This window comes from Desulfosporosinus metallidurans, assembly GCF_001936615.1.
GTDB lineage: Bacteria > Bacillota > Desulfitobacteriia > Desulfitobacteriales > Desulfitobacteriaceae > Desulfosporosinus > Desulfosporosinus metallidurans.
In genome coordinates this window covers 1-43920 of the sequence record NZ_MLBF01000039.1, presented here as the reverse complement: position 1 = coordinate 43920, position 43920 = coordinate 1, and the positions used below count along the sequence as shown (strand labels likewise).

Below are 43920 nucleotides of genomic sequence, written 5' to 3'. Positions count from 1 at the left end.
GGAACCTTGTGCACTGCCCCGTGTCTGGGGTCGGTCGCTTTAACGGAAGTTTGCTAAACTGCTTACGTAAATACGTCGCGCTCGTGTCACACTGCGTCCTAGGACTTGGAACGAGAGAAATACACGATGCATTAACTTCGAACCATGATATAGACTAATCGTTAGTACGATATTCGAACTACGATATGAATAGGAAGGTTGAGATACGAAATGGATGCAAATCAAGTAGAAGTCTTAGATTTATCAGCAATCCGTTGGGATGCTCAAGGGCTTGTTCCCGCGATTGTCCAGGATGTGGAGACCAAAGACGTCCTAATGCTTGCCTATATGAATGAAGAGTCTTTGCGCCGGACCTTGCGCGACCGCAAGGCTTGTTATTACAGCCGAAGTCGGCAATCTCTGTGGCTGAAAGGGGAAACCTCCGGGCATTTCCAGGAGATCGTCGACATCAAGTTTGACTGTGATCAGGACGCCCTACTGTTAACCGTGAAACAAACTGGGATGGCTTGCCATGAAAACTTCTTCTCATGCTTTCATTATGACCTGACGAGCGAAGGGTTCAAGGCTATCGGAGAACCGGAAGTGAGACCTGAGCCATCACTTGGGAGAACCTTAGAGCTGTTGACTGAGGTGATTCACTCCCGAAATTTGGAGCGGCCAGAAGAGGCTTATACCACCTATCTGTTCGAAAAGGGGATTGATAAGATCCTCAAAAAAGTTGGCGAAGAAAGCGCTGAAGTGATAATTGCAGCCAAGAACGCCGATCCTGTGGAAATCAAATGTGAAGTGTCGGATTTGTTCTATCATGTCTTGGTAATGTTAGAAGAGCGGGGGGTTGGAGTAGAAGAAGTTGGTAGGGAACTGCTTAAGAGACGGAAGTAGGGGTAGTTGCGATGAGACTATAAGTAGAGAAACAAGGTTGGAAGCTATGCTTCCAACCTTGTTTCTCTGTAAAATGAAATTTCCTCTATGGAAAGGGAGGAATGTATTGGATTATGGCGAATTGCGAGGATACAGGGACAAGGAAGAAGAAAGGACTTTCGAGGTCTGCGGCAAGACGATATGCGAGAGATCTAAGATATCTGTCAGATGGAAAGGGTGTAATATGGAGAAGCTTATATTCAAGAAGCGCCTAAAACAGGTGATGTTTTTCTCAGTTATTGCATTGATTCTTTTTAGTGCCACTGTTTTGCTTGTCAATAAGAACGTTGAGTCAGTTGGAACGAAATACATAGTTAGTCCAAATGACGTTCCTAACGCGGATGCCATTCTCGTTTTAGGTGCTTATGTTTCCCCAAACGGAATTGTGTCATCCATGCTTAATGATCGTTTAACTGTAGGATACGAACTCTACGAGCAAGGGAAGGCGCCTAAACTTTTAGTAAGTGGAGATCACGGACGCAAGGATTACGATGAAGTTAATTCCATGAAGAATTTTTTAAAAAATAAAGGCGTACCGAGTCAGGATGTTTTTATGGATCATGCTGGTTTTAGCACGTATGAGAGTGTGTATAGAGCTAGGGATATTTTTGAAGTTCATAAGGTTATCATAGTTACACAGGAATATCATCTCATGCGAGCGGTTTACGTAGCTAGAGAGTTGGGGCTGGAAGCCTATGGAGTTGCTTCTGACAGACATGATTATGGGCGGGCCATGACTATGTATAAACTTAGAGAGATCGCTGCTAGGAACAAAGATTTTTTGTGGTCAGCAATACTTAAACCTAAACCAACGTTTTTGGGGGACGCAATACCTGTTTTCGGTGACGGTAAAGTGACGGATGATAAATAGGAGTATGTTGGAAGAAGTTAAATGAAAAAGATAGAGAAGTGGGGTTGGGTTGGTGACAAAGAATGCATACAATGTGTTGTGAGAAGGAATATGAGAGGATAAGTGTATAGTATGGACAAACTGATAATAGAAAGTTTAAAAGAAAAGTTGCCAGTTGTTCCTGGCATTAATGGCAAAGAAGAATATTTTAATTCTGCAGTATTAGTGCTGCTTATGCTGATCAACGAAGAATATCATTTTGTCTTTCAAAAGAGAGCTGCCATGATAAGACAGGCGGGAGAGATTTGCTTTCCCGGTGGTAAATTTGACCCTGATCAAGACGCTAGTTTTCGAGAGACCGCCATCAGAGAAACGACAGAAGAGTTAGGGGTTCCTTCAGAGAAGATAAGAATGATTGGTACCCTTGATACTGTATTCTCGAACATGGGGGCTACTGTAGATGCATTCTTAGCAATCCTAGAAGTTGATAGCTTAGATGATTTGCGGATAAGTCCGGATGAAGTTGAAAGGATTTTTACAATTCCAGTTTCATATTTTGAGAACACTGAACCAGAGACTTATAGGGTGAATATTGTTGTACAGCCTTCATATATCAATGAAGACGGAGAAGAAGTTGTGATTTTTCCAGTGGAAGAATTAGGATTACCGGAGCGATATACTAGGCCATGGGGAAATGTTATGAGTAAAATTTATGTATATAGGGTTGTAGAAGTTACGATATGGGGAATAACAGCGAGGCTAATTAGGGATGTCATTGCAAAAATAAAGAGCTTATAAATGAAAGACTGTCAGCAAACATGAATATGGAATATAATACCATGAACCCGTTGGAGGGAGGGTAAATGGTATGGAAGAAATCAAAAGAGTTGAAGAAATGAACTATTTTGAACTGCTGGCTTGGCTGGGCATAGGCAGTTCTCATCCGGGGGGGTTCACAGCTACCAAACAGAATTTGGATGTCATACGAGTAAAACCCGAAGAGTATGTTCTTGACGCTGGGTGTGGTAGCGGTCTTACCGCATGTCATTTGGCCAAAACGGTTGGCTGCAAAATCATGGGAATCGATATTAATCCTCAAATGGTAGAAAAAGCAGCCTTAAGGGCAGAGAAAGAGGGAGTCTCTCATCTAGTGGAGTTTAGGGTAGCCGATGTGCATGCTCTTCCCTTTACCAAAAACTGCTTTGATTTAGTAATCGCTGAATCTGTGACGGTGTTTTTAGATAAAGTTAAAGTATACCGAGAGTTCTATCGTGTGCTAAAGCCCGAGGGCAGAGTTGCAGACCTAGAAATGGCTCTGCTCAGAGATTTGCCCACTAATCTTAGAAGACAGTTGGAGGAATGTTTCGGTTCAGGCACAAATCCATTGCCTTTTGAAGAATGGCTAGATGCCCTAACTCAAGCGGGATTTCAGGATGTTGATATCAAAAATGCCCAACCATTAAGAAATAGAGGAAATATTATCATAAACGAACTCAAAAAGGATTGGCTTCTGATCAAAGATCTCACGGAAAAAGTCTCTAGACAGCCCGGATTATTGCCTCGACTCCAAAAAAATGCCGCTTTTATGAAGAGATACCAGGGTTACTTTGGATTTGGTCTTGTCTATGGGAGAAAACCAACTCCCCAAAGAATGGGTTTCAAAGATTGGATGCGCCTGTTGATGTTTTGGAAGAAAAATTGACACCCTTGGCCCACAGAAACGTTAGTAACGTGAATAACTTCGTATTTTTGTCGAGGAGGGGTGATTGAATTGCCTTGGTGTCCGAATAGCAAATCTGAAACTATTGGAAAATGGGTATTTCTAATCGGGTGTACGGATGATCAAGAAGCAAGTATGATTGAGTCCTTTCTAACCAGTGAAAACATTTTAGTGCTAAGAAAATATGGCGGTGCTAGTGAGTATCTAAAAATTACCTGTGGTATGACAAAGCTTGGTGTCGATTTATATGTAAAGGAAAATGAGCTTGAGATAGCAAAAGAGATCCTAGGCGAAGTGGGGGCTAGGAATATAGCAGATAGTAACAGGGACGAAAATTCAATCAAAAGTTCCCAGGGAACAGCCTGGAATAAAGGCAAGAAAAGGCTGTTTCTTATTTCAATTATCTCATTAATTTTTATCTTAGGTTCCGTAATAGTATCAATATTTTCAACAATAACGGATATCGTTTCATAAATTGTCTTTTATGAAAAATCCTTCCGGACTATCCGATGATTACATCGAGTGTTTCAGCCGTTATACTATTATGCCTAAGAGATTTCTTGATTAGAGGAATCCTCTTGGGCTGTTTTTGTTTCCATTCTTACGAAATCAAACCACCGCCGACTCTTATCGGTACGCCTGGGTTTTGGCGAGACAGAAAATCAGCTCGTTCTAGGATTCGCTCCCGCGACGGCGGGACTAGGTCCTGCAAGGGATAATCCATTCCGAGATTTCGGTAGGTTTCCATACCAAGGCGATGGTAGGCCAACAGCTCTATCCCTTTTATTATTTTCAAGGACTTGCAGAATTCAGCAGTAGCGGACAGGTTGGAATTAGAATCGTTGACACCTGGAATCAAAGGGATACGCACGATTATCTCCAAAGGGTAGTTGGCTTGATCGATTCTTCGGATGTTAGCGAGGATTAGTGAGTTATCAGGGCCAACCCACTGTTTATGAAACTCCTGATCCATCTGTTTGAGATCAACATAGAGCACATTGAGCCATGGTAGAATAGTTTCAATGTTTTCGTAGGGGGCGTGTAAGCTGGTCTCAATCGCTGTGTGAATTCCAAGCTCTCTGCACTCTTTCAGGACTTCCGAGACAAAATCGGGCTGGTTTAAGGGTTCGCCTCCACTGATAGTCACGCCACCGCCCGAGTGAAAAAAGAAAATCTCGTCCTTGCTGATTTCCCGAATCGCTTCTCGCACGGACATGATACTTCCGTATTTCTTAAATGCGTTCTGCGGACATTTTGCTACGCAGACAAAGCAATTTTTGCATTTGGCTGCGTTGATGAGTATTTTCAAGCCATCTTCTGACATCGCAAGGGCCCCTTCAAGACATGAGCGCACACATATTCCGCACTTTACGCAGCGGTCGAGAACATATCCTTTTTCGGGATCGGTTCGCTGTGACTCCGGAGTCGAACACCAGCGACATTTAAGCGGACACCCCTTAAGGAAAAGTACGGTTCGGAGTCCTTGCCCGTCGTGGATGGATGTTCTCTCGATTCTCAGCACGGAACCCATCAATTTACTGTGATTCATTACGTTCACCCCACAGAAATGCCGTGTTGTACAGTGCGTCCGATGATCTCGTCCTGTACGTCTTTCCCAAGTTCCACAAAGTAAGCGGTATAACCTGCCACTCGAACTAAAAGCCCTTTGTACTCCTCAGGATTCTTTTGCGCACGGATCAATTTATCCTGATCGATGACGTTGAATTGCACATGATAGACCCCAAGGCTGCACATGCTCTTCAGCAGAGCCATCATCTGGGTTATGCCATTTTCAGTGGACAGCATCTCCGGTTCCACTTTCATATTCAATAGAGTTCCCTGAACGAACCTAGCGTGAGGAATATTCGCCACGGACTTCAGTACCGAACTGGGACCATGGAAGTCTGTACCTCCACTTGGACTGACGCCATCTGCCAGCGGCCTCCAAGCATGGCGGCCGGACGGGAGGGCGCCTACCTCAAGCCCAAAGGGTGTATTACCGGACACAGGGAGAATCCCAGGGGTCATGCGCCCGAATTTACTGCTGTATTTTTCGATCTCGTCGGCGATAAAGGTAAACATATCTCCCGCAACATCATCCACTATCGGGTCGTCATTGCCGTACTTAGGTGCCTCAAGGCAAAGCTTACGAATCTCATCGTACCCCTGAAAATCGTGTTCTAGGGCGTCCAAAAGCTCAGCCATGCTCGCCTGTTTCGTCTCGTAGACAATATGTTGCACCGCAGTAATGCTGTTGATCAAATCCGCAACCCCGATCAGAATAATCCCGTTCCCAACGTTATATTTTGCTCCACCCCAGGCGTAGTCCGTTCCCTTCTCTATACATTCCTTGAAGGTGAACGAAAGTGCAGGAGACGGGCGATTCATGCAGATTTCGTCGATCACATGGCTTCCTTTCACAACGGCGCGAGTCGCATATTCAATTTGCTTCTTTACAGCCGAAAGAAACTCTTCGAAGGTTTTAAATTCGATTGGGTTTCCCGTTCGTGTGGATATATAGTGACCGCTTTTCCTATTTTTTCCGTCCAATAGTGCAAACTCAATGATGCTTCCGAGATTGATGTCTGCAAGCGCCGTGTATTGACGCAGTCTACCCTCCAGGTTGGTCTCTACGCAGCCGCACGGATTCCAATTAAAAGCCTCTTTCAGCGGAATTCCCTTGTTCATGAGCATCTTGATTCCGACGTCGTCGTTGTGGAAAGCGGGAAATCCAGTTCCGAGACGGATTAGCTCTACTACTTTTCTCAGAAAAGAGTTGGGATTTTTGGCCAGGCTATAACGAGCCGACAGAGAGGGTTGATAGAGCTGTACATCCATAGTTGCCTTAAGGATCATATAGGAAAGATCATTGACGGCATTCCTTCCAGTATCATCGACCCCTCCGACGCAAACGTTTTGAAACATCGGATAACCTGCGGCGAACTCTGCGGTGACAGCATCCTGAAATAGGCACGGTTCACTGAACTTGACCCAAAGACAGTCGAGAAGCTCCTGCGCCTCGTCAGGTGTAATGCGCCCCGCTTCAAGGTCAGCCTTGTAATAAGGCCAGAGGTACTGATCCATGCGACCGGGGTTATAGCTTGCAGCGTTTTGTTCCATAAAGATTGAGATCTGATAGAAATAAAACGACTGCAATGCTTCTCGAAACGTCCGCGCAGGATGAGCGGGAACATGATGACAAATTTCGGCGATCTCCAGAAGTTCCTTTTTCCTCTGTGCTTCATTCTCCCGGGCTGCTAAGTGCTCCGCTTGAAGGGCATAGCGCTCTCCTAACGAAATCATCCCTTCCCCAACAATCATAAGGGATTTCAGATAGTAATCTTTTTCGTAATCGCCTGGTATAGTGATATCGAGTTCGGATTTCCTTTTTTCCACTACGTTTAGGATTCCCGAAACCCCTTCGCGAATCAGCCACTCGTATCCAGCTGTCGTCTCTCCCCAGCCGCGAACGGCTTTACGATCTATGTATATTACTCCGTTATCTCGCAGTTCACGTGTGTCATCGGGAATCTGGACCAGCCACTCCTCATAGGTGGATTTCCCTTTCCAGAAGGGTCGAATTTCATCTTCGAAGATTTTCCGGTCCTCAGGCTTCAGATAGAACGGATCGTAGTGGCGTTCGTTGATAGTCTCTAGTTCGTTGTTGAGCACAGACCAGCAGGTATCTGCGCACAAAATACCAGCTCGCATCTTGCTCCCAGGATTACCCACGATGAGCTCGTCGTCCCAGATTGTGACGGTTTTCTCCTGACACTGCCGGCGAAAAGCCTTGGCTTTGCGAACGACCAGCGGCTCGCCTTCGGCTTCCCGAAAACCCTCAGTTAGAATCCTAGCATTCTCAAGATCCATCTCCGGCTGGGTTCCAAGTACCCGACTCTTCAGACGATTCACGCGCTCCATGTATTTCGGTTGTTGTGCAGTTTGGGACATATCCATACCTCCATCCGAGCATTTAAAATTCTGGTGCGCCTCCTGAAATCCTTATAACACTCCAGTATATATTTGTCAATTGGGCTCTTCCAGACTTGGTTTATCTGTGTAAACTTAATTTTCGTCTGAAAGAAAGAGGAATGTATTGGATTATGACGAATTAATATAGTTAAGAAATGATAAGGAAAATAGGAGATAAAGCATGCAACGGTTAATTGATACTAAGATGAAGGATTTCAAATTAAGAGTTGCAGATTTAAAAGACGTTCCACTTATTTTGGAATTTATAAAGGAATTGGCTGAGTATGAAAAAATGTCACAGGACGTTGTGGCAACGGAAGAAGCTTTAAGAGAATCTTTGTTCGAAAGAAAAATGGCGGAGGTCATAATTGGGGAATATAAAGATAAACCGGTAAGTTTTGCCTTATTCTTTCATAACTATTCTACTTTTTTAGGGCGACCAGGTCTCTATTTAGAGGATTTATATGTGAAACCTGAAATGAGAGGAAAAGGGATTGGCAAGATTATGCTTTCGTTTCTCGCAAAATTAGCAATTGAAAGGAAGTGTGGGAGATTAGAATGGTGGTGTTTAGACTGGAACGAACCCTCGGTGAAGTTTTATAAACAGTTGGGAGCGGCCCCTATGGATGACTGGACTGTGTATAGGGTATCTGACGAAACATTAGATACATTGGCAAGAAACTTCGGTGAGTAGCATCTTAGGTGTCACTATCCGATGATTATATCGGGTGTTTCAGCCATTTAAATATTATGCCCAAGAGATTTCTTGATAAGAGAAATCTTCTTGGGCTGTTTTTTCCATTATTATGAATATCTATTTCTATTAAACCTTCTTTGGATCGACCAAGAATCCTTCTTGGGTAAGAGCATCACAAACTTCGTTTAATATTTCTTCACTTGCGGCCTCTATGGTATGAAGATGGAGTCCGCCAGTTAAAGAGGACAGTAAATGAGCGTCATTCTCCGCCATTTGAGCTATGAACTTTTTGACATCAAGACGGCTTTTGAGTTTAAGAGGGCGAAAGATTTTGCCATAAACCGAATGTTCAACCCCAACGTCGAGCACACTAACTCCATGATCTACCAAGATATTTAATTCCTTTTCCGTGTCTAGCGGAGCATGGTGACTATAGATGATTCTCTGCATACCTTTTGCGCGAATATCTGTGAAATAGAGATATCCTTGCGGGGTGGCGATTACCGGTTCCTCTGTTGCTCTGAGAAGGGCCATATCTTGAACAATAACCTGACGACTCACTCCCGTGAGTTTTGCTAAGGAGGCGGCTTTGATGGGTTCTTTGCGGTTCTTTAATAGGTTTAACAAGTATTCCCGGCGTTCCCGACCGGATTGACCTTCTTTTTGTGTCATTGACGATCACCTACTTTGAGTTAATTTTAATACGAACTTTAAGAAATTGTCAAATTAGTGTCTTGACACATGTATAGTCACCGTGATAAAACAAGATAAAGATAAACAAGGACTTGGATTAAAGAATCCCGCAATGATATTGAGAAAGAGAAAGAAAAGAGAAAAAGGAGTAAGTTATGAAGATTAGTGAACGATTGGAGCAAATGCCCGTCTCAAGATTTCATTACGTTCTACTTATCACGGCTGGTTTAGGTTGGATGTTTGATTCCATGGATACGGGTATTGTGTCTTTCATTCTGCCAGTGTTGATGAAAGAGTGGCATCTGAGCCCGGAACAAGTGGGGAACATTGGGAGCATAGGTCTACTCGGAATGGCGATTGGAGCAATTATTGCCGGAATGATTGCGGACAGAATTGGTCGTAAAAAGGTTTTTGCCTTTACTCTATTGACTTACAGTATAGCAACGGGATTATGCGGACTTTCTTGGAATCTTACGTCTCTGATGGTTTTCCGCTTTATAGTAGGGTTTGGCCTAGGTGGACAACTTCCTGTTGCAGTCACCCTAGTCAGTGAATTTTCGCCCGTAAAACATCGGGGAAAGTTTCTGGTATTGCTTGAGAGTTTCTGGGCCTTCGGTTGGTTGCTCGCAGCAATTATTTCCTACATTATTATTCCAAGGTTCGGTTGGCCGCTCGCGTTCTTTATCGGATTTCTGCCAGCTCTTTATATTTTGTTTTTGTGGAGAACGATCCCGGAGTCCCCGCGTTATCTTGAAAATAAAGGACGCAAAGCGGAAGCGGAAGCCATCGTTGTTAAAATTGAAAGGGAAAGTGGAATTGTAGTAAATGAGGGTGTAAATCAGAAGATGCATGAAAATCACGAGACGTCGGTTGCCAAGGCGGATAAGGCTAAGTTTAGGGAACTATTTTCCCGTCCCCTTTTACGTCGGACCGTTTTCCTCTGGCTTTTATGGTTTGGGATCGTCTTTTCTTATTATGGGATTTTCACCTGGCTTCCTTCACTTTTAGCTCTTAAAGGTTTCTCCTTGACTAAGAGTTTTAGCTATGTCATCATCATGACGCTCGCCCAGATTCCCGGTTACTTTAGTGCAGCTTATTTTGTCGATCGAATAGGACGAAAACCAACCCTTGCACTTTATGTCTTAGGAACGGCGGTAACCGCTTACTTCTTTGGCCAGGGAAGTACGGCGGCGGTCATTCTTACCATGGGATCGCTGATGTCATTCTTTAACTTAGGGGCCTGGGGGATCATTTACACCTATACACCTGAACTTTATCCGACCCGTACACGGGCAACGGGTTCAGGTTGGGCAGCTGGTTTCGGGCGTATCGGGGGTATTTTAGCACCCATCGTTGTTGGGAAAATGATTGGAAAATATCATCTAGGAACCCGAACAGTTTTTATCCTCTTTGCGCTCGTTTTAGTGGCTGTCGTGTTGAATGTTCTTATTTTAGGAGAAGAGACAAAAGGACAGTCTCTAGAGGATCTTGCTGCTAAGGTTTAACCCCGTTTTTAGGTTTAATGGAACACTTTCAAATTCCTTTCGGCAAAACCGCTGGACCTAAATGGTTCAGCGGTTTTGCTTATACCAAACAGAAAGTATAACTTTTGGGTGGGTCCCTTCTCGCCATCCATGGAAAGCGCATCAGTGCAACTAGGTAACCGCCTTCGCTAAAAATACATAGTCTGGCCTTATTGAAATTTTCTCCTTTTAACTATAGTATGAGGGTATAATTAACCTAAGGGCTATATAAATTATTCCATGTCTTACAAGGAGGTATCTAAAACGCAATGTTTATAATTGACCCAAAAGCATTACAATACATTAAAACCAAATCCGGATCTGTGGTCATTGAAATGGAGTCACAACCATCCCTAGGGGGCTGAGCTTGTTCCCTCGAAAGCGTAACAGGTCGTTACGTTCCGAAGATCTATATTGGAGAGCCACCCACAAATAAAATGTTCGAATTCAAGACTATTGAAATAGATACAATAAAAATATATTATTCCCCAAGAATCAAAATTGATGATGGGCCTGCAGGAATTTCAATAAAACTTAGAAGACTGTTCATCTTCAAATGGTTAGAGTTAGAAGGGGCCAAACTGTGAGTAAAAGGTAGCCTATTCGAGTTTATGACTTAAAAATCCCTGGAAGGCCAATGTGGCTGGCTTCCAGGGATTTTTCTTCATTGCTATCAGGGTTTATACAAAATAGAGGAATATCATAAGTTTTGGCGAAATTGAAAAACATTAATGAATAAAGATTCATATTATTGGAAAGGAGTTGACTGGCATTCCGAACTAAGTTCATCCTGAAAAATTTAGGTCTGATATAAGAAATAAGATGTATTGGGAAAGGCGGCGGGTTTATGAATTGGAAAACAGTTAAACTTGAGATCATGGAGACTGGAGTGGCGGTGCTTACGCTTAATCGACCCGAGACAATGAATTCTGTCAATGATCAGGTTTGTCTTGATGTTCAGGCTGCTTGCAAGGAGGCATCTGGAAATGATGCTGTTAAAGTTATGGTCATTACTGGAGCAGGTAAGGGGTGGTCAAGTGGGGGAGATATTTCTATGTTAGCTTCAATAAAAGACCCTATCAGCGCCAAGGAGACTTATGATGCGTCAGGTGAACTTGTAACGGCGATCTATGAAATGAAAAAACCGGTTATTGCAGCACTTAATGGAGTGGTAGCTGGTGCTTCTGTTGCAGCATGTATGGCTTGCGACCTGATTATTGCCTCTGAAAAAGCTCGTATGGGATTTACCTTTATGCAATTGGCTTTTTGCCCGGATAGTGGGGCATCGCATTTTCTTATTCAAAAAGTGGGCTATCATAAGGCTCTGGAATTACTGTGGTTTGGAAGAATCATTGATGCTGATGAAGCAGAGAAACTGGGATTGTTAAATAAAGTAGTGCCACATGAGGAGTGCCTTCCTGAGGCAATAAGATGGGCAGAAAAATTGGCTTTGCAGCCATTAATGGCTGTAGGTCTTGATAAGAGACTATTACGTGAAGCATGGAAAAACGATTATTATCAGCAGACTGAGTTGGAGGCAATGTATCAGGTCCTAACTTGGTCCTCAGATGATTTCAAAGAAGGCTGTAAGGCGTTCGCAGAGAAGCGTAAACCGGTTTTTAAGAATAGATAAGACTATTTGCACTGAGCATTAGGATCAGGATAATCAGATCGTCAGCAAAGCCGCTGGACCTATGCGGTACAGCGGCTTTGCTATTTTCATGTTGAGGTTACGGAGCACTCGCTGTCACAGAGTAGTAATGTTTTTGCAGCCGAAATTTGGGTACTACAAAGTAACGCCACGCTCCGTCGATTCCCCAGAAATGCGGTTCAATCTCGACGATGAAGTGGATTCATGGGTCAGTACCATGGTCGTTTTATTTCAAATCACAAGAGGAATAAAGGATATTATGGAGAATTGTGATAAGGTTGCTATTTAATCGTTCTGACCCATAAGTCATGGAATCCTCGATAAATTAGATCAAAAAGATCTTTTAGTTCCTGTTCCTCAACACACGAGTAGGCAACGCGCACGTCGCTTTCCCCAAGTGAAATAACGCCCACACCATATTGTTCAAGCAGGTGAAGGCGTAAAGCTTCTGACTTCACTCCTTTGAGTTTAAGACACATGAAGTACCCTGAATTAAACGGATAGTAGTCCCAAGCATCGCCATAGGCTCCTTGATCGAGTATCTGTTTGACTCTACAAGCGCGGTTTTTTAATAGTTCAAATTTCTTTTGTTTCTGGGTTTGGAAATCGTTAGATCGAAGGGCATTTAAGACAAAAGTTTGTGCTGGGTGAGAAGAACTGGAAATTGTTCCTCGGATAATACCTAAAGTCTTTTTTTCCAAGGCATCTAATATCGCTGGATGCTCACACGCGTAGGTAATAAATCCTACACGAAAGCCCCACACAAAGTCCTCCTTCGTAGCGCCATCCACTTTGATGGCTAATATTCTAGGATGAATATTGGCGATCCTGGCAAACAGTGATTCTTTGATGGAGTTCTCATAAAATAATCCAAAATAGGCATCATCGGTAACGACGGCCAAGTTCATTCCTTGTTGGGCGACCTCTCTCAGTGCCTCAACAATCTCTGTTGCTTCTTGTTCATTCGGTGTATACCCTGTGGGATTATTTGGAAAGTTAAATAAAAGGACTGCTTTTCCATGGTCTTTCTTGGAAAGTAAGGCTTCTTTCATGCCCGTCGTATTAAAGGCTCCTCCTTCAGTATAGAAAGGAAATGTGACGTTTTTCGCCCCTCTACGAACTCCGAAAATAAGGTTATAATTACCCCATAACTTGTCAGGTAAAACTAAAGGGTCGTTTTCGTCAATAAATAGATCAGCAACAATACTTAAGCCATGGGTTAAAGCATTGGTAACGATGGGATTACTAAAGGATTTATCCTTTAAAGAAGGGCTTTCCTTTAACATCTTTTCTCGCCAAAGCTGTCTCAGCTCAGGTTTTCCTGCAGGGGGAGCATAGGGATAAAGGTCCTTAGGATCGTAATTGGCTAACGTTTCCTGGATTAACGGTAAGAACATCGGATGATTTTGTTCAGTCGCAATTCCTATAGTCGCATTAAAACGATAAGCCTTCAGCTTAGCCTCCGCACTTTGAGTTAAGATCCCCTTGGGATAGTACAAGTTCTTTCCAAGTTCTGATAATAAGTCATAAACATGGGGATTTTCTTGTTGTATCTGGCGATTTAAGTCTTGTGCAATCTCATTCATGTTTCTTTCTCCCTTGCTCTAGTAACATTACGTTTTTAGTTTTAATAGCTAAGCAACTAGATTCTACACTAAAGTGGTTTTTCCTCCACTTTAATCCTAAGTTGGTGTAAATCTCTGTTCTCAGAATTATTGTCTAAATTAATATGGAATAGGACTGACTTTATATATGACAACTATTATTTATTCAGAGAATAACTGACAGAGAAGGAAATCAAATAACAAGAGAGATATTAAAAATTACGGGTCGAGAGGTTTCTTATGACAGAGGTAGAGATTGCTGGATAATTTAGAACTATATACATGTTCCCCCCCATTCCTTTAGCATTTTTATTAACAACAAAGATGGTTGAAAGTATAAGGGAATTACCGAAATTTTTATCGAGCTATGAAATTACAAGTACCGGTGGTATGAACTTTGCAAGAGCACCCTGGAATAATCCAGCCTTAAACGCTTTAATTGATATGTGTAAAGCAATGAGAAAAGGAGTTAAGAACTATGGATTAGTTCATGGTAATGGTGGAATAGGAGAGATACAAGGAGTAGCTATTTTAGAAAGGATGTACAATAAGTGATTACTGAAGTTTATCCGAATATTTTTAAGAACGAAATACCTCTGCCTAAAAATCCCTTAAGAGCGATCAATAGTTACATCATACTATCTGAGAATAGAAACTTGATCATCGATACAGGATTTAACACTGTAGAATGCCAGACTGAGTTAATGAAGGGTCTGGAGGAATTAAATGTTGATCTAAATAAAACTGATCTTTTTATTACTCATATGCATACGGATCACTCAGGTCTTGCTCCGGCTCTCAAAAAACGCGGAGTACAAACAATTTATTTCAGTCAAATTGATGGAGATTTGTTAAATCAAACTTCCAAAAGGGACATCTTTTTTAAAGCACTCAACCAAATATTAGGCTTTAAAGGCGACAATTCTTCAAGCTTTGGTAAAGAGTTTGGGACTAGGCAGACCGAGCCACTCGAATTCACCCCGCTGTCTGAAGGAAACCAGCTAGTGCTAGGGGATTATTGCGTTGAAGTTGTCGATATTCCCGGTCATACTCCAGGGCATATCGGATTGTATGAGAGAAACCACAGGTTGTTTTTTTGTGGGGACCACATATTAGACGAAATAACTCCGAATATAACTTTCTGGGGATTTGAAGAGGACATTCTAGCGACCTATTTTAAGAGCCTAAACAAGGTGTACCAGTATGAAATTGATTACTTGTTTACAGCTCACAGGAAAATCGTCAGGGATCACCAGAAGAGGATTACTGAGCTTCTGAATCATCATGATGTACGCTTAAAGGAAATTCTGGATATTCTACGAGATGGCAGAAAGACACCTGGCGAAATGGCTGCTTCTATGCACTGGGATTTGAGTCATAAAAGTTGGGACGATTTTCCGCATTCTCAAAAGTGGTTTGCCTCTGGGGAAGCACTATCTCATTTAGAGCATCTGGCACATATTGGACTCGTTGACCGGATAGAAGAGAGTGGGATGTTCTTTTACAGGCTTAAATAAAAATCCTTCGTAAAATGTCAATCTTATTACAGAAATTGACAGCTAACGAAGTTATTATCTTTCAAAGCATCAAGAAACTTTAAGAGGGCCAGGCATAGATTAAAGAGCGATAAGTAGAGAGGAAAGGCTGGAAACGCAAAAACGTCCAGTCTTTTTCAGTGATTAATATTTCGTTTATGTTGGGAGGAATATATTGTATTTTGCCGAATTGTGAGGATATAGAATGTTAACTTAATTCTGTGAAAGGAGCCAATCCATGCCACCCTCACACAAGTCTCTCTCGCTGGGGAAAATAAGCTTGCTTTATGTTCTTTTGAGCGGATTATGGGTTCAATTTTCAGAGCAGGTACTCTATTATTTCATAAGAGATCATGAAATGTTTCTACGATTCTCTGTTTTAAAAGGCTGGTTCTGGGTTTTGGCTACAACCCTGTTTTTTTACCTTCTCATGCGCCGGAGTGGGCAAGCAATCCTAGCAGGAGAACAACTGCACCAGCAATTTGATGCTATAAAACGGCAAGAAGAATTTTACCAACGCATTTATGACAGTGTTGCAGAAGGCGTGATTCTGCAACATATCTCGGGCATGTTTCTCAATTCCAATTCTGCGGCCTGCGCACTGCTCGGCACATCTTGGTCCGACATGCAGAAAAATGAATTTTTAACTCAAGTCACCCCATGGATGGATGATCAGGGAGCACCCTTTAGCTGGAAAACTCATGCCTACAACGTGCTGATCAAGGCTCAAGATAGCGAGGAAATAAGATACACATTGAAACGTTTTGACCCTGAACAGCGTTGGCTATACCTCAACAGCGTTCTCCTACGCAATGCTCAAGGTGAACCGAGCTGGGTGGTCACTACGTTGAGTGACATCAGTATGCAAAAATACAGTGAATTGCAAGAAACCGTTCTCTACGGTATCACGCAGCGTATCCTCGCGGAACACCCGTTGAACGTTATCTTCCAATATCTCTGTGATGAATTAGTTCACTCCGTCGGTTATCCTGTTGCTGCAGTTGTGTTGAAAAAGTCGGAAGGTTCCGTCGCCATTGTAGCTCAAGCCGGTGTGAGAGAAGAGTATGTAAGAACTCTCAAGATACGTTGGGATGACAGCCCTGAGGGACAGGGCGCAGTGGGTGAAGCTATTCGCAGTGGAAAGCCGCAAGTGCAGAACCTGATCAACAACTCGCAGTTTAAACCTTGGTGGGCCATTTATGAAGCACTAAATCTGCAGTCGATAGCCACTTTTCCTCTATGGGCGCATGGACAATGCTTGGGCGCAATCGCCTTGTATACTCATCTTCCAGATTATTTCAACTCAGTGCGCATTGAACGCCTGCAATCTTTGGCGGAACAGATTACCATGGCCTTTCTATCCCATGAAGACCGAAGTCAACTTCAAATTCAACGTACGGCCCTTTCGGCCGCCGCTGATGCTATCGTTCTCGCGGATCGAACGGGTAACCTACTCTGGACTAATCCTGCCTTCGCCCGGCTGACGGGTTATGCATTTGAAGAGGTTGAAGGTCAAAATATAAGGTTTCTTCAATCTGGCTACCAGGATAGCTCCTTTTATAAAATCATGTGGGATACGGTTCTCGCAGGGGAAACATGGCGAGGTGAACTAATCAACCGCCACGCAAAAGGCACCCTTTACAGGGAAGAAATGACGCTTACCCCAGTGCAGGCGGATGGCGCAGAGATCACCCATTTTATTGCCATTAAACAGGATGTGAGCGAACGCTTCGCGACTCAGAAAGCGTTACGGGACAGCGAAGAACGCTATGAGGAAATGTTCGAAAACATGAGTAATGCGGTCGCTGTTTTTCAGTTCTCGGAAGACGAAAAGATCTTTCACTGTAAGGCCTTCAATCGGGCTGCCGAACAGATGGAAAATCTACCCCGTAGTCAAGTGTTAGGCCAACCTCTCGATCGATTCTTTTCAAACCATGAATCGTTAGGGATTCTAAAGATTTTCTTTCACGTTTTCCGGACAGGAGAAGCTTCTCATTTCCCAGCTACTTACTACCATAATGCGTACGTCAGTGGTTGGCGGGAAGGCTTTATCTACAAGCTATCCACTCGTGAAGTGGTTGCGATCTATGAAGATGTGACGAGACGAAAACAAGACGAAGAAACCCTTTGGTTGGAAAAAGAGCGTGCTCAGATCACACTGGCTTCCATCGGAGATGGCGTGATCACGACCGATGTACAAGCAAAGATCACTTATCTCAATCCCGTTGCCGAAAGGCTGACTGGATGGACGAACAGGCAAGCTGAGGGTCTTCCACTTTTAAGTGTCTTTAATATTCGAAATGAAAATACGGGCCAGGCCGTCATTAATCCAGTCACTCAATGCCTTCGAGAAAAGAGTATTGTAACGCTTGCTAATCACACAGCTCTTACCCATCGGGATGGGCATACTATTTCCATTGAGGATTCGGCGGCACCAATCTGTGACCGGGCTGGAGATCTGATCGGAGCGGTGCTCGTTTTTCACGATGTCAGCGACAAGCGCGCTCTCGTGCTCCAGCTTTCCCACCAAGCCCATCATGATGCGCTGACAGGCTTGCCAAATCGTATATTGTATAAAGATCGTGCTCACCAAGCCATTGTTCAAGCACACCGTCATCAGACATACGTCGCTGTGCTTTTTCTCGATCTTGATCGGTTTAAACTCGTTAATGATACGCTTGGGCATACTATGGGGGATCAGCTATTGCGGGCTACCGGGGAACGCATAGTTGCCTGCTTGCGGGAAGGAGATACCGTGTCTCGGCAGGGAGGAGATGAATTTCTTGTTCTGCTGCCCGAAATGCGATCAGAAGCCCAAGCGGCACAGGTTGCCCAAAAAATCATGGACGTCTTTAAGGCACCCTTTCACCTACATGAACAGGAGATCTATATCACGGTGAGTCTGGGAATAGCGATTTTTCCTACCGACGGGGAGGATATTGAAACCTTGATCAAATATGCTGATACCGCCATGTACCATGCCAAAGACGAAGGACGAAACCACTATCAGTTTTACTCCCTTGCTTTCAATCAAGCCCTTTCCGTGCGTCTAGGTTTACAAAATGAAATGCGTCGAGCTTTGGCTTATGAGGAATTCGTCCTCTATTACCAACCACAGTATCGAATCAGTGACGGTCAGATGTGTGGTATGGAAGCCTTAGTGCGCTGGCAACATCCGGAGAGGGGTTTTCTTCTCCCGGGAGAATTCATTTCAATTGCTGAAGAAAACGGGCTTATTTTGCCGCTCGGGGAGTGGGTCTTGCGCAGCGCTTGTCTGCAGAACAAACGCTGGCAGGAGATGGGCTATCCTCCCGTACGTGTCGCTGTCAACTTATCCGCTCGTCAGTTTCGACAAGCAAATTTGGTCAGCCAGATTGCCCAGATTCTCACAGAAACTGGGCTAGATCCGCAGTGGCTCGAGCTGGAAATCACAGAGAGTATCAGTATGGAAAATTCGTCCTTCACGCTGGCCATTCTTCAGGAACTTAAAGGGATGGGAATCCGTCTCTCACTGGACGATTTTGGCACAGGCTTTTCTTCACTGAGCTATTTGAGCCGATTTTCCTTAGATACCTTGAAAATCGATCGCTCGTTCGTGAGTGCGCTTACCACTCGGTCGGACGAGAGAAAACATGGGAACGAGATCGTGACGACCATAATTAAACTCGCTCATAATTTAGGCCTTCGAGTCATCGCTGAAGGGGTAGAAACCGAAGCCCAGTTAGATTTTCTGCGCTCTCAAGGGTGCGCTGAAGTGCAAGGATACTTATTAGCCAGACCGGTTTCGGCTGAAGATCTGGTTTTCTATTTAATAGAGATTAGCCTAAACTTAAAGAAGAAACTTCGTTTTTCTGGTTAGGCTAAGTGATCTATATTGGTGTTAGGTAGATCATTACGTGCTCTTATATAAATTAAAGATTGGTAGAAGATTAAAAAATGAGGCAGCCTGTAGTGTGCAAGGTTGCCTCGTTTAGATTTTTGGAGCAATGTGTCACATACTATTGAATGCTTTGAATCAAATAGATGATCAGGAAGATTCCGACGACAAGGACAGATATGCTGAGTACTATGTTAAGAATCGACGAGGGTTGATAGGTATCGGCGTCAATTTGTGATTCAACCTTCTTATATCTAATAAACGCCAACAGGCTCATTATCGTGCCGAGCCCTACAAGGAAGATTCCAGCGATTGCCGAATATCCATGAGAGGGAGGCAATGCAATATCAATATTTGATTTTCCCAGAACATAGGACATTTGTTTGATGAACAATGCGAATCGTTCAACAACAAAGCCGAAAGCCATGATTGCAATGCTTGTTCTTATCCAGGCCAGAAATGTTCTTTCATTGGCCATATGAACACGGCGGTTGCGAATTTTTACAGGCTGATCATGCTTACTTAAGTCCGGCATAAAGTTCCCCTCCATCGTAAGGTTATAGAATCAATAAAGCACCTAACAATTAGGCCATGGCTATTTCCTCAGTGGCTTTGACCATATAGCCGGAAAGTTAGATTATGCTTATTATGAATCACTTCGGCTTTCAGCGCAACTCTATGTACACGATACTATTTAACAGAAAGCAAAAACATCCTTGATTTGAAGGATATTTGGAATGGACGGCGAAATATTTAGGATCATAACAGTTTAATTATGAATCTTGTTGAATGAACGGACCACTAGAGGAGGCAACGAGTTTGAGACCTGAGATCATTCAAAAACTAACTTGCAGCCTGTGCTGATCCCTTGGGGTCTGGGCTGGTGACCAATCTCGAAAAACCAGGCGGCAATGTCACAGGCACCTCTAATGCGGTATCAGCTGAAAAAATCATGGAGTTGGCGCAGCGGGATACTCCAAATTTCAAACGAATTGGCGCTTTGTACAATTCCAGTGAAACCAATTCAATCTCCGTGAAGGACTATATAGCTAAAGAAATAAGTAAAAACAAGTCTGTAGGCATCATGCTTATAGACTTGTTTTTACTTATTTAACGGAAAAGAAGTCTCAATGTACTAGCACTGGAATAGCTTTAAAGTAGTGATAGTTATTTTGCTTAGCACAGGAATTCGGATTCAAGTACAAGAGGGGATGTGCTTAACTTTGGCGTCTAACCCAAGACTGAAGGACAATTTATTCAGTTTAGATAATGGGTATTACATTTCGAAGAATGACCCCTTATTCTGGAAGAAACTATTAAATAGACGGACAGAAAATCAGGAGGCAATGTATCATGTAGGATTAGGGTTGGAAAACGACGCGAAATATTACTTAGATAAGTATTATGCTACGAAGCTCGATAAGTATTTAAGTTTGTATCGTAGATTCATTAAAAAAGCCTCTGATTTAATGAATGGTTCCTTCAATAAAGGATTTCTTCCTGCCAGACTAGACGTTCTTAGAATGGAACGAGAGATGAAACTGACAGAAAGGAATATCTCTGAAATTACAAATAAATCTATTTCTAGTATCAACGGTAAAATCCTATTATTGGTCGCAACTATCGTGTTAAGTCTCTTCTTGGCAATCTTCTTCATTCCTAATAGAGTATTAAATACGACTCATTATTTTACCAATAATTATTCCTATATGTTGCCTTATGAAGTGATAGAGAAAAAACCACCAACACGGACGTTCATCCATGGAACAAGTAATCAACCCAAAATCATTCAAGTCAAAAGAGGGGCGAGTAAAGAAGAGTTAGTTAATGCACTCGTAGGTAGACTCAAAACTGACTATGAAATGGATCCTATAACAGCCAAGCGAATCTTAGCTGTCGATGAAGACAATAGGGAAATGGGAATGGCTTTCTGGGCAGGTAGGGATAATAATATTCAAGTCTATATTTACCCATCAGACAGTTCGGCATTTATGGACAACCAAGAACGTTTATTGTGGGAGACTGCGACGGTCGTTAGAAGTGCTTCATACCAATTTGTTAAGAAAAATGGTTATCTGCCAAAAGATCTGGGTGATCTCAATCAACCGTTTCCAAATAATTATTTAACGGAATTACCAAAAGATCCATATAAGTTAAAGAATACTGTAACCCTCGCTCCTTCTGGAGATGGAGGGTGGCTATTTTCGCTTAAAGAAATTCCCCTTAACGGGGAGTTAGTTTCTGTTGTCAAGGATGCGATAAAGCCGAATATCACATATACTCGAGATATTCCATTTTCTCCGTTGTATATTTCGATTGATAAGGAGAATCATACACTATCTATTATTTCGGGAGATAAAATTATTCGCAGGTATTCTGTTGCCTTGGGTAAAGACGGTACGACCCCAGAAGGAGATTTCTACATATCTAAAAAAATTATGAATCCGGATAAAATCGTACCCGAATCGGATAATGTGTATGGGACAAGAGCTATGGAATTGTCAAATGTTGATTTGGCTATACATGGAACAAACACACCTGCTAGCATCGGTAAAGATGTTTCGCACGGTTGTATTCGATTAAATAAGTTAGATATGGAAGATCTGTATGCGGTTACGCCGCTTAATACCCCCGTAAAGATAGCAAAGAATGATACCACTCCAAAGGATTTCTATAAGCCTGACACACCCGAAATGGGTCTTTATAGTCATTCTGCCAACTCTAAAGAGGAAGATAATTTCCACATGTATCATTGGGCCAACTAAGGGGATCACGCGAAAGTGACTGGAATTGATAGAGAGCCCGGTGCGTAGGCACTGGGCTCTGAGTGTGTGGATTCTGGCAGATAAAATTTCGTTTTGAATTTTATTTAAGAAAACCATTGAGGATGGTATCCTCGGCCTCTGATTCCGAGAATCCGAGGGACATCAATTTGATTAACTGCTCGGATTCGATTCTGCCAATGGCAGCCTCATGCACGAGCTGTGCTTCGCTATGATAAGCGGAAATCTTGGGGGTGGATAGAACTTGTGCATTATGCATGATAATGGCATCACATTGGATATGTCCCCGACCTTTATTGCGTCCCACTAGGTCAAAATAGAATTCTTGTTTAGAATTGTCCTGAGCAACGGAGCGAGAAATAATCTGGGCGGAAGAATTTGCCCCCAATAGTTCAACAGTTATATTCGACTCCGCGTCTTGATCTTTGTACGTGAGGAGTCGTTCCGTGACCACAAGCTTGGCATTATCCCTGAGACGGATTTCCGTGTCTCTCTTTGTATGGTCAATTCCTTTGATTTGAATAAGTTCGAGCTCAACAACGCCGCCTTCTTCAACATCAATAATGGTCTTAGGATTTAAAACCCGCTCTCCCGTTCCTTCCCCTTGTCCATAGTGCTTTTCGACGTATTTGAGTTTGGCGCCTTTGCGAACGAAGAAGTTGTGTATTCCGTCGTGTTGGGATTTATGGTCTCCTGAATTATGTATTCCACATCCAGCAACCACTAGAACGTCTGAGTATTCTCCAATTTCAAATGTATTATAGACGACATCATTAATGTTTTCTTCAGTCACGATAACGGGAATATGAACACTTTCCCCTTTGGTATAAGGCTTTACGATCACATCAATCCCCGATTTATCCGTCTTGGTGATGATATCAATATTAGCGGTCGTATTTCGCTGTACCCCTGCTCCGTTTTTCCGGATATTGAAAGCACCTTGTGGTATTTCATGAAGGTCGGCCACTTTCTCCAGCATAAGTTTATCCAACGCACTCAGCATTTTGACCAACCCCTTTCGCGCATTTGGTACTACACATGCAAGCATCATTATTTAAAATTCCGGCGAGAATAGTATCTCTTTCGGATTGGGCACTGATCGTACCATTGGACATTAAAATTATTTCATCCGCCAGCTCCATAATACGTTCCTGGTGGGAAATGATGACGATCGTAGTGTCATATTTTGTATGAATATTTTTAAAAGTTTCCGCAAGCTTTTGAAAGCTCCATAAATCAATCCCAGCCTCTGGTTCGTCAAAAACTGCAATCTTAAGATTACGTGCCAGCACGGTAGCAATTTCGATCCGTTTCATTTCTCCCCCTGAGAGACTTGCATCCACATCCCTGTTGAGATAATCCTGAGCACATAAGCCAACATCATAGAGTAGATCGCAGATATTTACGTTATCAGGATTATGTGAGGCGGCCATTTTTAGCAGTTCCTTGACCTTTATGCCCTTAAAGCGAGGTGGACTTTGAAAAGCATACCCTATACCCCTGCGAGCTCTTTCTGTAATGTTCAATTCTGTGATTTCTTGCCCATCGAGCAGGATTTTACCTGAGGTAGGATTATAAACACCCATAATGATTTTGGCTAGAGAAGATTTACCCCCGCCATTCGGGCCTGTGACAACATATATTTTCTTTTCATGGAATTTTAAATTAATATCTTTTAGGATCTCAACCCCGCTTTTTCCATCGATCTCTAAAGATACTTGCTGTAGTTCGAGCATTAATCTTCCCCCTTTGTGTTTAGATATAGTCCAGAATATCATAATCCGACATTTTATTGTAGTGATTTCGGTTTTTTAAAAACAGAATTCCTTTCATCAGGAAGGAATATATTGGGTTATAGAGAATTGGAATGGATAGGGGGGAATCATATGCTTCACAAGAACTTTACGTTTAAATCGGATGAGGGAACAGAGATATATGTTTATGTATGGATGCCGGATAAAAAAGTTGATTTAAAGGGCATTTTTCAAATAGCCCATGGTATGGCTGAAACAGGAGCTCGTTATGAGCGATTTGCTAAGAAACTAACGGATAATGGTTATATAGTCTATATTAATGATCATAGAGGGCATGGAAAAACGGCGAAGACGGTTGAAAATGTTGGCTATTTGGGTGAAGCAGAAGGGTTTAAGTGGCTAGTTGAAGATCTTCATAAGTTAAGTGAGATTATCCATAAAAAAATGGGCATAAAGATGTGAGTTACAAACTCTATAAAGACGGAAGACACGAGATGCTTAATGAAACGAATAGAGAAGAAGTCATGAAGGATGTCATTGATTGGTTAGATCATCATTTCGTTTAGCACAGGAATTATGGGTGACTACACAAAAAGAAAGGCTAATGCCATAATGGCATAGGCTGACAAAAGTTGTGCGCCTTCTAGCCAGTTGGAACGGCCATCCATGCTGATTATTGCAGTAATCACGGTAGCCATGATGATGACTATGAGTTCATAACTGGTAAAGAGGAAGTCGAGAGGTCGGCCCATAAAATAGCCCAGAAATACTAGCAGAGGGGCGACAAAGAGCGCAATTTGAGTACTCGAACCAATAGCAATTTCTAGACTGATTTCCATTTTGTTTTTAAGAGCCATTATCACACTAGTGGAATGCTCAGCTGCATTGCCAATGATGGGAATCACGATGACCCCGATGAAAAGTTCGCTGATACCTAAAGTTTTAACCACAGGCTCGATTCCACCGACAAGAAATTCGCTTTCTAGGACTACGAAAACAGTAGCGATTAGTAAGGTCAACAAGGCTCTGAGCTTTGACCAGTTGGGAGTTTCTGAATGTTCTTGGCTGGGACGAAAAACATCCTTATGTGTGTGAAGAGAAAAAATCAAACTAAGTAAATAAACCAGCATCAATACAGCAGCAACTCCCAGACTTAAAGGCTCTGCAGCAGGGTTAGTGTGTGTGTTTAGAAAAACTGCTGGAATGATCAATCCAGTTACAGCCATAAGCAGCATCGAGGTATGCATTCCAGCGGCAGCCCTGTTGAATTTTTGCGTCTTATATTTAAAACCTCCAAGGAGCATACTTAGTCCTAGCACTAGAAGAAGATTGCCGATGATGGACCCTGTGATGGAGGCTTTTACCACTTCTACAAGGCCTGCCTTTAGAGCAAAAACAGTGATAATGAGTTCTGCTGCATTACCAAAAGTAGCATTAAGCAAGCCTCCAATTCTTGGACCAACATAGATTGCAATTTCTTCAGTGGCTTTGCCCATATAGCCAGCAAGCGGAATTATACTTAAACCTGCAGCAACAAAAAGTAAGACAGGCGAGTAATTCAACAGTTTCAGGGCAAGACTGATGGGTATCGCCAAAAGCAATAGATTAAGAAACTTCATAATTCAACCTCCAACATATCCATTAAATACTATTTAAATCTATTTGAGTAGTTGTGTCAAATGCCAAATTATAAAAAAGGCTCCTTGGGCCGCTTATGAAAGGGTACGAACGAGCGGATCCGAGAAGGTAATAATGATGGCCTTCTTCCACTTTCCTCTAATTCAGTAGAGTAAATGCCGTCAACTTCATTAATATCTTCAATTAATAGTTCCATATTAATTTCCCGGAAGGGAGTTCTCAAATTGTATTCAATAGTCGTTTTGTTATCTTCTTCTTTTAACAGTTTCATTGAAATATTTTGAGGAATTATGCTATGGGCTACTATAATCCGATTGATTTCTTTAACCTTGCACGTTCCATTGACGGTAACTACTTTCAACACCTGACAATTTCGGAAGAAATAGGTTTCAACAGTACGCTCTAATGTTAAGAAAACTAATAGGGTTGCAAGAAACGATGAAAAGTAAAACCCTGCTCCAGCAGCCAATCCAATTGCGGAAACAACCCAAAGGGAAGCAGCTGTTGTTAAACCTCGAATTGATGTTTTATCTCTTAAAATGGTTCCAGCCCCTAAAAAGCCGATTCCTGAGACAACTTGAGCAGCTAATCGAGCTGGGTCTTTACTGACAGAAACAAAATTGTTAAATCCGTACATGGATAAAACCATAATTAATGCGGCCCCTAAGCACACCAAAATATGGGTTCTAAATCCCGCTGGACTGTCATTTCGTTCTCTTTCATACCCTACTATTCCTCCGAAAATGCAAGCTAATAATAATCTCAAAGCAATTTCATAATCAGTGATATACATTTGTTTCACATCTTTCAATAAACTTATAATCATAAGAAATTCTATGGTCAGTAAATAGTATTTCATTAGGCTCTGTGTAGTGCTATTCTATTCTTCGATAAATCAAATAATAATTCCTTCTACTCCGAGAAATATACTATAGCCATTGTTCGCCATGGGTCCATGCATATAAAAAAAATTTGAGATTCTATGTATCTAATATACCGTTATATGGCATATTACGCAAAAGATCCTAATCGTGAGGACCTAGAAAAATCGAGGGAGGTAGTAAAAAATGGCTTGGAGAGAATCTAAACTCATGCAAGTGGTTTGGACCATACTTAGAGTCTATGTTGGATGGCAATGGTTAAGTTCAGGTCTTGGAAAGACGTTTGGACCTGGATCGGCAGTTTGGGTTGGTCCCAAGGCGGGAACAGCGATTACTGGTTTTCTTAAAGGAGCATTGGCTAAAACTACTGGGGCCCATCCAGATGTCCAGTGGTGGTATGGCGGGTTTCTCAGCAATATCGCCTTGCCAAATGCAACGTTATTTAGTTACATTGTATCTTGGGGAGAAGTTCTTGTTGGAGTTGGCTTAATTGCCGGCTTTCTAACAACGATTGCCTTATTTGGTGGAATCCTAATGAACTTTAATTACCTTTTTGCAGGTACGGTCAGTATTAATGCATTTTTGTTATTGTTAGAGGCATTGCTCCTATGGGCCGGAGCAGCAGCTTATTATTGGGGCGTTGATCGTGCGTTCTTACCGCGTTGGAAAAAATGGCGACTTGCCAAAGGATAATTTCGGGGCACGAGTTTAAACTCGTGCCCCTTCGGGTTTCGAAATATAGAAAGATTTATAGGGTGGATAACTTTTGCCAGCAAGGTGCTTTAAGGCCGCAGGTTCGAGATTAGCGTTAAAGCCCCTATTTCCACCACATTTAAGTCTTTGAGGTCGCTGGATAGGTCAACCAACTGTCAATTTCCTCATGGATTTTCACCAGTGTAATGGATCGCATCTTACCGTGAGCTCTTCTTGCTATCTCGGTGAGAGAACAGAAAGATAGATAGAAAGATAGATTGGACGAATGGCCTCATATAAGAGGGATACTGATTTTTATCAGGATCCCTTCTTCATAAGAAATTCACAACTTTTTCATGAGATTAACGTATCCGATAGTTACACTAAGGTCATGGAAGAACAGTAAATCAAACGAAGCATAGCTGTAGTATGAAAATCTAAGGAGAGAATAATATAATGAGGGGGGATCTATGATGATGTTTGGTTTAATTCTATTGGTCATCGTTGCTTTTTATATGTTTAGTTCAGGCAATGCTAGAGGTTCATGCTGCACGAACCATCAATCTCAGGCGCATACTTTGCTGAATATCTTGAATGATCGATATGCACGTGGTGAGATTAATCGAGAAGAATACCTAGAGCGGAAACAAGAACTTTCGGCACAAAGATAGCCGATATCAATTAACAAGGGATAACCTATTGGTTAGCAGGGTGTGAAAAACAAGATTTAAGCTTACAATTCTTTGAATTTTATCCATAAAGTCGATTGAAGGAGGAATTCACATGATGGGTGGCTGGGGTAATATGATGGGTGGTTGGGGAAATGGTGGGTATGGATACGGTGGTTATGGAGCTGTTGGATATGGTTGGATGGGAATAATCATGCCGCTGATCTTCGGAATTGGCATCATTCTACTGGGTCTCTATGTATTTCGTCGCAACTCCTCGCAAGTGCATACAAACGGACTTGGTAAGCACAGTGGTGGATTAGACATCCTGCGTGAACGCTATGCTCGTGGCGAGATTGATTCCGCGGAATATCAAAGCCGCAAACAAGATCTAAAGGGTAAATGAGTAGAACGATGCTCATAAAATAAGGGCAGTTGCTCCACAGGGAGAAACTGCTCTTTATTAATAATTATTGCTTCTGTTTGAGACACTAAGAAGGTATGCAAGGTCATAGGAGGGATCTGGTACAGACGTGGCTAAAGAAACAGGCGACATCATTCTCCTCAAGGAGGATATCCGTGATGTGGTCGGAGCCATTGAAATAGGGCGGGCGACCATGCGAAAGATTAAGCAGAATCTGGGCTGGGCGTTTGTTTACAACATTACAGGAATTCCTCTAGCCGCTGGAATTCTCTATCCTTTCACTGGGTTTCTGGTGAGTCCGGAACTAGCCTCCTTCTTCATGGCTCTGAGTTCTATTTCCGTGACAATGAACACACTCCTATTGAAGCGAAGTACAAAAGGAACATTCTTAGAGATTGTTCTAAAATTGAAGAAACTTTCCGTTCATAAGAAATTCACAACTTCTTCATTAGATAATCTTATCGATATCGTAAGATATAGCCATATCGAGTTAAAAACTTTTTTCTGAGGAGGGAACCTAGAATTTGCTGCAAATTTTATTCAGCATCGGGGGATTTTCTTTAAGATCCTACGGCGTAGTGGTTGCCCTGGCGATCATCATCGGTTTAGGGGTCGCTTATCACTTAGCTTCTTCGGAAAAGGAATATCGCCAGCATCTCTTGGATTTGGTGGTCTACGCGGTGATTGGGGCTATTATTGGAGCACGTCTTTGGCAAGTCTTTTTCTACGAGTGGGGTTATTATTCCCTCCATCCTGCGGAAATCCTGATGATTTGGCATGGAGGTATGGCAATTCAAGGAGCTTTGGTGGGGGCTTTCATTGTAGGATGGATCTACACTCGTAAGCATCGACTCGATTTTTGGAAAATGGCGGATATTGCCGCCCCTGGGATTATCTTAGGACAGGGGATTGGTCGTATCGCTTGTTTTCTTAATGGGGATGCCTTTGGTAGTCCGACGAAGCTAGGTTTTGGTTTGGTTTATCCCGCGGGAACTCCGGCATATGCCACCTATGGCAGTCAACCTTTGTGGCCTGCGGAGGTGTGGGAAGGGCAGTGGGATATGGTGGTTTTTGCTCTGATCATCATCCTGGCGCGTTGGCGCAAATGGCCAAAGGGTAGCCTCTTTTTAACCTATATTGTGCTCTACTCATTAGGACGGTTTGGCTTGGAATTTTTGCGAGGGGATGGTGCACGTTATCTATTCAATTGGACTTCAGCACAGTGGAGTAGTGTGGGGATGATAGTTATAGCCCTTATTTCTACTGCTGTTTTGTCATTGCCAAGGAGTATTGCGAAAGCGTGACGGTGAAGCCCGCCTTCAGTCTTGGTTGTCTTGAACAGAAAAGCTAAATAAAAGGAGGTCTCTTTTATGGGGCAATTTTTTAACCAATATGGGTGGTATTTGTTCATGTTCGGGATAATGTTCTTTATGCATCGTCGGGGTGCTGGCGGGTGCTGTGGAGGGCATGAACACGATCAACACAATCAAAATGATCAATCCCATCAACAAGGTACTAAACAATCAGTATCCTTTGAACCAAAGAATTAATTCGAAATGTGAAGGTAGCTTACGAAAGGACGATTATTTATGCTCATCTTGAAGGGAAAGAACTCAAACGGCATTGTAGGAAGATATAAAAGCATAATCGATGCTCGCAAAATTTTTTCCGACGCTCAGAAATATCTTGCCCAAAACCTAATAGATCAGGAACTTGTTTTGGTAGAGGGTGATCACGTTGTAATGACTTGTATGCTGAAGATGTTTAAAAACCATTCTTCACTTTCTCCTACTAATTTGGATCTATATGGAATTGAAGCCCATGTTAATTGATTGACGGTAGGGGATTCTTTGATGTCGCGGAAACATCGCAGTTCTTAAACTCAAATATTTGGTAAACGAGCAATCTTATTAAGCTTAGGTATAACTGGAAGCGGTAGACATGTTCTATTGCTCCTTTAATTCATGCTAATTCTTAAACAAGGTGGGTTTTGAGTTTCGATGAAAGGGGATTTATCAGTGGATCAAGAAACGATATTGACACGCAAACGCTATAATCGGACATCGCTATTCTATGACTGGATGGATCGCATGATAAACTCAGACATACGCCGCGAGTTACTAGGTGATGTGACAGGAAAAGTATTAGAAGTGGGAGTTGGAACCGGCAAGAATCTTGAGTTTTATCCTACAGAATGTGAAATCACGGGCATTGACATAAGCCCAGGAATGTTGAAAAAGGCAAAGCTACGTGCTAGAGATACGAAAGCGCAAGTCGAGCTTAAGGAGATGGATGCTCAGTATTTAAGATTTGAGGACAATTGTTTTGATACGGTCGTCGCAACGTGTGTGTTTTGCTCTGTACCGGATCCGATTAAAGGTCTGCAGGAAATTAGAAGGGTATGCAAATCAGGAGGAAAGATCATTCTTTTAGAACATGTTCGAAGTGATCATAAAATGTTGGGGACACTGATGGATTTGATAGACCCTTTGACGGTGAAAATGATGGGGCCACACATTAATCGTCGGACTGTAGAAAATGTCAAAGCTGCGGGGTTGCATATCAATGACGTTATAGATCAAAAACCAAAGATCCTTAAACTGATCCTAGCTACACCATAAAACAATTGCGTTTCTTATTGCATAATTGAATCAATTCATGAGAAATTCACAACTCATTCACAGCATAATCGAATTGATTCGCTATACTTTGAGACATGAAGACAGGGTTGCAATGAAACTATTCTAAGGTTAACTTAAAGGAGGAAATATGATGAATAAGACAAAATGGATTGTAGGGCTCTCAATAGCAAGCGTGATGGCGCTTTCGGGCACGGCATTCGCTCTGAACTCTGGGTCTGTTGTCGCCCAATCAGTCGGACAAACACTCGGTTTAGTACCGACCGTTGCTACAACTCAATATCAAGGAACTGTCGCTGATACCTATGGAATAAACACGGTTAATACTAGTTCTCCTACGACAAGTCAATCAATAAACACAACACCGTCCTCTACTAACAATAATTCGAATGTCGTAACTACTCCAGATGCTAATGGAAACGGTGGAGGCTACGGTATGATGGGTGGCTTCGGTGGTAATGGAAACGGTGGAGGCTACGGTATGATGGGTGGCTTCGGTGGTAATGGAAACGGTGGAGGCTACGGTATGATGGGTGGCTTCGGTGGTAATGGAAACGGCGGAGGCTACGGTATGATGGGGGGCTTCGGTGGTAATGGAAACGGGCGAGGCTATGGTATGATGGGTGGGGGTTATAATGCCCAAAGCTTGGGTGTTAACCTCACCAACAGTGAAGTCGCCACATCGGATCAAGCCGTAGCTATTGCTAAAGCTTATATTCAAAAACTGAACCAGGATGTTGTTGTAGCCGAACTTCATGAATTTTCCAATGGGTATGAAGTAGAGCTCAAAGAGGGGAAGACGGGGGCTAAAGCCTATGAGGTCATGATTTATAAGAATGGCGGACAGATCATCGCTGAGATGGGTCCGAATATTATGTGGAACACCAAATACGGACCTATGAATTGGGGCAACACTGGGGCTGTCACGGTCAGTGAAGAACAAGCCACGAAGAGCGCGCAAGAGTTTGTCAGCAAAATGGGCCAAGGATATTCAATCGGAAAACCGGAACTAGCTCCTGGGTACTACGAATTCATGGTTCAAAAAGACGGTAAGGATTACGCAGAACTTGACGTTAATGGATATACGGGCCAAGTGTGGTTTGAAAACTGGCAAGGACCGATACTAAACACTATTGATGTAAAGTAAATGAAAGATTGCCATCGGAAACAAGAAAAGGACAGGGGCTCCTCAAGAGACACTGTCCTTTTCATTATTAAGCTTGCACTATTCGCTCTTCAGTATTGGAGAATCCGTTGGTTTTTATTGTTTATAGAGAACCGTTGTCATCATCCCGCCTCCAGATTTGGACATATTATTGTAGAGTCCAGGTAGAATCTCCCGTTGCACAGGTTGGGCAATTAACTCGTTCATGTGAAGGGATCGGGTTCCGCCTTTATAGGATATTCACAGTTGTGTAGTATCATCAAAGGTGTTACCTTGTTCGGCATGCTGTCCTGTTTGGTTCAATTGATCAATCACATAGTTCATGCGTTGGTGGTTTTCTGTCATTACCTTGACTTGAAGTTCAGCATCTGTCGCAATTTCAGTCGCTGAAGAGGCACCTGTTCTGAAGTCCACTAACTTTTGAATAATATCCTCAGCCAACTGAAGTTTGGTCCCGGCAACATCATACATATGTACTCTAGCCTCGTCAACTCGCCCTTCGACTGAGGCTTGAATCGCAACTTTTTTCTGACAAATTCATATGTTTTTCACAACTTCGGCTGAATTACTGTTATAATAGGGTTATGTCAATGGTAACCATTGGTAATATCAAATCAAGGGGAAAGGATAACAAACTAATGAAGCGTTTCCCTACTCAGCCAGGAGGAGATTCATTCTTAATAAGAAAGTTAATCCGCCAGAACCTGGTATATCTCTTAGTCATCCTCCTTTTGTTGGTAGTTTTTGGTATATCTTTATATTTAGGGACGAGACAGGTCTATGAAGAGGAAGCGCAATGGAGAAGTCAAAAAACCATGGCTGAAGTTACTTCAGGGAAAACGAATATAAGCAATTATTTTTCTGATCTTCAGCGGGACTTAGACTTTATCTTAGCGTTACCAGATCTAAAATCATACTTTGCCAAAGATTTTGATCCATTAAAAAGAAGTGGAGTAGTGCAAGTGCTCACGGGGTTTTTGGAGGGTAAACAATCGTACCAGATGACGGTCACAAATCTGTCTGGTGCAGAGATGTTAAAGGTAGAAAGCGTAGCGAAAAGGGCACTTTCTTGGCCTAATGGCTTAAGTAATCGTGAGATACATAGGAAACTTTTCGAAAAAGCTGTTGCATTGGAGAAAGGGCAGATAGCGCTTTCTCCAATTTATTTCGCGACAGAAAAAGAAGGGACTAACACAACGAAGCGGGTATTAATGACACTAGCCTTGCCTTTATTCGATGACAGAGCTGTGAAAAAAGGAGTCTTGTTCATCGATCTTGATTTAATCAACGTTTTTGAGATTCTCCCCAACAATCAATTGTTTATTCAAACGGATGATGATACAGATATTTTCTTCGATCAGAACGTTGGAACGTTCAATATCAAAAACCTTGGTTATGCCTTAACGGGTAATTCTGGTTGGTACCCAGTTACTGAACTGGAAATGATCCATTATGCCAGGGTCAAGATCTTCGCTGATCAACCGTTTATCATTGCCGAATATCATCAATTTCCTTTATTGAAAGTAACCTTAGGCAAACTAATTTATCTGTTCGGAGCCTTGTTTCTGATATTTCTCAGCTTAGTCGTGTTCAGCATCCTTACAAATTTTTCAGTCTTGAAAAAGACGATTAACACACAAAAGGCTATTGTCTTTTCACTTGCCACCCTGGCTGAGGGGCGTGATCCAGAGACAGGGAAGCATTTAGAAAGATCAAGAGATTATGCCGTGATCTTAGCCCAGCAATTAAGCACGCATAAAAGGTATAAAAAGGTTATTACTCGTGACTTTTTAGACAATCTTTATTACGCGGCCACATTGCACGATATTGGTAAAGTAGCAATACCTGATGCTATTTTATTGAAAGACGGTAAATTGACAGATGCAGAGTATGATGAAATGAAGACACATGTACGCACTGGTCAAAATGTACTCAGAGAGACGATCGAAAAATACCATTTAACGGAGTCTTTTCTTGAAATGGGGATGAATATATGCGCGTATCATCACGAGAAATTTAACGGGAAAGGATACCCCGATGGACTTGTGGGTGAGGAGATTCCTTTGGAAGCAAGGATTTTCGCCCTCTGCGATGCATATGACGCAATTCGATCTAAGAGATCTTATAAAGAAGGTCTTTCCCATCTAGAAGCGATGAATAGAATCGTAGCGGATAAAAACCAACATTTTGATCCGGATGTGGTAGAAGCTTTTTTAGAATGTGAAGAGAAACTTTTGGCGATCACTTAAGAAGAGGGAGTTTTTTGCTGTATGAGTAAATTATGGTTGTTAATAGCTATGGTATTTACCGGGATACTTTATTCAGTAGTACTCTTGTATTTCATGGCTATGCCTTTATTCTATAACCTTGTTTTGCATTGCATTATACTGGGAGCTTTGTTTGGGTTAACGAATTTTATTTTGACTGTATTTTTTTATAAAAGGCTTGAGAAAATAAAAAGGTTAAACCAACAATTGAAGGTTAGCCTAATGACGGATAAGCTAACGGGACTTCTAAACCGAAGGGCTTTTGACCAGGATATTAAAAATATTGACAATAGTGGGATATGTTCCCTTATATTTCTCGATATTGACAATTTCAGGGATTTCAACAATCACTTTGGCCATGATGTTGGGGATAATGTACTCAAGAAGGTAGGTGAGACCATTAAAGCCTGTGTCCGCGCGACCGACCGAGCTTATAGATATGGTGGGGAGGAAATAACTCTAATTTTAATGGACTGCGATAAAAAGAACGCGTTAAGAATGGCCGAAAAAATAAGGTCGGAAATAAGTCGACTTGATAATCAGGCATATCCCCAGATAACTGTTTCCTTGGGCGTTTCAAGTTATCCAGACGATGGGCGATATATTCATGACGTTATCGTTGCTTCAGACAAAGCGCTTTTAAAAGCTAAACAAAGTGGTAAAAATTGTACCATATCCTGCTAGCATTTTGTTTTACAAAAATAGTTGGGAAACGGTGTATATTCCTAAAGAACAAACGAGGTTTCTTTATCGGGTCGGGTTGTTGGAGTTAAGAGATATAACAATTACTAGTATAGGAGGTGTCTGCTTATTGGGAATATATTAAGTTATTGAGTCAATTTCTTAATTTTTAGCCTTGCAGGACATCCTTTGCATTCCTTGTCCTCTGGTAGCCGCTCATTTCGTGGATTGTAATCAATGAGAGCCCTTGCCCCAATGGTTTGAACTTGTCTAATTCATTTGAAAAGGGAATTATTTAAAGTGATTTAAGAGAGTAGGAGATGATGGTTGTGAATAAGAAAATAAAAGTGATAATGTTTGTAGCTCTAATTTCTATTGTCATGTTAAGTCTAGCCGGTTGCGGCAGTCAAAATCAGGGTATGATGAATACCAGCAGCGCGACCCAATATATGACGGGCAATACCACGGAAATGATGAATGTTTTAAGTTCACCGGATACTCGCCAGTCCATGGTAAAAATAATGGGGTCTTCACAAATGATGCCTGTGATGGTAGATGTGATGAAAAATAGCGAGGTACAAAAGAATATGATGGGAATAATGGGGAGTAGCCAAAATCATGATAACATGGTGAGTATTATGTCTAATCCCTCTATGTATAAACCTATGGTACAGATCATGTCCGATCCTAAAATGAAAACGACCTTTGCCGCCATGCTAAAAGATCCAGCCCTGCAACCCTTGGTAAAGGAAGCCCTAAGTGCAAAATAAATCCTAAGGAACAATGCTCCCCTGACGCAAATTTTAAAAAAGAGGGACTCTGATTTTTAATCGGGGTCCCTTCTTCATGAGAAATTCACAACTTTTTCATGAGATGATCGTATCCAAGAGTTACACTAAGGACATGGAAGATCAGCAAATCAAATGAAGCAAAGCTGTAGAATGAAGATATTAAATTAGGGGGAATATAAATGAAAAAATTTAGTAAAAAAATCACGGCAATCGTAGGAACCGCAACGTTAGCAGTAGGACTTATGGCTTTACCAGCTTTAGCTGGAACGACTCAGCAACAAGGCAGCGGATGGGTGGGTCAAATGCAAGGCTTCATGCAACAAACCTTTTCACCAGGTCAACATCAAACTTTAATGAATTCGACGGCCATGCAAAATCTCCATAATTCAGCAGGGATGCAGAAGGCCATGCAAACTGGGGATGTTAAGGTGATGCAAGATCTCATGAATTCAGACCCAAATGTTAAGGCCGAAATTGGACAAGATAACCTTGATAAGATGAACCAATTCATGAGTAATTCTGGAGGGAACTCGATGACCAACGGAAGTGGGAATACCAATTCTGGAAGCTCGATGATGAACGGGAGCGGGACAGTCAAGACAGGTAGTAACATGATGAATTTCTAATTTAGAATTGCTGGATCTTAGATGGCATTTGGCACTGCCTTAGTTAAGGCAAAGACCTAAAGATCATATCTAAGTTATAAAAAGGAGCGATGTAAAAATGTTTGGATGCTGTGGACAATAATTAGTGTTTGCTCGTGGGTATTGGAGACGATAATCTATAGGGTGGAGTCATGGCTTATAATTGGGAGAAGACTGGACATTAGTGCTTTGGAAAATGGCGACTTGCTTAAGGATAAAAGGGGGCGTAGCGAAACTCAAGTTTCATTACGCCTCCTTGTTTTTGACATTTAACGCATCATATCATGTTTTCCAGAGCTACTTGAGCTGCCTGAGTTATCTTGCATGGGCATTGGGACTGAGGGAGCACTGCTCTTTTGATGGTTGTCAGGCATTGTGGTACTGGAAGAGGGTAAGGTGTTCGTCATATTTGGGGATCTTTGGCTTGAACCTGATTGGTGGGAATTAGTGGAGGGCATACTTTCGCCTGTCATCGGAGCTCCCATCGAGTTGGGCACATCTTGGTGTATTCCGTTTTGAGGAGTTATAGTCATACTTTCTTGCGGGAAAAGAGAGTTTAAAGTAGTATTTGCCTCGGCCAACATATGGAGAGTGTCGTTGGAACTAGAACCGTTAGAATTCACAACTAAGCCCTTATCCAGTAAACGCTTATATACCTGATAATGGTTTACACTCATACCTAGGCTTCGAGCTGTTTTTTGAGTAGTTTCATCTGTTTTACTAACGATCAGGTCGGCAGAAATGTTTTTTTCAAGCATATGGCGCCCGATAGAGTCACGGAGCTTCGACTGATCAACGACTACCTGACGGTTGTCCATGGGTATTATGCTTGTCATGACTAAATTTTTGCTTTGGTTCAATATTCCCTGAGTATTCGCTTGATCAATCATCACGTCAACAGCTGTATAGATATCTTTTCCTTGAAGTTGAAGGTCAGATGGTGAAGTTTGGGTCCCTTGAGTTAAATCGATCACCTTGAGAACTTTGGCATCACGGTTAACGAATAGTTCTTTACTACTGTTAATATCCACCACGACGGCTGCCACAGCGGTATTTGCGCCTGAGAGAATGTTAAATACGCCAAGACCCAAAGCGAGAAACAGGATTGCAGCAATAGAACCCAATTGTAGGAATCTTTGATTTAAAGGTTTATGCGCAGGCAGATCCACTTCAATAACTTGTCCGAGAACGGGAGTGGACTTCGGTGTTTTAATTTCCAAATAGTCACCACCTTCAGTGTAAAGGATGGTGATCTTTCTCGAGGTCTTCATGACAATGCCTTTCACCTTATTCATTACGCTAACCCCTCTCTCTGAGTTATCGAGTCTATCTGTGTGAAACTTTTTAAAGACTTGAATTCTGGAGCGGATAGGATTAATACCGTGGCAATCAGATATTTTCTTCCTCTTTCTAGAACCTTGCGCTTTATTCCAGTAAGGAATTCCAACTCTTTGAGAGGCAAGCACTTATTCTTAGTTAGGTATTGTAATAAATCGGGTTGAGTATAAAGCTCATGGGCTACTCTATAGAGAGTTGCTTTGCTGTCTCGGTGTTTGGGGGAAACTTGGACTAAATCTTCTAAGGTTATTCCATATTCGGCCAGTACAAGAACATAGCTTTTAACCGTCTCGGCAAAATCATAGTTTTGTTCTTCCTCTTTATACATTTCCAAAGACGCTTCTGAATCATAATCGTAAAGAGTGTCGTTGTCAGACTCCGATGAGGTAAGCGAGAGTAATTGATGTTTTGACTCTTTGCGAAAGAAATCGATTAATCGTCTTGTCATGACTGTTTTGGCAAAACCGTAGAACGAGGCACCTTCGCTAGGCTCATACTTATCAATCGCTTCATTAAAAGCGACTAAGGCGATGCTTAGTTCGTCGTCATGCCCCCAGGTGAGATAGTGCTTACATAGATTAGAGCTGATTTTTAGGATAAACGGTTTGTGATTTTCAATGAATTCTTCTCTAACAAGTTCATTTCCATCTTTGGCTAGTTGTAAAGTTTGCTGAATCGATAATTCTTGCACTTCAACCCCTCCACCTATTAGATAGTTTCGCATAAAGATTTGGAATTTAAGGGGGTACCCTTGAAGAAAAGATTTTAAGATAATTTCTAAACCTACCCCTCGATAATCAAAAGGGTGTACGAATACTTTGATGACTGCAGGAGGTGAGAGCCACACAGAAAATCAAAACGGGTATTGCAATGGATTTCAAATTAAGTAAGCTCATTATGAAAGGATTGGATTGTATTATGAAGAAGAGAATATTAATGGCGACATTATCAATGGCTTTAGTAGTTGGATTGGCAGGGATCGTGAACGCATCAACAATGGGGAGCAATACTACAGACACACCGTCTCAGGCTCCCAACTCATCGGCTTATGTGACCCACAACAATGTCTCTAGTATGAGAGCTGTGCAGGGAGCTACTTCTCAGACGGCTCAAACACAGCCTTCTCAGCCCGATCAAACATCATCTATTCAAACAGATATCAACACTCCAATGAAGAGTTCCAATGTATCCATGAATCATCAGATCCAGAATATGCCCGTAAATACTCAAATGCAAACGATGCCTATGAGTACTCCTATGAATGGACCAATGAGTAATTCACAAAACCGGCAAGGAATGAGTGGAACAAACAGACCTAATCAGGCGAATGCTTCGAGCGCCACTCAACAATCAGGCCAAAAATCAAGTGGTATCACAATGATGGGATCCACGGGAAAGATGGGTAGGTAAGTTTAGTTTTTCCGAGAATATTTACAAAATTCGTAGGAAACTTATATAAGAATTTGATCCACATAGCTCTGGAGTTTGTTGCTTTCCGTCAATTCCGGGAATCGCTTTTCAACAGTTGATGGTTATTTCAACTAAAAAACTCATCGAGATTTCGATTGCTGCGTAAGTTAATCCTTCACTGAACGGTCTCTTAAGTTCTTGTATCTTCACATTAGAGGAGATGCAAGAACTTTATCGTTATTTTCAACCTTTTCGCCGTCAATTCTTTAATGCCTATACGTGATGCTATTCCTAATATAATGGGCGACTGGGTGTAGTCTAGATTCCATCCTCAAGCCGTAATATCTTCCAGAGGAAGAGGGAAAGTAACCACGAAACTATAAAAAGACCTACGAGTAAATATCCAATTCCGCCAAAGTTTAGATTTCTTATCCATCCAAAAACTCCGCCACTTAATCCAAGCTTAGAAGCAACGATCTGAGTTAATTCTATCAAACCAATACATAAAGCAGCGATCACTGAAAGACCAGTGACGGATAGATTATAATAAATTTTGCGTAACGGAGTGGAAAAGGCCCAATGATAGGCAGTGGTCATAAAGACTCCATCCGCAGTATCCAGTAAACTCATGCCAGCGGCAAACAAGATCGGTAAAGATAAGATACCACTAATAGGTACTGCTTGTGTCGCAGAATTTGCGGATATGGCTAAAAGTGCTACCTCAGATGCCGTGTCAAAACCTAAGCCGAAAAGAAAGCCGAGTGGGTAAACATGCCAGCTTTTGTTAATAAATTGATACAGTGGTTTAAAGAAACGAGAGATAAGACCCCGATTCAATAAAAGTTGATCAAGGTTTTCTTCATCATGTACTCCTTTGCGCATCTCTATGAAGAATCGATAAAGGTCAAACCAAATATAAAGGTTCATTAACCCTATGAGAATCAGAAACCCTCCAGAAACGGCTGTACCAATAAGCCCTCCGATCGCTTGCAATTGTGGAATATTCTGTTGTGCCCAATGCATGGAAACCGCAGTTATGATTGCCATGATAAAGACAACTGAAGAATGGCCGAGAGAAAAGAAAAATCCTATCCCTGTGGGGTCATCTTTCTGCTGTATTAGTTTACGTACTGTGTTGTCGATAGCAGCAATATGATCGGCATCAAAGGCATGACGCAAGCCGAGGGTATAAGCTAGAAAACTAAATCCTAACAATTGAGGATACTCCCGAACTTCGGGAATCAATAAGACTAGACCCAAAAGATGAATCCCAAGTACTATAATTCCGTAACGAAGCCATTTGGGACGATTAGAAACGTTGGTATTCCTAGAGATAATATTCATGCGGCTCCCCCATTCTCTAATTTTTAAGTACCCCACTGCCTTGGATACCAAAGGAACCGTGGCGCAGCAGTATAACTGGGCAGCCTTCTGGTGGGTGGCTATGATTCTTTTGTTAATGTCGGGGTACGTTCCATTAAGAAACCGTGACTCTCCACCCTAGTTTAAAGATGCTGCTCGATATGGGCGGAGCCTTTGCTTTCGTTCTGTCTGCCCTGAATTAAGCGTTAGGAGGGGGGTGTTTTAGTATTTCTGTACAACATGCAGTTTATTGATGCGTTGAAAGTTCATGTAAGTTAAGGACCCTGATCGTAGATGTTCTTGTGAAAAGTGGCTGAGGATTTAATCCTCAACCACTTTTATTTCTTTAGGAAGCTGGACAATAAACTCCGTCTCTTGACCGACCTTGCTCTGTACGGTGATGGTACCTTGATGAAGGGTTGTGATTTGCTGAACCAAGGCCAGACCAATTCCCGTTCCACCAGTCTCACGGGTGCGGGATTTGTCGGCCCTGTAAAAACGCTCGAAGATAAAAGGGAGATCCTCTTCGGGGATACCGATGCCTGTGTTTTTGATTCTGATTTCGACAAAATCCAATGTTTGTGAAAGCGAGAGGGTGATTTGCCCGCTGTTATTTGAGTAGCGATAGGCATTGTGAACGAGGTTGTAAAAGAGCCTTGTTAGAAGGCGTCCGTCCCCAGTCGTAGTCACGAGTTCTGGCGGAGCGTTCCAATTCAGAGCCAATTGTTTTTCTTGCATGAGTGGCTGGAGGCTACGGATCACTTTTCGCATAAGATGCTTTAAGTCCACAGGTTCGAGGGCTAGCGTTAAGGCACCAATTTCCGCGACATTTAAGTCTTTTAGGTCGCTGGATAGGTCAACCAAGCGGTCGATTTCTTCATGTATAGAGGAAAGATTCTCTTGATCAGCTGGTAGAACATTGTCCTGGAAGGCTTCGATATAGCTTTTGATCGAGGTTAAGGGTGTGCGGAGTTCGTGGGCGATATCGGCGGTGAATTGTTTGCGAAGGATTTCGTGGCGATTTAGATTGTCCACCATTGCATTAAAAGCACTGGCTAATTGCCCTATCTCGTCTTTGGTTTGAATCCCAACGCGTTCATCAAGGTGTCCTTGTCCAATACGCTCAGCGGCTTGAGTTAAACGCTTCAGCGGCGCTACGAGACGGCGACTTGTGAAGTAACTGAGGATAATCCCGAATAGAAGCGCCAACCCTCCGGCGAAGAGGAGAGATCGATTGACTGAGGACAGGAAAAGGACATCTGGGGGATTGAGAATTGGTGCGCTCGCCGGGTAGCGGACGACTGCGGTGGCTAAAGTACCGAGAGGTCCTGACACCGTGAGGGTTTTTGTTTTCCAACTCGTGCTGGAAGACGAGGACATGCTCATGCTCATCCCCATTCCGCCTTGAGAATGCATCATGTCGTCCATCATATTACTTAACGTGGTGATAAGTTTACCGTTCGGATCTGTCAACGTGACGACCGTACCGATCGGGAGGGTATGGCTAATTTCATCCAGAGACGTTGGATCCCACGTCCCCTTGCTTTGATAGAGGGCACTTAAACGAGCGGGCAATTGTTCTATGGTCGTTTCGTTCGTCTTGGTTAGGTAATCACTGAATTGTTGATGAAAGACAAGATTTACGGCAAGCATACTGAACGTTAAAGTAATAAGCGAGATGATCAGCGTAGAGAGAAATAGTTTTTTGCGCATTTTATTCCCCCGTACTTGGATTAAACTTATACCCGATTCCATATACGGTCAAAATAATCTGAGGGTCGCTAGGAGTGGTTTCAATTTTTTGGCGGATCTTCTTAATATGCGCGTCAATCACGCGGTCATCCCCGTCAAAGTCATGCCCTTGAACGATTTCAACCAACTGCCCGCGTGAGTACACTCGACCGGGGTGTTTGGCTAAAGCTCCGAGGATCTTAAACTCGGTAGGGGTTAAAGAGACCTCTTGATCGTGGAGCCGAATTTCATGTTGGATATTGTCAATGGTAAGTCCGTTGTCATACGAGATCACGTCTGCCAGGGGTGCGGTTTCGTTATTGGCTCGTCGTAGAACTGCCCGAACACGGGCGACAACCTCACGAGGACTGAAGGGTTTCGTAATGTAATCATCCGCACCGATACTCAATCCTCGGATGCGGTCTTCTTCTTCGACTTTAGCTGTGAGCATAATGATGGGGACGGAGGATATTTTCCGGATTTCTTGGCAAATCTCCGTTCCAGACATACCAGGAAGCATCAAATCTAAGATGAGTAAGTCGAAGGGGTTCTCCTTAAACATGGTTAGAGCGATAAGGCCGTTAATGGCTGTACTGACCTGAAATCCTTCTTGTTGAAGGTAGGCCTTCAGCACAGTAGTAATCTTCTTTTCATCATCAACGAGCAAAATTTTCATGTATGGACTACCCCTTCCTTATGAAACTGCAAATATCTTGCCATTAACGGCATTTTGGTTAGATAAATACTGAAACGATAGCCAGATCCAATATCCTTAGTATACCTTGACGATCAATATAAGTCATCAAGGTAGATAACGAGCAAAGATGTATTTTTTAAGCCGAACGAGTTCTCTTACTTTGAAGCTTTCACTTCATTAGCTTTGGCAATAAGCTGTTTTAGTTGATCAGCATTTGGCCCATTCGGGTCCTTGTTCAGAGCAGTCTGCCACATCTGAATTGCGGTTGCGTAGTCTTTTTTGATTTCCGATAGGAAAACTCCATAGTTAAACAATGCTTGAGTAAAATCAGGTCTCTCGGTCAAGGCCTCTTTATAGCTTTTTTCGGCCAAATCATTTTGCCCACTGTAAAAGGCAGCTGTGGCCATATCTGTTAAAACATTGATATCCTGTTTAGTGTTAAGAACATTTTGATAGTATTTGGTTGCTTGGATGAAATCCTCTTTCGCTTCATTCGGTGCTGCTGTTCGTGCGGCTGTACCTAAATCATAATAGGCATTCCCTAAATCCTGTTGTAGTGAAATCTCATTTGGGTTTGATCTGACCTGTTGGGTTAGTGCATTTACTCGGTTTTTCAAACTATTATAATCATTGTTGCCAGATGAGGAAGGAGTCGATGAAGGACTTGAAGAAGGAGTTCCGGAGAAATAGCCATAAGTTCCTGCCCCAACTAAACTCATGGCTAACAAAATCGTAATTACAACGGCTTTGGTTTTTTGGTTATTTTGGTTGCTAGGCACGTAATATCCCCCTCATAATATCATTATTGTTATGCTTCTTATTCAAATGGCACTGTCGGTTAAAAACCACGTTTGTTAGAACGAGCGCACTCGTGAATACGAGTACGCTTAAGTCTTAAACCTTAAACCTGAAATTTTTCTAGCCTTATCTGGGGAAGCAGGAGAACCGTCCCTTTGCTTCCCTGGCCTACATGCGCATTCCCATTCTTACTGTAAAGGTGAGAAAGTTCAGGATGCCGAAGAGCAGGATGACAACCAAATACGGCATAGAAACGGATAGTGCTTTACTCACGCATAAAACAACGCCAACTGTAATCTCTGCGGAAGTTGCATCAAAAGCTGTCCTCATGATTCAATTCGCCTAACCCCCCGCATTCCCACCAGTGAATTTTGGTCGATGACTAGAGCTCGTTTCATAGCCATCGGAAATTCAAACATAGGACAGCCGGGCGCTTTGTCATTGCCTTTATAGCAATCCCTTGTTTTACAGGTTTTACAAGTGTCTTTGTCTGCTCGGAGCTCTAACATACCT

General features: G+C 42.3%; 46 protein-coding genes and 1 pseudogene. 29 read left to right on the top strand and 18 right to left on the bottom strand.

From position 1 onward, the window contains the following. Positions 1–210 precede the first annotated feature (210 nt). From hisIE to DSOL_RS18615, 5 genes are all read left to right on the top strand, one after another. Entirely contained in the window at positions 211–882 is a 672-nt protein-coding gene (gene hisIE / locus DSOL_RS18635; protein ID WP_075366315.1) for a bifunctional phosphoribosyl-AMP cyclohydrolase/phosphoribosyl-ATP diphosphatase HisIE, read from the top strand. A gap of 223 nt (positions 883–1105) precedes the next feature. After that, positions 1106–1792: a SanA/YdcF family protein gene (locus DSOL_RS18630; RefSeq protein WP_075366321.1), complete on the top strand. Its 687-nt coding sequence runs from the start codon at positions 1106–1108 to the stop codon at positions 1790–1792. Between the two features lie 111 nt (positions 1793–1903). Further along, entirely contained in the window at positions 1904–2569 is a 666-nt protein-coding gene (locus DSOL_RS18625; protein ID WP_075366314.1) for an NUDIX hydrolase, read from the top strand. 70 nt (positions 2570–2639) lie between these two features. Continuing rightward, a complete protein-coding gene (locus tag DSOL_RS18620; protein WP_075366313.1) occupies positions 2640–3473 on the top strand; it encodes a class I SAM-dependent methyltransferase in 834 nt (277 codons plus the stop codon). Between the two features lie 60 nt (positions 3474–3533). Next, complete coding sequence (locus DSOL_RS18615; RefSeq protein ID WP_139314522.1) at positions 3534–3965, top strand: putative signal transducing protein; 432 nt, start codon at positions 3534–3536, stop codon at positions 3963–3965. A 127-nt stretch (positions 3966–4092) separates the two neighbouring features. Here DSOL_RS18615 and DSOL_RS18610 read toward each other — a convergent pair whose 3' ends face one another. Both DSOL_RS18610 and DSOL_RS18605 read right to left on the bottom strand, forming a co-directional pair. Continuing rightward, positions 4093–5040, bottom strand: a complete 948-nt coding sequence (locus DSOL_RS18610) for a glycyl-radical enzyme activating protein (protein WP_075366311.1) — start codon at positions 5038–5040, stop codon at positions 4093–4095. A gap of 5 nt (positions 5041–5045) precedes the next feature. Then, a complete protein-coding gene (locus tag DSOL_RS18605) occupies positions 5046–7442 on the bottom strand; it encodes a glycyl radical protein (RefSeq protein ID WP_075366310.1) in 2397 nt (798 codons plus the stop codon). 202 nt (positions 7443–7644) lie between these two features. On the opposite strand from DSOL_RS18605, the gene DSOL_RS18600 reads away from it, so the two are divergent. Then, positions 7645–8157 (top strand): GNAT family N-acetyltransferase, encoded by a 513-nt coding sequence (locus DSOL_RS18600; protein WP_075366309.1) that lies wholly within the window; start codon positions 7645–7647, stop codon positions 8155–8157. A 129-nt stretch (positions 8158–8286) separates the two neighbouring features. Here the strand turns inward: DSOL_RS18600 and DSOL_RS18595 are convergent, their stop codons facing one another. After that, complete coding sequence (locus DSOL_RS18595; RefSeq protein WP_075366308.1) at positions 8287–8832, bottom strand: transcription repressor NadR; 546 nt, start codon at positions 8830–8832, stop codon at positions 8287–8289. A gap of 176 nt (positions 8833–9008) precedes the next feature. Here DSOL_RS18595 and DSOL_RS18590 point away from each other — a divergent pair, with 176 nt between their 5' ends. From DSOL_RS18590 to DSOL_RS28095, 3 genes are all read left to right on the top strand, one after another. Further along, on the top strand, positions 9009–10358 hold the full coding sequence (locus tag DSOL_RS18590; protein WP_075366307.1) for an MFS transporter: 1350 nt from the start codon (positions 9009–9011) through the stop codon (positions 10356–10358). 865 nt (positions 10359–11223) lie between these two features. Continuing rightward, positions 11224–12009, top strand: coding sequence for an enoyl-CoA hydratase/isomerase family protein (locus DSOL_RS18585; protein ID WP_075366306.1), 786 nt, complete (start codon positions 11224–11226; stop codon positions 12007–12009). A 133-nt stretch (positions 12010–12142) separates the two neighbouring features. After that, positions 12143–12316 carry a hypothetical protein gene (locus tag DSOL_RS28095; protein WP_170871558.1) on the top strand — a complete coding sequence of 58 codons (174 nt, stop codon included), beginning with the start codon at positions 12143–12145 and terminating at the stop codon, positions 12314–12316. Here DSOL_RS28095 and DSOL_RS18575 read toward each other — a convergent pair. Next, positions 12309–13613, bottom strand: a complete 1305-nt coding sequence (locus DSOL_RS18575; protein ID WP_075366304.1) for an aminotransferase class I/II-fold pyridoxal phosphate-dependent enzyme — start codon at positions 13611–13613, stop codon at positions 12309–12311. The genes DSOL_RS28095 and DSOL_RS18575 overlap by 8 nt on opposite strands. Positions 13614–13913: 300 nt before the next feature. On the opposite strand from DSOL_RS18575, the gene DSOL_RS18570 reads away from it, so the two are divergent. From DSOL_RS18570 to DSOL_RS18560, 3 genes are all read left to right on the top strand, one after another. Beyond that, complete coding sequence (locus tag DSOL_RS18570) at positions 13914–14186, top strand: hypothetical protein (protein WP_075366303.1); 273 nt, start codon at positions 13914–13916, stop codon at positions 14184–14186. Beyond that, a complete protein-coding gene (locus DSOL_RS18565) occupies positions 14183–15148 on the top strand; it encodes an MBL fold metallo-hydrolase (RefSeq protein ID WP_075366302.1) in 966 nt (321 codons plus the stop codon). Before DSOL_RS18570 ends, DSOL_RS18565 begins: the two co-directional genes overlap by 4 nt. A 376-nt stretch (positions 15149–15524) precedes the next feature. After that, positions 15525–19025, top strand: coding sequence for a bifunctional diguanylate cyclase/phosphodiesterase (locus DSOL_RS18560; protein WP_170871557.1), 3501 nt, complete (start codon positions 15525–15527; stop codon positions 19023–19025). Positions 19026–19164: 139 nt separating this feature from the next. Here DSOL_RS18560 and DSOL_RS18555 read toward each other — a convergent pair whose 3' ends face one another. Continuing rightward, on the bottom strand, positions 19165–19578 hold the full coding sequence (locus DSOL_RS18555; protein WP_075366300.1) for a YidH family protein: 414 nt from the start codon (positions 19576–19578) through the stop codon (positions 19165–19167). A 315-nt stretch (positions 19579–19893) separates the two neighbouring features. On the opposite strand from DSOL_RS18555, the pseudogene DSOL_RS18550 reads away from it, so the two are divergent. Both DSOL_RS18550 and DSOL_RS18545 read left to right on the top strand, forming a co-directional pair. Then, positions 19894–20112, top strand: a pseudogene (locus tag DSOL_RS18550) (ABC transporter substrate binding protein); the annotation flags it as partial. 277 nt (positions 20113–20389) lie between these two features. Continuing rightward, positions 20390–21808, top strand: a complete 1419-nt coding sequence (locus DSOL_RS18545) for a L,D-transpeptidase (protein WP_235838890.1) — start codon at positions 20390–20392, stop codon at positions 21806–21808. A gap of 100 nt (positions 21809–21908) precedes the next feature. Here the strand turns inward: DSOL_RS18545 and DSOL_RS18540 are convergent, their stop codons facing one another. Together DSOL_RS18540 and DSOL_RS18535 are read right to left on the bottom strand one after the other, a co-directional pair. Continuing rightward, positions 21909–22829, bottom strand: a complete 921-nt coding sequence (locus DSOL_RS18540; RefSeq protein ID WP_075366298.1) for a SufB/SufD family protein — start codon at positions 22827–22829, stop codon at positions 21909–21911. Beyond that, positions 22810–23562 carry an ABC transporter ATP-binding protein gene (locus tag DSOL_RS18535; RefSeq protein ID WP_075366297.1) on the bottom strand — a complete coding sequence of 251 codons (753 nt, stop codon included), beginning with the start codon at positions 23560–23562 and terminating at the stop codon, positions 22810–22812. The genes DSOL_RS18540 and DSOL_RS18535 overlap by 20 nt, the downstream gene beginning before the upstream one ends. 150 nt (positions 23563–23712) lie before the next feature. Here DSOL_RS18535 and DSOL_RS18530 point away from each other — a divergent pair, with 150 nt between their 5' ends. Then, positions 23713–24042 carry an alpha/beta hydrolase gene (locus DSOL_RS18530; protein WP_075366296.1) on the top strand — a complete coding sequence of 110 codons (330 nt, stop codon included), beginning with the start codon at positions 23713–23715 and terminating at the stop codon, positions 24040–24042. Between the two features lie 122 nt (positions 24043–24164). Here the strand turns inward: DSOL_RS18530 and cax are convergent, their stop codons facing one another. After that, on the bottom strand, positions 24165–25199 hold the full coding sequence (gene cax, locus DSOL_RS18525) for a calcium/proton exchanger (RefSeq protein WP_075366295.1): 1035 nt from the start codon (positions 25197–25199) through the stop codon (positions 24165–24167). 68 nt (positions 25200–25267) lie between these two features. Then, positions 25268–26011, bottom strand: a complete 744-nt coding sequence (locus tag DSOL_RS18520; RefSeq protein ID WP_075366294.1) for an MgtC/SapB family protein — start codon at positions 26009–26011, stop codon at positions 25268–25270. A gap of 274 nt (positions 26012–26285) precedes the next feature. Here DSOL_RS18520 and DSOL_RS18515 point away from each other — a divergent pair, with 274 nt between their 5' ends. The 9 genes from DSOL_RS18515 (at position 26286) to DSOL_RS18475 (ending at position 31670) form a co-directional block, all read left to right on the top strand. Beyond that, positions 26286–26792 (top strand): DoxX family protein, encoded by a 507-nt coding sequence (locus DSOL_RS18515; RefSeq protein WP_075366293.1) that lies wholly within the window; start codon positions 26286–26288, stop codon positions 26790–26792. 470 nt (positions 26793–27262) lie between these two features. After that, a complete protein-coding gene (locus tag DSOL_RS18510; RefSeq protein WP_345788402.1) occupies positions 27263–27463 on the top strand; it encodes an SHOCT domain-containing protein in 201 nt (66 codons plus the stop codon). 112 nt (positions 27464–27575) lie between these two features. Further along, the gene (locus tag DSOL_RS18505) at positions 27576–27866 is read left to right on the top strand and encodes an SHOCT domain-containing protein (protein ID WP_075366291.1); all 291 of its coding nucleotides are present in this window, start codon (positions 27576–27578) and stop codon (positions 27864–27866) included. A 127-nt stretch (positions 27867–27993) separates the two neighbouring features. Continuing rightward, the gene (locus tag DSOL_RS18500; RefSeq protein WP_345788401.1) at positions 27994–28392 is read left to right on the top strand and encodes a hypothetical protein; all 399 of its coding nucleotides are present in this window, start codon (positions 27994–27996) and stop codon (positions 28390–28392) included. Positions 28393–28408: 16 nt separating this feature from the next. Then, positions 28409–29188, top strand: coding sequence for a prolipoprotein diacylglyceryl transferase (gene lgt, locus DSOL_RS18495; RefSeq protein WP_075366290.1), 780 nt, complete (start codon positions 28409–28411; stop codon positions 29186–29188). A gap of 66 nt (positions 29189–29254) precedes the next feature. Beyond that, positions 29255–29434 carry a hypothetical protein gene (locus DSOL_RS18490; RefSeq protein ID WP_075366289.1) on the top strand — a complete coding sequence of 60 codons (180 nt, stop codon included), beginning with the start codon at positions 29255–29257 and terminating at the stop codon, positions 29432–29434. Positions 29435–29473: 39 nt separating this feature from the next. Further along, positions 29474–29716, top strand: coding sequence for a hypothetical protein (locus DSOL_RS18485; protein WP_075366288.1), 243 nt, complete (start codon positions 29474–29476; stop codon positions 29714–29716). A gap of 186 nt (positions 29717–29902) precedes the next feature. Further along, complete coding sequence (locus DSOL_RS18480) at positions 29903–30505, top strand: class I SAM-dependent methyltransferase (RefSeq protein ID WP_075366320.1); 603 nt, start codon at positions 29903–29905, stop codon at positions 30503–30505. A gap of 148 nt (positions 30506–30653) precedes the next feature. After that, complete coding sequence (locus tag DSOL_RS18475; protein ID WP_235838889.1) at positions 30654–31670, top strand: peptidase; 1017 nt, start codon at positions 30654–30656, stop codon at positions 31668–31670. Between the two features lie 258 nt (positions 31671–31928). On the opposite strand, the gene DSOL_RS18470 is transcribed toward DSOL_RS18475, so the two are convergent. Continuing rightward, entirely contained in the window at positions 31929–32159 is a 231-nt protein-coding gene (locus tag DSOL_RS18470) for a hypothetical protein (protein WP_075366286.1), read from the bottom strand. A 167-nt stretch (positions 32160–32326) separates the two neighbouring features. On the opposite strand from DSOL_RS18470, the gene DSOL_RS18465 reads away from it, so the two are divergent. The 4 genes from DSOL_RS18465 to DSOL_RS18450 all read left to right on the top strand — a co-directional run bounded on the left by DSOL_RS18465 (position 32327) and on the right by DSOL_RS18450 (position 36053). After that, complete coding sequence (locus DSOL_RS18465; protein WP_075366319.1) at positions 32327–33937, top strand: HD domain-containing phosphohydrolase; 1611 nt, start codon at positions 32327–32329, stop codon at positions 33935–33937. 21 nt (positions 33938–33958) lie between these two features. Beyond that, positions 33959–34639 (top strand): GGDEF domain-containing protein, encoded by a 681-nt coding sequence (locus tag DSOL_RS18460; RefSeq protein ID WP_075366285.1) that lies wholly within the window; start codon positions 33959–33961, stop codon positions 34637–34639. 326 nt (positions 34640–34965) lie between these two features. Further along, positions 34966–35406, top strand: a complete 441-nt coding sequence (locus tag DSOL_RS18455; protein WP_075366318.1) for a hypothetical protein — start codon at positions 34966–34968, stop codon at positions 35404–35406. Between the two features lie 200 nt (positions 35407–35606). Beyond that, a complete protein-coding gene (locus DSOL_RS18450) occupies positions 35607–36053 on the top strand; it encodes a hypothetical protein (RefSeq protein WP_075366284.1) in 447 nt (148 codons plus the stop codon). A 287-nt stretch (positions 36054–36340) separates the two neighbouring features. Here DSOL_RS18450 and DSOL_RS18445 read toward each other — a convergent pair whose 3' ends face one another. Further along, positions 36341–37366, bottom strand: coding sequence for an anti-sigma factor domain-containing protein (locus DSOL_RS18445; RefSeq protein WP_075366283.1), 1026 nt, complete (start codon positions 37364–37366; stop codon positions 36341–36343). Further along, a complete protein-coding gene (gene sigI, locus DSOL_RS18440) occupies positions 37366–38100 on the bottom strand; it encodes an RNA polymerase sigma-I factor (protein ID WP_075366282.1) in 735 nt (244 codons plus the stop codon). The genes DSOL_RS18445 and sigI overlap by 1 nt, the downstream gene beginning before the upstream one ends. Before the next feature lie 245 nt (positions 38101–38345). Here sigI and DSOL_RS18435 point away from each other — a divergent pair, with 245 nt between their 5' ends. Next, on the top strand, positions 38346–38819 hold the full coding sequence (locus tag DSOL_RS18435; protein ID WP_235838888.1) for a hypothetical protein: 474 nt from the start codon (positions 38346–38348) through the stop codon (positions 38817–38819). A gap of 318 nt (positions 38820–39137) precedes the next feature. Here the strand turns inward: DSOL_RS18435 and DSOL_RS18430 are convergent, their stop codons facing one another. The 6 genes from DSOL_RS18430 to DSOL_RS29770 all read right to left on the bottom strand — a co-directional run. Then, positions 39138–40163 carry a HoxN/HupN/NixA family nickel/cobalt transporter gene (locus DSOL_RS18430; protein ID WP_075366281.1) on the bottom strand — a complete coding sequence of 342 codons (1026 nt, stop codon included), beginning with the start codon at positions 40161–40163 and terminating at the stop codon, positions 39138–39140. 339 nt (positions 40164–40502) lie between these two features. After that, entirely contained in the window at positions 40503–41894 is a 1392-nt protein-coding gene (locus DSOL_RS18425) for a sensor histidine kinase (protein WP_075366280.1), read from the bottom strand. Between the two features lies 1 nt (position 41895). Next, positions 41896–42588, bottom strand: a complete 693-nt coding sequence (locus DSOL_RS18420; RefSeq protein WP_075366279.1) for a response regulator transcription factor — start codon at positions 42586–42588, stop codon at positions 41896–41898. Positions 42589–42764: 176 nt separating this feature from the next. Further along, positions 42765–43388, bottom strand: coding sequence for a tetratricopeptide repeat protein (locus DSOL_RS18415; protein WP_235838887.1), 624 nt, complete (start codon positions 43386–43388; stop codon positions 42765–42767). A 187-nt stretch (positions 43389–43575) separates the two neighbouring features. Further along, positions 43576–43737, bottom strand: coding sequence for a hypothetical protein (locus DSOL_RS28090; protein ID WP_170871556.1), 162 nt, complete (start codon positions 43735–43737; stop codon positions 43576–43578). After that, positions 43734–43920 (bottom strand): hypothetical protein (locus tag DSOL_RS29770; protein ID WP_345788404.1); only part of this gene is annotated, 187 nt, incomplete at its 5' end. The genes DSOL_RS28090 and DSOL_RS29770, both read right to left, overlap by 4 nt.

What these genes read in the sequence shown, in the direction of transcription:
- DSOL_RS18605 (WP_075366310.1), bottom strand. Translation starts at nt 7,442, where the DNA reads ATGTCCCAAACTGCACAACAACCGAAATACATGGAGCGCGTGAATCGT.
- DSOL_RS18485 (WP_075366288.1), top strand. Translation starts at nt 29,474, where the DNA reads ATGCTCATCTTGAAGGGAAAGAACTCAAACGGCATTGTAGGAAGATAT.
- DSOL_RS18585 (WP_075366306.1), top strand. Translation starts at nt 11,224, where the DNA reads ATGAATTGGAAAACAGTTAAACTTGAGATCATGGAGACTGGAGTGGCG.
- DSOL_RS18560 (WP_170871557.1), top strand. Translation starts at nt 15,525, where the DNA reads ATGTTTCTACGATTCTCTGTTTTAAAAGGCTGGTTCTGGGTTTTGGCT.
- DSOL_RS18575 (WP_075366304.1), bottom strand. Translation starts at nt 13,613, where the DNA reads ATGAATGAGATTGCACAAGACTTAAATCGCCAGATACAACAAGAAAAT.
- DSOL_RS18460 (WP_075366285.1), top strand. Translation starts at nt 33,959, where the DNA reads ATGAGTAAATTATGGTTGTTAATAGCTATGGTATTTACCGGGATACTT.
- DSOL_RS18610 (WP_075366311.1), bottom strand. Translation starts at nt 5,040, where the DNA reads ATGAATCACAGTAAATTGATGGGTTCCGTGCTGAGAATCGAGAGAACA.
- DSOL_RS18510 (WP_345788402.1), top strand. Translation starts at nt 27,263, where the DNA reads ATGATGATGTTTGGTTTAATTCTATTGGTCATCGTTGCTTTTTATATG.
- DSOL_RS18535 (WP_075366297.1), bottom strand. Translation starts at nt 23,562, where the DNA reads ATGCTCGAACTACAGCAAGTATCTTTAGAGATCGATGGAAAAAGCGGG.
- DSOL_RS18520 (WP_075366294.1), bottom strand. Translation starts at nt 26,011, where the DNA reads ATGTATATCACTGATTATGAAATTGCTTTGAGATTATTATTAGCTTGC.
- DSOL_RS28090 (WP_170871556.1), bottom strand. Translation starts at nt 43,737, where the DNA reads ATGAGGACAGCTTTTGATGCAACTTCCGCAGAGATTACAGTTGGCGTT.
- DSOL_RS18620 (WP_075366313.1), top strand. Translation starts at nt 2,640, where the DNA reads ATGGAAGAAATCAAAAGAGTTGAAGAAATGAACTATTTTGAACTGCTG.
- DSOL_RS18450 (WP_075366284.1), top strand. Translation starts at nt 35,607, where the DNA reads ATGAAAAAATTTAGTAAAAAAATCACGGCAATCGTAGGAACCGCAACG.
- DSOL_RS18490 (WP_075366289.1), top strand. Translation starts at nt 29,255, where the DNA reads ATGGGGCAATTTTTTAACCAATATGGGTGGTATTTGTTCATGTTCGGG.
- DSOL_RS18465 (WP_075366319.1), top strand. Translation starts at nt 32,327, where the DNA reads ATGAAGCGTTTCCCTACTCAGCCAGGAGGAGATTCATTCTTAATAAGA.
- DSOL_RS18445 (WP_075366283.1), bottom strand. Translation starts at nt 37,366, where the DNA reads ATGAATAAGGTGAAAGGCATTGTCATGAAGACCTCGAGAAAGATCACC.
- hisIE (WP_075366315.1), top strand. Translation starts at nt 211, where the DNA reads ATGGATGCAAATCAAGTAGAAGTCTTAGATTTATCAGCAATCCGTTGG.
- DSOL_RS18475 (WP_235838889.1), top strand. Translation starts at nt 30,654, where the DNA reads ATGATGAATAAGACAAAATGGATTGTAGGGCTCTCAATAGCAAGCGTG.
- DSOL_RS18515 (WP_075366293.1), top strand. Translation starts at nt 26,286, where the DNA reads ATGGCTTGGAGAGAATCTAAACTCATGCAAGTGGTTTGGACCATACTT.
- DSOL_RS18470 (WP_075366286.1), bottom strand. Translation starts at nt 32,159, where the DNA reads ATGTATGATGTTGCCGGGACCAAACTTCAGTTGGCTGAGGATATTATT.
- DSOL_RS18595 (WP_075366308.1), bottom strand. Translation starts at nt 8,832, where the DNA reads ATGACACAAAAAGAAGGTCAATCCGGTCGGGAACGCCGGGAATACTTG.
- DSOL_RS18435 (WP_235838888.1), top strand. Translation starts at nt 38,346, where the DNA reads ATGGCGACATTATCAATGGCTTTAGTAGTTGGATTGGCAGGGATCGTG.
- DSOL_RS18430 (WP_075366281.1), bottom strand. Translation starts at nt 40,163, where the DNA reads ATGAATATTATCTCTAGGAATACCAACGTTTCTAATCGTCCCAAATGG.
- DSOL_RS18425 (WP_075366280.1), bottom strand. Translation starts at nt 41,894, where the DNA reads ATGCGCAAAAAACTATTTCTCTCTACGCTGATCATCTCGCTTATTACT.
- DSOL_RS18590 (WP_075366307.1), top strand. Translation starts at nt 9,009, where the DNA reads ATGAAGATTAGTGAACGATTGGAGCAAATGCCCGTCTCAAGATTTCAT.
- DSOL_RS18505 (WP_075366291.1), top strand. Translation starts at nt 27,576, where the DNA reads ATGATGGGTGGCTGGGGTAATATGATGGGTGGTTGGGGAAATGGTGGG.
- cax (WP_075366295.1), bottom strand. Translation starts at nt 25,199, where the DNA reads ATGAAGTTTCTTAATCTATTGCTTTTGGCGATACCCATCAGTCTTGCC.
- DSOL_RS18555 (WP_075366300.1), bottom strand. Translation starts at nt 19,578, where the DNA reads ATGCCGGACTTAAGTAAGCATGATCAGCCTGTAAAAATTCGCAACCGC.
- DSOL_RS18420 (WP_075366279.1), bottom strand. Translation starts at nt 42,588, where the DNA reads ATGAAAATTTTGCTCGTTGATGATGAAAAGAAGATTACTACTGTGCTG.
- DSOL_RS18630 (WP_075366321.1), top strand. Translation starts at nt 1,106, where the DNA reads ATGGAGAAGCTTATATTCAAGAAGCGCCTAAAACAGGTGATGTTTTTC.
- DSOL_RS18545 (WP_235838890.1), top strand. Translation starts at nt 20,390, where the DNA reads ATGTATCATGTAGGATTAGGGTTGGAAAACGACGCGAAATATTACTTA.
- DSOL_RS18625 (WP_075366314.1), top strand. Translation starts at nt 1,904, where the DNA reads ATGGACAAACTGATAATAGAAAGTTTAAAAGAAAAGTTGCCAGTTGTT.
- DSOL_RS18570 (WP_075366303.1), top strand. Translation starts at nt 13,914, where the DNA reads ATGTTCCCCCCCATTCCTTTAGCATTTTTATTAACAACAAAGATGGTT.
- DSOL_RS18600 (WP_075366309.1), top strand. Translation starts at nt 7,645, where the DNA reads ATGCAACGGTTAATTGATACTAAGATGAAGGATTTCAAATTAAGAGTT.
- DSOL_RS18540 (WP_075366298.1), bottom strand. Translation starts at nt 22,829, where the DNA reads ATGCTGAGTGCGTTGGATAAACTTATGCTGGAGAAAGTGGCCGACCTT.
- DSOL_RS18530 (WP_075366296.1), top strand. Translation starts at nt 23,713, where the DNA reads ATGCTTCACAAGAACTTTACGTTTAAATCGGATGAGGGAACAGAGATA.